At 46.3% G+C, this 57671-nt stretch carries 52 protein-coding genes and 1 pseudogene (2 of these 53 cut by a window edge); 32 read left to right on the top strand and 21 right to left on the bottom strand.

The genetic code is table 11. The features are described from left to right. Positions 1 to 250, bottom strand: the beginning of a protein-coding gene (locus tag ACJJIV_RS05090) for an arylesterase (RefSeq protein WP_444890982.1). 419 nt of this gene lie to the left of the window's left edge; only the first 250 of its 669 coding nucleotides appear in the window; its start codon is at positions 248 to 250; the stop codon falls past the left edge of the window. A 44-nt stretch (positions 251 to 294) separates the two neighbouring features. Between ACJJIV_RS05090 and ACJJIV_RS05095 the strand changes: the two genes are divergently transcribed. The 4 genes from ACJJIV_RS05095 to ACJJIV_RS05110 all read left to right on the top strand — a co-directional run bounded on the left by ACJJIV_RS05095 (position 295) and on the right by ACJJIV_RS05110 (position 5602). Then, positions 295 to 1017: an ABC transporter ATP-binding protein gene (locus ACJJIV_RS05095; RefSeq protein WP_252085010.1), complete on the top strand. Its 723-nt coding sequence runs from the start codon at positions 295 to 297 to the stop codon at positions 1015 to 1017. Continuing rightward, complete coding sequence (locus ACJJIV_RS05100) at positions 1017 to 3467, top strand: ABC transporter permease (protein WP_444890983.1); 2451 nt, start codon at positions 1017 to 1019, stop codon at positions 3465 to 3467. Before ACJJIV_RS05095 ends, ACJJIV_RS05100 begins: the two co-directional genes overlap by 1 nt. Positions 3468 to 3474: 7 nt before the next feature. After that, positions 3475 to 4779, top strand: coding sequence for an adenosylmethionine--8-amino-7-oxononanoate transaminase (gene bioA, locus ACJJIV_RS05105; RefSeq protein ID WP_444890984.1), 1305 nt, complete (start codon positions 3475 to 3477; stop codon positions 4777 to 4779). A 406-nt stretch (positions 4780 to 5185) separates the two neighbouring features. Beyond that, positions 5186 to 5602: a DUF6746 family protein gene (locus tag ACJJIV_RS05110; RefSeq protein WP_444890985.1), complete on the top strand. Its 417-nt coding sequence runs from the start codon at positions 5186 to 5188 to the stop codon at positions 5600 to 5602. 137 nt (positions 5603 to 5739) lie between these two features. Here the strand turns inward: ACJJIV_RS05110 and csrA are convergent, their stop codons facing one another. After that, positions 5740 to 5928 carry a carbon storage regulator CsrA gene (gene csrA / locus ACJJIV_RS05115; protein ID WP_444890986.1) on the bottom strand — a complete coding sequence of 63 codons (189 nt, stop codon included), beginning with the start codon at positions 5926 to 5928 and terminating at the stop codon, positions 5740 to 5742. Positions 5929 to 7245: 1317 nt separating this feature from the next. On the opposite strand from csrA, the gene ACJJIV_RS05120 reads away from it, so the two are divergent. The 4 genes from ACJJIV_RS05120 to ACJJIV_RS05135 are packed head-to-tail and all read left to right on the top strand — an operon-like array spanning position 7246 to position 10171. Next, the gene (locus ACJJIV_RS05120; RefSeq protein WP_444890987.1) at positions 7246 to 8418 is read left to right on the top strand and encodes a hypothetical protein; all 1173 of its coding nucleotides are present in this window, start codon (positions 7246 to 7248) and stop codon (positions 8416 to 8418) included. A gap of 43 nt (positions 8419 to 8461) precedes the next feature. Next, positions 8462 to 8854 carry a hypothetical protein gene (locus ACJJIV_RS05125; RefSeq protein ID WP_444890988.1) on the top strand — a complete coding sequence of 131 codons (393 nt, stop codon included), beginning with the start codon at positions 8462 to 8464 and terminating at the stop codon, positions 8852 to 8854. Further along, the gene (locus ACJJIV_RS05130; protein WP_444890989.1) at positions 8847 to 9299 is read left to right on the top strand and encodes a hypothetical protein; all 453 of its coding nucleotides are present in this window, start codon (positions 8847 to 8849) and stop codon (positions 9297 to 9299) included. Before ACJJIV_RS05125 ends, ACJJIV_RS05130 begins: the two co-directional genes overlap by 8 nt. Positions 9300 to 9331: 32 nt before the next feature. After that, positions 9332 to 10171: a hypothetical protein gene (locus ACJJIV_RS05135; RefSeq protein ID WP_444890990.1), complete on the top strand. Its 840-nt coding sequence runs from the start codon at positions 9332 to 9334 to the stop codon at positions 10169 to 10171. A gap of 696 nt (positions 10172 to 10867) precedes the next feature. On the opposite strand, the gene ACJJIV_RS05140 is transcribed toward ACJJIV_RS05135, so the two are convergent. The 3 genes from ACJJIV_RS05140 to ACJJIV_RS05150 form a co-directional block, all read right to left on the bottom strand. Beyond that, a complete protein-coding gene (locus ACJJIV_RS05140; protein WP_444890991.1) occupies positions 10868 to 11704 on the bottom strand; it encodes a transposase in 837 nt (278 codons plus the stop codon). An 864-nt stretch (positions 11705 to 12568) separates the two neighbouring features. Next, positions 12569 to 13072, bottom strand: coding sequence for a hypothetical protein (locus tag ACJJIV_RS05145; RefSeq protein WP_444890992.1), 504 nt, complete (start codon positions 13070 to 13072; stop codon positions 12569 to 12571). Between the two features lie 453 nt (positions 13073 to 13525). Further along, complete coding sequence (locus ACJJIV_RS05150) at positions 13526 to 13684, bottom strand: hypothetical protein (protein ID WP_444890993.1); 159 nt, start codon at positions 13682 to 13684, stop codon at positions 13526 to 13528. A gap of 468 nt (positions 13685 to 14152) precedes the next feature. On the opposite strand from ACJJIV_RS05150, the pseudogene ACJJIV_RS05155 reads away from it, so the two are divergent. Together ACJJIV_RS05155 and ACJJIV_RS05160 are read left to right on the top strand one after the other, a co-directional pair. Beyond that, positions 14153 to 14524: pseudogene (locus ACJJIV_RS05155) on the top strand (ester cyclase); the annotation flags it as partial. Between the two features lie 722 nt (positions 14525 to 15246). After that, positions 15247 to 15762, top strand: a complete 516-nt coding sequence (locus tag ACJJIV_RS05160; RefSeq protein ID WP_444890994.1) for a DUF1993 domain-containing protein — start codon at positions 15247 to 15249, stop codon at positions 15760 to 15762. Positions 15763 to 15927: 165 nt separating this feature from the next. Here the strand turns inward: ACJJIV_RS05160 and ACJJIV_RS05165 are convergent, their stop codons facing one another. Continuing rightward, positions 15928 to 16104: a transposase gene (locus ACJJIV_RS05165; protein WP_444890995.1), complete on the bottom strand. Its 177-nt coding sequence runs from the start codon at positions 16102 to 16104 to the stop codon at positions 15928 to 15930. Between the two features lie 950 nt (positions 16105 to 17054). Here ACJJIV_RS05165 and ACJJIV_RS05170 point away from each other — a divergent pair. From ACJJIV_RS05170 to ACJJIV_RS05220, 11 genes are all read left to right on the top strand, one after another. After that, positions 17055 to 17378, top strand: a complete 324-nt coding sequence (locus ACJJIV_RS05170; protein WP_444890996.1) for a DUF6506 family protein — start codon at positions 17055 to 17057, stop codon at positions 17376 to 17378. 306 nt (positions 17379 to 17684) lie between these two features. Further along, on the top strand, positions 17685 to 18098 hold the full coding sequence (locus ACJJIV_RS05175; protein WP_444890997.1) for a zinc-ribbon domain containing protein: 414 nt from the start codon (positions 17685 to 17687) through the stop codon (positions 18096 to 18098). A 70-nt stretch (positions 18099 to 18168) separates the two neighbouring features. Next, a complete protein-coding gene (locus ACJJIV_RS05180) occupies positions 18169 to 18540 on the top strand; it encodes a hypothetical protein (RefSeq protein WP_444890998.1) in 372 nt (123 codons plus the stop codon). A 506-nt stretch (positions 18541 to 19046) separates the two neighbouring features. After that, the gene (locus ACJJIV_RS05185) at positions 19047 to 19430 is read left to right on the top strand and encodes a hypothetical protein (protein ID WP_444890999.1); all 384 of its coding nucleotides are present in this window, start codon (positions 19047 to 19049) and stop codon (positions 19428 to 19430) included. Positions 19431 to 19628: 198 nt separating this feature from the next. Beyond that, a complete protein-coding gene (locus ACJJIV_RS05190) occupies positions 19629 to 20324 on the top strand; it encodes an ABC transporter ATP-binding protein (protein ID WP_444891000.1) in 696 nt (231 codons plus the stop codon). After that, the gene (locus ACJJIV_RS05195) at positions 20318 to 22789 is read left to right on the top strand and encodes an ABC transporter permease (protein WP_444891001.1); all 2472 of its coding nucleotides are present in this window, start codon (positions 20318 to 20320) and stop codon (positions 22787 to 22789) included. The genes ACJJIV_RS05190 and ACJJIV_RS05195 overlap by 7 nt, the downstream gene beginning before the upstream one ends. A 713-nt stretch (positions 22790 to 23502) precedes the next feature. Continuing rightward, the gene (locus ACJJIV_RS05200) at positions 23503 to 24093 is read left to right on the top strand and encodes a TrmH family RNA methyltransferase (RefSeq protein WP_444891002.1); all 591 of its coding nucleotides are present in this window, start codon (positions 23503 to 23505) and stop codon (positions 24091 to 24093) included. 519 nt (positions 24094 to 24612) lie between these two features. Then, positions 24613 to 25023, top strand: a complete 411-nt coding sequence (locus ACJJIV_RS05205) for a putative signal transducing protein (RefSeq protein WP_444891003.1) — start codon at positions 24613 to 24615, stop codon at positions 25021 to 25023. 873 nt (positions 25024 to 25896) lie between these two features. Then, positions 25897 to 26577, top strand: coding sequence for a DUF6629 family protein (locus tag ACJJIV_RS05210; RefSeq protein WP_444891004.1), 681 nt, complete (start codon positions 25897 to 25899; stop codon positions 26575 to 26577). 187 nt (positions 26578 to 26764) lie between these two features. After that, positions 26765 to 27076: a hypothetical protein gene (locus tag ACJJIV_RS05215; protein ID WP_444891005.1), complete on the top strand. Its 312-nt coding sequence runs from the start codon at positions 26765 to 26767 to the stop codon at positions 27074 to 27076. Positions 27077 to 27391: 315 nt separating this feature from the next. Further along, positions 27392 to 28498 carry an ABC transporter ATP-binding protein gene (locus ACJJIV_RS05220; RefSeq protein WP_444891006.1) on the top strand — a complete coding sequence of 369 codons (1107 nt, stop codon included), beginning with the start codon at positions 27392 to 27394 and terminating at the stop codon, positions 28496 to 28498. 6 nt (positions 28499 to 28504) lie between these two features. Here the strand turns inward: ACJJIV_RS05220 and ACJJIV_RS05225 are convergent, their stop codons facing one another. Both ACJJIV_RS05225 and ACJJIV_RS05230 read right to left on the bottom strand, forming a co-directional pair. Further along, the gene (locus tag ACJJIV_RS05225; protein WP_444891007.1) at positions 28505 to 30190 is read right to left on the bottom strand and encodes an ABC transporter permease; all 1686 of its coding nucleotides are present in this window, start codon (positions 30188 to 30190) and stop codon (positions 28505 to 28507) included. A gap of 122 nt (positions 30191 to 30312) precedes the next feature. Continuing rightward, the gene (locus ACJJIV_RS05230; protein WP_444885753.1) at positions 30313 to 31344 is read right to left on the bottom strand and encodes a Fe(3+) ABC transporter substrate-binding protein; all 1032 of its coding nucleotides are present in this window, start codon (positions 31342 to 31344) and stop codon (positions 30313 to 30315) included. Positions 31345 to 31485: 141 nt separating this feature from the next. On the opposite strand from ACJJIV_RS05230, the gene ACJJIV_RS05235 reads away from it, so the two are divergent. The 5 genes from ACJJIV_RS05235 (at position 31486) to ACJJIV_RS05255 (ending at position 35330) form a co-directional block, all read left to right on the top strand. Further along, on the top strand, positions 31486 to 31929 hold the full coding sequence (locus tag ACJJIV_RS05235) for a hypothetical protein (protein ID WP_444891008.1): 444 nt from the start codon (positions 31486 to 31488) through the stop codon (positions 31927 to 31929). Positions 31930 to 32030: 101 nt separating this feature from the next. Next, positions 32031 to 32297: a PepSY domain-containing protein gene (locus ACJJIV_RS05240; protein ID WP_252084977.1), complete on the top strand. Its 267-nt coding sequence runs from the start codon at positions 32031 to 32033 to the stop codon at positions 32295 to 32297. Positions 32298 to 32500: 203 nt separating this feature from the next. Next, entirely contained in the window at positions 32501 to 33946 is a 1446-nt protein-coding gene (locus ACJJIV_RS05245; RefSeq protein ID WP_444891009.1) for a coniferyl aldehyde dehydrogenase, read from the top strand. A gap of 166 nt (positions 33947 to 34112) precedes the next feature. Next, positions 34113 to 34418 carry a hypothetical protein gene (locus tag ACJJIV_RS05250; RefSeq protein ID WP_444888307.1) on the top strand — a complete coding sequence of 102 codons (306 nt, stop codon included), beginning with the start codon at positions 34113 to 34115 and terminating at the stop codon, positions 34416 to 34418. Between the two features lie 27 nt (positions 34419 to 34445). Beyond that, positions 34446 to 35330 (top strand): ketopantoate reductase family protein, encoded by an 885-nt coding sequence (locus tag ACJJIV_RS05255; RefSeq protein WP_444891010.1) that lies wholly within the window; start codon positions 34446 to 34448, stop codon positions 35328 to 35330. A gap of 168 nt (positions 35331 to 35498) precedes the next feature. Here the strand turns inward: ACJJIV_RS05255 and ACJJIV_RS05260 are convergent, their stop codons facing one another. After that, entirely contained in the window at positions 35499 to 36497 is a 999-nt protein-coding gene (locus ACJJIV_RS05260) for a helix-turn-helix transcriptional regulator (RefSeq protein WP_252084973.1), read from the bottom strand. 18 nt (positions 36498 to 36515) lie between these two features. After that, a complete protein-coding gene (locus ACJJIV_RS05265; RefSeq protein WP_444891011.1) occupies positions 36516 to 37289 on the bottom strand; it encodes an SDR family NAD(P)-dependent oxidoreductase in 774 nt (257 codons plus the stop codon). A gap of 849 nt (positions 37290 to 38138) precedes the next feature. Between ACJJIV_RS05265 and ACJJIV_RS05270 the strand changes: the two genes are divergently transcribed. Together ACJJIV_RS05270 and ACJJIV_RS05275 are read left to right on the top strand one after the other, a co-directional pair. Further along, a complete protein-coding gene (locus tag ACJJIV_RS05270; RefSeq protein ID WP_444891012.1) occupies positions 38139 to 38816 on the top strand; it encodes a winged helix-turn-helix domain-containing protein in 678 nt (225 codons plus the stop codon). Beyond that, on the top strand, positions 38794 to 40584 hold the full coding sequence (locus ACJJIV_RS05275) for a sensor histidine kinase (RefSeq protein ID WP_444891013.1): 1791 nt from the start codon (positions 38794 to 38796) through the stop codon (positions 40582 to 40584). The genes ACJJIV_RS05270 and ACJJIV_RS05275 overlap by 23 nt, the downstream gene beginning before the upstream one ends. 123 nt (positions 40585 to 40707) lie before the next feature. On the opposite strand, the gene ACJJIV_RS05280 is transcribed toward ACJJIV_RS05275, so the two are convergent. Then, positions 40708 to 43434: a LamG domain-containing protein gene (locus ACJJIV_RS05280; protein WP_444891014.1), complete on the bottom strand. Its 2727-nt coding sequence runs from the start codon at positions 43432 to 43434 to the stop codon at positions 40708 to 40710. Positions 43435 to 43766: 332 nt separating this feature from the next. Between ACJJIV_RS05280 and ACJJIV_RS05285 the strand changes: the two genes are divergently transcribed. Beyond that, on the top strand, positions 43767 to 44546 hold the full coding sequence (locus ACJJIV_RS05285) for a DUF4886 domain-containing protein (RefSeq protein ID WP_444891015.1): 780 nt from the start codon (positions 43767 to 43769) through the stop codon (positions 44544 to 44546). Between the two features lie 135 nt (positions 44547 to 44681). Here ACJJIV_RS05285 and groL read toward each other — a convergent pair whose 3' ends face one another. From groL to ACJJIV_RS05300, 3 genes are all read right to left on the bottom strand, one after another. After that, positions 44682 to 46322 carry a chaperonin GroEL gene (gene groL, locus ACJJIV_RS05290; protein WP_252084967.1) on the bottom strand — a complete coding sequence of 547 codons (1641 nt, stop codon included), beginning with the start codon at positions 46320 to 46322 and terminating at the stop codon, positions 44682 to 44684. Positions 46323 to 46370: 48 nt separating this feature from the next. Then, positions 46371 to 46664 (bottom strand): co-chaperone GroES, encoded by a 294-nt coding sequence (locus tag ACJJIV_RS05295; protein ID WP_152452204.1) that lies wholly within the window; start codon positions 46662 to 46664, stop codon positions 46371 to 46373. Positions 46665 to 46880: 216 nt separating this feature from the next. Next, on the bottom strand, positions 46881 to 47357 hold the full coding sequence (locus ACJJIV_RS05300; RefSeq protein WP_444891016.1) for an FxsA family protein: 477 nt from the start codon (positions 47355 to 47357) through the stop codon (positions 46881 to 46883). A 141-nt stretch (positions 47358 to 47498) separates the two neighbouring features. Here ACJJIV_RS05300 and cfa point away from each other — a divergent pair, with 141 nt between their 5' ends. Continuing rightward, positions 47499 to 48644 carry a cyclopropane fatty acyl phospholipid synthase gene (gene cfa, locus ACJJIV_RS05305; RefSeq protein WP_444891017.1) on the top strand — a complete coding sequence of 382 codons (1146 nt, stop codon included), beginning with the start codon at positions 47499 to 47501 and terminating at the stop codon, positions 48642 to 48644. A 201-nt stretch (positions 48645 to 48845) separates the two neighbouring features. After that, positions 48846 to 49622: a hypothetical protein gene (locus ACJJIV_RS05310; RefSeq protein WP_444891018.1), complete on the top strand. Its 777-nt coding sequence runs from the start codon at positions 48846 to 48848 to the stop codon at positions 49620 to 49622. An 82-nt stretch (positions 49623 to 49704) separates the two neighbouring features. Here the strand turns inward: ACJJIV_RS05310 and ACJJIV_RS05315 are convergent, their stop codons facing one another. Further along, complete coding sequence (locus ACJJIV_RS05315) at positions 49705 to 50466, bottom strand: SDR family oxidoreductase (protein ID WP_252084963.1); 762 nt, start codon at positions 50464 to 50466, stop codon at positions 49705 to 49707. A 76-nt stretch (positions 50467 to 50542) separates the two neighbouring features. Beyond that, positions 50543 to 51514 (bottom strand): DUF481 domain-containing protein, encoded by a 972-nt coding sequence (locus ACJJIV_RS05320; protein WP_252084962.1) that lies wholly within the window; start codon positions 51512 to 51514, stop codon positions 50543 to 50545. A gap of 288 nt (positions 51515 to 51802) precedes the next feature. Between ACJJIV_RS05320 and ACJJIV_RS05325 the strand changes: the two genes are divergently transcribed. Further along, positions 51803 to 52117: an MGMT family protein gene (locus tag ACJJIV_RS05325; RefSeq protein WP_444885767.1), complete on the top strand. Its 315-nt coding sequence runs from the start codon at positions 51803 to 51805 to the stop codon at positions 52115 to 52117. A 42-nt stretch (positions 52118 to 52159) separates the two neighbouring features. Here the strand turns inward: ACJJIV_RS05325 and ACJJIV_RS05330 are convergent, their stop codons facing one another. The 5 genes from ACJJIV_RS05330 to ACJJIV_RS05350 all read right to left on the bottom strand — a co-directional run. Beyond that, positions 52160 to 53434, bottom strand: coding sequence for an AmpG family muropeptide MFS transporter (locus ACJJIV_RS05330; protein ID WP_252084960.1), 1275 nt, complete (start codon positions 53432 to 53434; stop codon positions 52160 to 52162). A gap of 295 nt (positions 53435 to 53729) precedes the next feature. Next, positions 53730 to 55085: an AmpG family muropeptide MFS transporter gene (locus ACJJIV_RS05335; RefSeq protein WP_444891019.1), complete on the bottom strand. Its 1356-nt coding sequence runs from the start codon at positions 55083 to 55085 to the stop codon at positions 53730 to 53732. 93 nt (positions 55086 to 55178) lie between these two features. After that, positions 55179 to 55754, bottom strand: a complete 576-nt coding sequence (locus tag ACJJIV_RS05340) for a YbhB/YbcL family Raf kinase inhibitor-like protein (protein WP_444885770.1) — start codon at positions 55752 to 55754, stop codon at positions 55179 to 55181. Positions 55755 to 55771: 17 nt separating this feature from the next. Then, positions 55772 to 56758: a threonine ammonia-lyase gene (locus ACJJIV_RS05345; RefSeq protein ID WP_444891020.1), complete on the bottom strand. Its 987-nt coding sequence runs from the start codon at positions 56756 to 56758 to the stop codon at positions 55772 to 55774. Between the two features lie 95 nt (positions 56759 to 56853). Further along, positions 56854 to 57671, bottom strand: partial view of an aldehyde dehydrogenase family protein gene (locus ACJJIV_RS05350; protein WP_444891021.1) — the 3' portion only. 610 nt of this gene lie beyond the right edge of the window; only the last 818 of its 1428 coding nucleotides appear in the window; the start codon falls outside the window, past its right edge; it ends in the stop codon at positions 56854 to 56856.

The raw sequence follows: 57671 nt of genomic DNA on the forward strand, positions 1-57671 counted from the left end.
ATCCACCAGAAGTCGTCTCTCCGCTGATACTGGCATTGATCACCCGAACTTTTTTGCCCATTTCCTGCAAACGCTCCTGCAGTAATTGCACCCACCCCTGCTCTTCATTGATACCGTAGGCCGCGCTGATACTGTCACCCAAAACCAACAAGGTATCTGCCTTACTTGCCTGGGCAGCTCCAATGGGGATAAACAGCAACAGTACCAAGCTGAATTGAGCCGCCATCTGCCGAAAAATGGCTGTCGTCATGTCATACTCTCCAAAAATTCGCGCATCCGTATAGGGAACACAGTATGTCCGCCATTCTTACGGCAGAAAACCTGTATCACAGAGTCTCCACCAGCGAAGGGCCATTGACCCTATTAAACAATATCTCCCTGCAGCTGGCGCGTGGAGAGAGCCTGGCTGTGACCGGTGCCTCAGGTTCCGGCAAGTCCACCTTGCTCGGTCTATTAGCTGGATTGGACAAGCCCAGTGAGGGAAAAATCTGGCTGGCCGGCGAAGAAATTACCGCCATGGATGAAGAACAACGTGCGGCGGTACGCGCCCGCTGTGTGGGGTTTGTCTTCCAAACCTTCCAGCTACTACCCGGTCTCACCGCTCGCGAGAATGTCATGCTGCCCAGTGAGCTGCGCGGTGAACGCGGCGCCGCCAAGCGCGCGGAGGAATTCCTGGCCAAGGTCGGACTCGAGCATCGCCTGGGCCATTACCCGCGCCAACTCTCCGGCGGGGAGCAGCAAAGGGTCGCCATTGCCAGGGCATTCGCCAGCTTCAGCGGTGAGGACGCTATCCTTTTTGCCGACGAACCCACCGGCAGCCTGGATGCCGGCAACGGCGCCAAGATCATCGATTTACTCTTTAAGCTCAATGCCGAATCCAGCACCACTCTGGTGTTGGTGACCCACGAGCAGCGCCTGGCTGAACGCTGCGCCACTCACTTGCGTATGTCTGCAGGTGCCGTGGAGTCTTACGAGCCCCTCGCCGGTGACGACAACTTCTCGGAGGTATCCGCCTGATGCTGCCTCTGCGACTGCTTTTCAGGGACTGGCGCGGTGGCGAGTTGGCGCTAATTGCCTCAGCCCTGATTTTGGCTGTTACCTGTGTCACTGCGATCGCCCATTTCACCGACCGCCTTACCCGAGCCATGGAGCAGCAATCCCTCACCTTCCTGGCCGCAGAACGGGTGCTGCGCAGCAGTAAGCCTGTGGATAGCGCATGGCTGGAAGAGGCCAATAAAAAAGGGTTAGAACAGGGCCAGATAGTCCAGTTTTCATCCATGATCTCCGCCAACGACCAGTTCCAGTTTGTCTCGGTCAAAGCCGTCGACAAAGGCTATCCGCTGGTGGGGCAACTGGAAATCAGCAAATCCCAGGGAGGCCCAAGGGAAGTGGCACCACAAGGACCTCCCCCGGGAGAAGCCTGGGTGGAGTCCCGCCTTCTACCTTTGATGGGAATCCAGCTCGGCGATCCTATCGCCCTCGGCGACACCCAATTAAAAGTGACAGCCATACTGGAGCGGGAACCCGATCGGGGCACCAGCCTGTTTGATATGGGGGCGCGAGTATTAGCCAATACCGCAGACCTGCCCGCCGCAGGTGTAATCCAGCCCGGTAGCCGAGTGCGCTACCGCTACCTGTTTGCCGGTGATGACCAAGCCCTGAAGGATTACTTTGACTGGCTCAAACCTCAACTGACTGAACACCAGCGGATCTTGGACCTGCGCGAAGGCCAGCCCCGGGTTGCCTCTGCTCTGGATAGAGCCGAGTCCTTCCTGTTTCTCGCCGCCAGCCTGGCCGTACTGCTCGCCAGCGTCGCCGTTGGCCTGGCAGCCAGACGCTACGGACTGCGCCACGGCGCCTACGTAGCCGTAATGAAAAGTCTCGGCGCCGGGCGCAACAAAATTCTCGGTATCTACCTGGGACAGCTGGCCGCCCTCACCCTGATTGCCACCGCTATAGGGCTGGCACTGGGCACCTTTATCCAGAGCCAGGCGGTCAACCTGATGGAAGGGTTTTTCCCGGTACAACCCCCGGCTACCAGCTGGAGCCCACTGCTGATCGGGCTCGCCACCGGCCTCGCCTGCGCCCTGGGCTTTGCCCTACCGCCTCTTTTCCGTTTGGCGCGTACAGACCCGATGCAAACCCTGCGGCACGACTGGAGCAATCCAGACAGACGCGAATGGCTCGGGCTGATTCTCGGCCCCAGCGCCATGCTGCTCCTGATCTGGTGGCTTTCCGGCAGCCTGCTTATGACGCTCGCCCTGTTTGTCGGCATGCTCCTATTGGTGGCGGGCAGCGCCCTGGTTAACCGACTCCTGGTGCGCGGCAAGCTGGCTTCCCTGGGCGGCGCCTGGCGAATAGCCCTGGGCAGCCTGCAACGCCGCGCCGCATTCAACACCTTATTGATTGCCGCTTTTGGCACCGGATTATTGGCCATGCTGGCCATGGTCTTTGCCCGTACCGCCCTGGTGGACGAATGGCGGATGCAATTGCCGGAAAAAGCCCCCAATCACTTCCTCCTGAATATCGCCCCTCACGATGTTCCAACCATGGAAAATATGCTGGCAGAGGGTGAGGTAAGCAGCACCGAGTTTTATCCCATGGTGCGCGGCCGCTTGGTGGCGATTAACGGCGTCTCGATTAAAGAGAAAAAAGATCGTCCCGGTGGCGTTCGCCGGGAATTAAACCTGAGCTACACCGATACCCTGGCGCCGGATAACCGTATTTTGGAAGGCGAGTGGTGGGACAAGGCCAGCGAAGGTGTTTCAGTAGAAGTGGAGCTGGCAGCCCAGCTGGAACTGTCACTGGGAGATCAATTGCGTTTCTCTATCGGCGGCCTCGAAGTAGAAGCCCCGGTAGCCAGCTTCCGCTCGCTGGACTGGAACAGCATGCGGCCCAACTTCTATATGATATTTGCGCCGGGCACTATCGATGATTTCCCGGCTACCTATATCACCAGTTTTTACCTCCCACCGGAGGACAAGTTACTGGTCAACGACCTGGTTCGCGCCTTCCCCAGCGTCAGCGTGATAGAGCTGGATAAGATCATCCAGCGTATCCGCGACACCATTAACCAGGTGTCCTTTGCTATCGAATCAGTCATGGCCCTGATGCTGGTTGCCGGGGTCCTGGTATTAATTGCCGGGGTGCGCGCCAGTATCGCCGAGCGATTGCAGGAAGCGGCAATTATCCGCACACTGGGGGGCCGCAGGCGCTTGTTGCTGAGAAGCCTGATACTGGAATTTGGCCTACTGGGTTTTGCCGCCGGCTTGCTCGCGGCTATCGGTGCTGAAGCCACTTTGGCCGTGCTGTCTTATTGGGTCTTTGAACTGCCAGTGATATTGCACCCAGTCCTTTGGCTAACTGGACCACTCACCGGTGCAATACTGGTTGGCACCGCCGGTACCCTGGCCTGTTACAGCTCGATCAGCCAGCCCCCGCTCAGAGTACTGCGCGAACTGGCCTAACTGATGAATGTCAGCTCTTGAGAATAAAGATGTAGTTTTTATGGACCTGGATTTCGATCGCAAACATATTTGGCATCCCTACTCCTCCCTGATCGACCCGCCCCCAGTGTACCCGGTAGCGCGGGCCGAAGGGGTAAGACTTTACCTGGAAGACGGGCGCGGCCTGATCGACGGTATGTCCTCCTGGTGGAGTGCCCTGCACGGATACAATGTGCCCGAGCTAAACCAGGCCATGCGCGAGCAGATGGACAAAATGTCCCACGTCATGTTCGGGGGCTTAACTCATGAGCCCGCAATCGAGCTGTGCAAGAAATTGGTGGAAATCACTCCACCCGGCCTCAACCGGGTATTTCTGGCTGACTCCGGTTCAGTGTCTGTGGAAGTGGCCATTAAGATGGCTCTGCAGTTTTGGCACTCCCAGGGCAAACCGGGAAAGAGTAAATTGCTGGCCCTGCGTAATGGCTACCATGGCGATACCTTTGGGGCCATGGCCACCTGTGATCCCGTTACCGGCATGCACCACCTGTTTGCCGGGCAATTGAGCCAACACCTGTTTGCCCCCGCCCCACAAACCCCTTTCGGCGAAACCTGCCCGGAAGAAGATATCCGTGAACTGGAACAACTGATTGCGCAAAACAGCGAGCAACTGGCTGCGGTAATTCTCGAACCCATAGTGCAGGGTGCCGGCGGTATGCGCTTTTATTCCGCAGATTACTTGCGCCGGGTACGAGCACTCTGTGACGAATACGACCTGCTGCTGATTGCCGATGAAATCGCCACCGGCTTTGGCCGCAGTGGCAAGATGTTCGCCTGCGATCACGCTGGTATCAGCCCGGATATTCTTACCCTCGGCAAGGCCCTCACCGGGGGCACCATGACCCTCGCCGCCACACTCTGTACCGATAAAGTGGCCGAAGGTATTTGCAGAGGGGAAGCCGGTGTCTTTATGCACGGCCCCACTTTTATGGGGAATCCACTGGCTTGCTCCGTTGCTAATGCCAGCATCCAGCTACTACTCAGCAGTCCCTGGCAAGAGCGAGTAGCGGCGATCGAGCAGCAACTGACCGAGCAGCTGGCCCCATTAAAAACCGCACCGGGTGTGGCCGATGTTCGCGCCCTTGGAGCGATTGGCGTGGTGGAAATGCGCGAGCCGGTAAATACGACCAAAGTGCAGGAAGCTTTAATCGAACACGGAGTTTGGCTGCGCCCCTTCGGCAAGCTGGTCTACGCCATGCCGCCCTATGTGATTACTAAAGAAGACCTCAGCCAATTAACCTCGGCGATGGTAAATGTACTGGGAGAGATTTCCTAGTTTCCGTACCAAGTAATTTGTGAAGCCGGTCTCAATAATACCGGGTTAACCGGCTCCTTCTGTAAATAACCTTCTCTTTGCTACCACGAAGAGAGGGTTAACAGATCAAATTCCATAACACGGGATAGCCTCTTCCTGGCTAAAAACCTCCGTAGCCCCCTCCCCTGCGCATCCTTTCCAGATTCAATTTTCTTATGCCTTACAAATTTCGATCAGCTTGATCGCAATTATTACGACAAATGTTTTGAGCACCTAAAAATTCCTGTATCATGAATGTTAATGATAGTTATCCTCATTTACGATGGCGATCAAAGTGGTCAAAATGATCACTGATAAATGTTAGGCATTCACCTCGCCCGATCAATGCCTTATCAACCCTTAAAAGTTTGGGCGTTAGAGAGGAAAGATGAGAACTTTAATTGCATTACTTTTTGCGGTTACTTTTGCTACCACTGCTCAAGCTAGCGATGCTTCTGGAGAAAAGCCCATTCAGCACCTTAAAGTAGCGGATGTTACTTCGATGAAGGATGCCAAGAAGATTTTCGTTGAGAAAACCGCAGAAATTAAGAGCAAGCAAAAGCTTGATGCTGCTGAGCTTCACCAGATACATGTCATCACCTACACGCTTGAAAAAAGTGTTGAGTATTTCGCTGAGAACCTGAAAGGCGAAAGACAGAAGCTGGCAAAAGACATCGCCGTTGTTGTGGAAAACATCCACATTAACTCCGAAAACAACCGCCCAGAAAAAACCCGCAAGGATCTGAATCACTACTTTAAATTAGCAGACAAATTTGCTGCTGGATTTAAGCATAAGCATCACTAATACAGATCACTTCCGAGCTTAACCTGTGGCTGTATCCGCAGCGAAAGGCTCGACTGAAAGCGCTAACTATCAGCAGTTAGCGCTTTCATAGCAACACCACCCGTTCATGGCGACACGCCACAATCCCAATCAGATTCTCAACGATTTCCACTGCCCATATTGCCTTCCCTTTTGATCCGTCTGTAAATCTCCTCGCGGTGTACGGGCAAGGATTTTGGAGCAAGTATGCCTACCTTTACCTGATTACCCTTAACGCCTAATACTGTGACTGAGACATTCGCTCCAATCCGTAAGTTTTCGCCTGTACGGCGCTTTAAGATCAACATATTTATTTCCTACTGATACTCAAGCCATAGATAGACCTTCCCCGCTGAGGAAGCTTGGATAGTAACGTTTTGAGGAAATATGGGGTGGTGCGCGAGAACGGTAGGCGTAGAAAAAGAAAAGGCAGACGCAACGCCCCCAGGGCTTAGAGAATCTCTCCAAGCCGCTGATTGTGCTCCACTTTATTGAAGACGAGCGGGTTTCTAGCGTACTATGCATATAGCCATCTTGATAGGGTCTTTATCAATTTGGTTAGCTGGCCCCAGGTGTTCCAGCACCTTGGGTCAGCGCCTTTTACTTATTCTTACTTCACGCTACCGTTCTCCTTTGAGGGATTGGTTTTTAGAAGATTCTTGGGTTCTTGATTCTCTCGATACTCTCGATACTCTTGAACCGAGCTGCTTTGATTATTTCCGTTAGATGGCTTCTTAATCTCGGCCAAAATACCAATAAATATCTATCGATTTTACGTGGCTTTGACACTAAAACAATCCTAATAAAATCTAATAAGATTATTTTTGTGCCTATATTTTTTGTCGCTCTAGCATTAAAAATTTCGGTTGCATATAAAAATGGCCGTTTAGATTAATATGCCCGCCGCTCCCACGCTGGAGTTCAGACAACGATAGATCATCAATGCTTCGACTTAATACGTACTCCATATATCTACAGAAAAGATCTCTCCATAGACCAAAGTCACTTGCAGAATATTACTGCGAGATTTAAGAGCCTCTGAACAACCCAGTGATGCCTCTACTTACAGAGTGGTTTCAATAAGAGCGCAGCTTCACAGGAATGACTGGACCTTAGAAGAAGTCTCAACACGGTGCATAAATCGCTATGAAAGCCCCTCAGGTCGATCCTTGAAGACCACATCTGCTGCGTTGTAACGCTTGCAAAGGGCTACGTCCATTCGCAACGAACTGTGCCTAACATCTTTAGCCTTCAAGATCCGCAGAGATATTACAGAGTGATTCAGAGGCACCCTGGATACCTTAACCACTCCCCAACTAATACCAGCCTGTAAAAGTTGGCGAGTGGTAGCTTAGGGATTTGCGATCATATTGACCGTGATATTAGAGAAAAAGAAGATAAACCCAAAAACAATCATGAAATCAACGGGTTACGGGCTAGCGTTAAAATTGGAATAGTAGTCAAAGTGATCGTTTTTCCAGTTTGTACGGACGTATCAGAAAGCTTTAGGTCTATGGTTTTAAATAAAAATTTAGGCCTTGGCGTAGAAATTGATTCTGAGATAACAATCAGGATAATAATGGTCAGAATGATTACTATATATCTGTTAGGCAAAAGGATCAGATTTGAGGTCGCACAAAGAAACATACATAAAGTACGAAGAAAATCGAGATGCTCTCTTCGTATTTGGGGCAGGGGCCTCTATTGCTGAAGGCGCTCCTCTTCAGAGAGATATTCTTAAATTGATTTATGAATCAGATGATGACCAGATAAATAGGTCTGAAGCTGCTGTGCAAGTACGCACTTTTATCAATGAAAACTTCGACACTTCAGAAGGTGTATACCCCACTCTTGAGTCTGTCTTTGGCTACTTAGATTACTTTATCAGTAAGCGAGAAGGGTTGGGAAATGAGTACACAACTTCACGAATTACTGAGATCAAAGAGTACCTGATTCGACTTGTTCATTACATAATTTCAAAGCCTTCTGGAAAGCGTGACGGAGCATACCGAAAATTTTGGAATTTGGTATCTGGGAAAAATAGAAATATTTCAGTTGTCACAATGAATTACGACACTTTTATAGACGAATCTTTTGACTTCCTTTATCCGGACAGGGCCTATATTGATTACTGCATAGAACTAATGAATTACCACCACTACCACGAAATCAGTGCCTTCGACTGGTGGGTTAATCCTCGCGAGCCAGTGCCTGTGTGGGATGGGGGTGATCCTAAACCTATTAAAATTATTAAAGTTCATGGGTCACTTAATTGGAAATACTGCAACTGTTGTAACCAGGTACTTTTAACAGCTTGGGATACAAAAATTGACCTGGAATCAATGGGATTCAAAGGGTATATACATGCCAGTTGTGAGAATCCTGAAACGGTTGAATTTGATTTGACCTGTCCCTTAGATGGCAATAGTTTTGATACATTTATTGTTCCGCCATCTCATATAAAAGAACTATCGCATCCTGCAATAAACAAACTGCTTGATGAAACAGCAATTGAAATACGAAAGGCGAAGAAAATAGTTTTCATTGGATATTCATTCCCTGAAGCAGATGTGCATATCAAGGCTCTATTTAGAAAAAATATAAGAGCTGATACGGAGATTCATGTTATTGATCCGTATCTGAATAATTCAATTATATCAAATTACAAGAGTTTATCGCCCGCGCCAACTTTCTATGAGAAAACATTTGAAAACTTCATTAAAGATGATTTATTAAATTTGATAGATTCGCCTAACAAGTCAAAGCACTCGGACGCAGCAAGCTGTGCCGGTGTTTGAGGCGTTATGCCTCCAAAGTATCGTATGTTAAACGAGAGATATTATGAAACGTGAAAAAGATTTAAAGCGATACGGAAAGGTATTCAGCCAACTTCTTTCTAATTATTTAAAAGAAAAATTTAGCATATCCATCGACATTTACCCCACAGAGACAGATGGTGCGATACTAAAATTCAACATCAATGATACCGACAAGAAGGTAAGACTACACAAGCCTGCCAAGAGTGTCGGCGTTGCACTTGGTGAAATCGAGCAGAATTTCATCGAAGTAGTAGATTTTTCGAAAGTTAAATTTGAGGGAACAAATCTTTTTATGGATGACAATTGGGTCGTCCTGATTAAAGGTGAAAATGATCAGCAGTCTTGGAGCAACAAAGCTGCTGGCGAAGACGTAAAGCGCATTGTTGAATCCAGCTTAGGATCAAGCAATGCCTAAAGAAAATATTTATACAGACAGAGTAGTCGGAAATCTTAGTCGTGAGCTATTCAAACAAAAAAAGAGACTTGATGCTCTTGAGGAAAGTTCAACCACACCTCAAAGCAAGTGGGAACACCATTTTAATCAGAAGCCTTGGCTAGTTCTCTCTTCTTTTTCGGCTGCACTATGTTTAGGTTTCTGGGCAATCTTTAATTGGCAGGGAAATAGGCACGAGAAAGAGCTGGCTAATGTGAAGGCCGATTATGAAAAGCAAATTACATGGTTGAAAGAAAAGAATACTCAGAATATCGCATCAAATAAAAAGAATTGCGACTATGATTTGAAAGTTTTAAGCGATAAACACAAGATTTGCGAGTCAAAACTGGCGAGCATAGATAGGACGGAAAAAGAAAGCATAATAAGTAAAGGTACCGGACGCGATAAAGCCGCGCCGTTGCTCTAGACGTTAGTTTAAATGCACGTATTAGGAAGAATATGCAGATAACAAAAATATTCTTGAAGAGACTGGACTCTTATGTAAATCCTAAGATTGAGAACCGTGTGATTTATGGGACACTCATAGCTGGATTGAGCCTAATTATGGCTCCAAAGTTTATGGCACTGCTAAATAGTGTTTCCATCGAATCTGAAAAATATAAGATAAACATACAAAGCAATACGCTAGATGAACTAGGCATAGTTACTGGAGCCACCCTGATATTTCTAGCGGTGCTATTATTGTATCTATTTAAGTTTACCAAGCGGCCAGAGTTTGTCATAACAAGTGACTCTCCGTCTGCGAAACTGTGGGAAGCACACGGATATTCTTTTCAAAAAGAAACTTTGATAAATCCTCTTCTGTTAAAAGACTTCGTCGGATGCTTTTCAGACAGCGGGAGGCAAATAGCCTCTATCGATATTTCTGGAGCTAATTCTAGCAATAGATACTTTGGCGAAATTGTGGAACGAGTATCTGGAGAACGAAAATATATAGAAGTTTCGAGTGATGATGATAGAGAGCTGTTCGGGTACGAATATCTCGGAACATCAGAGTCTGGGATTCATGTTATTCATGCTTACTATTCAACTAGTGGTTCTGCAACTTTTCATTGGTTACTGCTACTTCAGATTGAAGAAAGCAGCATCTTAGAATACGAAGATAAAACTCCTGAAAAGAAGACAACCCCAGTTTTGAAATTGGTCGGTAGAATTAGTCTAGGTGACCGTTACAACGGTAGTGTAGCTATGGAACGTGGCATTATCCGTATAAGTAAGGATGAAAGCCATCATCCTGATCACGTGATTAACAAAAATAGAAAAATTGTAGTTAAGTAAAAAGGTAAACTAACAAGGAGATGAATTTCGTTCCGCCCCTACGGAGCTCCACCAGACACACCAGAAGAAATACTAGGACACCCACAAATTGAAAGATGACATCGGAAATAGTGCAGGCCTTCCACCTTGACGGCCATTTCTCCTGATCAGGTATAGGGCAAGGTGAAATACTGAAGAATTACGCTTTAGGTTTGAAAGTTGCGTGATTTTGGCCAAACAGGAAGGAATAGTATCGAAAGGTTGGGCGGGAATTAGTGGGGCGTTGCAGAAAGGAAACGTTGGCAATCGCCTATACCGTGTACCCAGCGTTTATTTAACTGAATACAGACTTGCCGTACGGCCTCTGCTGATCCCACCAGGCCTTTAAAGCGGCTTTCAAAGTTCCCAATAAGATAGAGCCAGTGTTTTGTTGAGATTCCCACCCGCTCAAGAATACGGGGCGTCTTTTGACAAATGGCACCGATCGGCCTGAGATCTACATAGGCTATTAGAGTAGGCCTCCTGAATCGAGGCCAACACTAGGACACCCATAGATTGAAAGATAACATCGGAAATAGTATAGGCCTTCCACCTTGACAGCCATTTCTCCTGATCAGGTATAGGACAAGGTGAAATACTAAAAATTATGCATTAGGTTTGAAAATTGCGTAATTTTGGCCAATCCGGAAGGGATAGTATCGAAAGGTTAGGAGGAAATTATTGGGGCGTTGCAGAAAGGAAACTTTGGCAGTCGCCTATGCCATGTACCCAGCGTTTATTGAGCCGAATACAGGCCTGCCGTACGGCTTCTGCTGATCCCACCAGGCCTGTAAAGCGGCTTTCAAAGTTCCGATTAAGATAGAGCCAGTGTTTTGCAGAGATGCCCAGCCGCTCAAGGATAGGAGGTGTCTTTTGAGAAATGGCACCGCGCTTTTTGGGATCTAAATGCCGGCCACTCCAGTCTACTAACGCCAAATAGTGATCCAATTGAAAAGGCAACCCTTTCGGCATATTAAGGCGCTCGCCGCCCACAAACGGTAGTAGCTCTTTAGGCTGCTCACCTGAGATCACAGCGCGAACACGCTGCTGAATGGACGTGTGATCGGAGTCCTCCGGGGCTTTTGCAATATCGGCACGGATAGGATTTAGATCGACATAGGCCATGCAGGCAGCCAAGGCTCTTTCATCCAATAGCGCCTGAGACTTGAAACGGCCCTCCCAGAACCGGCCAGTACAGCAGTCTTCTGCGTTGGCTTGGCGAGCAATAGATTCGTTTAGGCAGCGCATAAACCAACTGATATCCATTAATCGCTCTCGCCACAGCTCAATCAGCTCTTTAAGCTTGTTCTTTTCACTGCAATCCAGAGAGGCACCCTGAAGAAAGCGCTGAGCCAAATTAGAAGCTTTAAATAGCTCCTGCCAGCGGAAAATGACCTCAGTATCAGACCAAGTTTTGGCTGTTTTAGCATCAATATAGAGCACCACATGGTAGTGATTACTCATTACCGCATAGGCAGCGATATCCAGCGCAAAGATAGCAGCTAGCTTTTGCATCCTAGTCTCAATCCACTGGCGCCGGTGTTCATAATCCCTCCCCAATAGAGCATCTCTTCCACAAAGGAACGCCCGGCGTACACAGCGGGAGACGCAGTGATAGTACGGAGTCGCATCAAGTGAGATCTGTGACCGGCGAGGCTGGGTCATAGGGTATGGATTTAACTGTTTTAATATCCAGTATTTTTATTGTAATTTCAGTATTGTGTCAACAGTTGTGACGCCTTAAGCTCTACCTTTGATGGGTGTCCAGAAACGGCCTCCAGCTATCTCCGCCTTGCTATTCGGGCTCGAGGCCCACATGACTATCCGAGTTATGCCTAGTGAGTGTCTGTCACGTTCCTACTTGTTAACGGTCTTTATAAACCGGCGCAGCAACGAACTGTGACAAACAAGGCCTTCGGTGGCCGCCGAAGGTGGGTCTCAATTTACCCGTTAGCGAAAAGGATTTTCAACATCAGAATCGGGCAAGAACAACCATACAAGGTGCTGCAGCTAACGGCGTTATGTTTCTTGGGTAGTGAATCGTCAATAGATATCTTGAAATATACCTTGGCTCTCCAGATGGTTTGAAATGCCTGATACAAGGTATTCTCAGTAAGTTACTCCAATTTTACAGGAATAGCTTATGATATGGTCTGTCTGAAGAGGTGTTGAACTATGTAGACTCTTTAAACTCTGGTTCAGAATTAGAGCCTATGGATGTAACGCAAGCTAGATATATCGACAAGTTTATTGAGTATGTAATTGAGTTTTATGGTGAGTATCATGAGTTCCCAGAAGGGTAAAGCTTAACATCGGTTAAAATACATAACAAAGTATTTGAGGCAGTCCCTCTGTGTGGGCCTGCCCATAACCGAGGCGCTATACCTCAGAATTTAGCAACCGACTTAATAATCTATGAGCTGCGAAGTAGATTAGAGCTGCTATGGCTTGCATCATCAAAAAAGTAAAATATTCCGCATCTGTCAAAAATGGATCTGAATCGTTGACAATAAAAGGGCTTGCAATTGACAAGAGCAAATATAAAACAGCAAGTTTTCTGACCATTCCTTTATATTTTTTCTGCATTAAAAACCATGAAAAATATGCTGGAAGAAAGAGCATTCCCAAGATCAAAAAAATCTTTTTTAGATTGATATTCTCAGGCTCGCTCTCTTCGGTGATTTGAGCTGACGTAGCTTCTTGCTTTGCCAGTACTTCTCTTGCAATTTTTTGAACTTCTCCTCGAGAGAGGCCAGTAACCTCCTGAAGTGTTTCAATCTGGGTTTCAAATTTCGCCTTTTTAGCTTCCGCTTCTTTTTTTTTCTCAGCAGCATTTAATACTGCGTCGGTAATTTTATCGTAGACATCGTCGTTTGTAGACACAAATTATCCCCATATTCCATAACAAAAGTTGATCAGCGCATAATGAAATGATCTGTCAAGCATCAAAATTAACGGGTTTTATATACCTGAGAAAGTGAGTATATTACAGATGATTGGATCGGGGCTACAATAGGTGGTGATGAATACAGCTAAGAAATCTGTGGACAAAAAATTTAACCCTGTGATTTATCACAACATCAGGACATCCACAGATTGAAAGATGACACCGGAAGCAGTACGGGCCTTTCACTTTAACGGCCATTTCTCCTGCCTGGAACTGGAAGAGGTTAATACAGGAAAATTATGTTTGAGCTTTAATATTTAGTGATTTTGGCCAAAAACCAGAAGGAATAGCATCGAAATGTTGGGAGGGAATTAGTGGGACGTTGCAGAAAGGAAACATTGGCAATTGCCTATTCCATGTACCCAGCGTTTATTGAGCTGAATACAGGCTTACCGTACGGCCTCTACTGATCCCACCAGTCCTTTAAAGCGGCTTTCAAAGTTCCGATTGAGATAGAGCCAGTGTTTTGCTGAGATGCCCAGCCGCTCAAGGATAGGGGGCGCATTTTGAGAAATGGCACCGATCGGCTTATGATCTACATAGGCCATAAAGTGAGTTTCCTGAATCGGGGTTAGCGAATTAGGCCCTATTATGACTTTCAGGTCACGCAGACAGCAGCAAGCTAAACAGACCTCTCCAGATAAGAACGTGAACTTTCAATACACGACTACATCATTAGCTCGGCCCATTGGCCACATAGCTGCGGTATCCTTAGCCTCCTCGCCTCCAGGCTAAGCCGTATATGATGTTTCTGTCTGTCAACTCGCAGTTTTACTAGCGGCTTCCCCCACAAGACCTCGTGGTGTGTAGTTGCCATTCGCCAGTAGTTAACATTTAATGGACCCCATTAAAGGGTGATCTTCCTACACGGGGTTTTCACCCCATTAGTTCACGCTCATGCTGGGCGTACCAAGTCAATTAACTACGCGCCTTTGGCGCCCGACAGCTTACACGCCGCTTCGTTATGTTTCTGAGGGTGACTAGTGCATAAAGATCAAGTTTGAAGATTTTATGAGGTTCTTTGGGATGCCCACGATAAGAAAGCAATGCCATCGATCCTGCATGAGAGCTTCTCCTTTAGAGGATCATTGGGGCAGGAAAAGCGAGGTCACAAAGGTTTCGCTGAATATGTCGATATGGTTCACAAAGCGCTGGGTGATTACAAATGCATTATTGAAGATCTCGTAGAAGAGGGAGACAAGGTTTTTGCAAAGATGTCCTTTACCGGATTTCATAGAGATGAGTTTATGGGCTTTTTACCATCACATAAACGCGTAACTTGGAATGGGTGCGCCTTGTTTACCTTTGAAGGTGATCGAATCTCTGATGTATGGGTACTGGGTGATTTAAAGAGCCTTGAAAACCAGCTCAAGAAAAACAAAATATAACAGTCGCAGTCAGCAGGACCGTCGCTACGTGCCGACCTCTGCTGCAAGGCGTTAGTTTTCATTGGGCTTCGATCAATGAAAGTTATATATCTAACCTTATTAATCATCCTTTATTCTCAGCGAGCCATTTCGTTTGAATATGATCATAAGAATTTAAGCGTTGATTTGAATAATGCCACTGACATTGTTATTGCTAAGAAAATCTCAGGCCGCATCGCGTACGCAGATCTGACACATGAAATTAGCTCATATAACGCAAAGCCTATTGAGTGGCGTGACTCTCCAGCGTGGGAGAGATTGCAAGATCTGAATCGAGGTATCGACTCAACTTTCTTGGTATTGAATTCAATCAAGAGTACTTTTTAAATAGGGGATCGATTTACATTTAATGACTCATGGATACCTGTTGAATTGGGTTCAGTTCAACTGTATTTTCTATATCGGAAAAACAATCAAATCCAGTCTAATCCGTGTCATCGAATACCAATCGGCGACAACAAACAATCAATCGTCGAGCTTTCTTCAGATCCTAATGGGATTATTGATTTGGTTTTACGCAATAAGCTATCATTTTGCGATTTAAAAAACTGACAAAGCAATGTACTTGACCTCCACTGCGCCGCTTTATTTTGTGCTTTAATAGCACAAAATCAACCAACTACGTTCCGGCCAGTGCTTGGGGCGTTATGACTAAAACTTTCCACTGTTAAGGAGGTAATACAATGTCAAAGGAAAGAACTAAGAATTTAGTCGATTTATTTTCGTCTAGGCTAACGACTCTTGGTCATATTCTTGAAATTTCTGAACAGCACTTCCATGAGGAGTCAGAATCCATATTGGATTTTCGACTAATTGAAGACATGCTTCCTTTTGGCACACAGATCGCCTACGCATGTAATCAGCCTTACAATTTCTCGCTTTGGTGCAAAAATCAGGAATCCGATAATCTATCCCCTAAAATTGAGTCCTTAACTGTAGCTAAGAACCTAATTGAGCGAACTAAATCTCAACTTCAAGATTCGGAGCTAGGAGATTCAAAATTGTCAGAACTAAAGCGAATAAACCTTAATGGAAATCAATATCTTGAGTTAGAGGGGAAGGATTACATTCAAGAATTTCTAATCCCCAACTTTTATTTTCATTTGGTTTCTGCTTACAACATCATGCGGATGAAAGGGGTTCCTTTGGGAAAGGTAAACTATATGGCACATGTAGCTCCCTTGGTTAAAGTGGCATAACAAGTGACTATGATCCTTAGTCAATTATTTAAGCCATCTTTTTTCGTTTGCCAGCAGCGACTAAGCGCTCATACATTGGTTTTAATTTAGGGTGAATTGTATTGCCGACATCATAGAAAAAAATAAGACCGTACGCACACGATGTCGTCCGCCTCGAATATAGGGCTAACCCTGGAAGCTGCCACTATCACGGTTCATCCGGGCGATACCTACAAGTGCAGCGATTTCTTTACGGTTCAATTTTCCTACCTCGGGAAGCTCACTCATCAACGTATAAGCCAATACATTTCCGACCCCTTTAGCACTCAACAGTAGGTCGCGCCTTTGCCGCCACTCAGACACACTGTTAACGAGTTTATCCTGTTATTTGTCGATATCTTGTAACTCTTTTTTAATGGTGTTTAGAATGGTCTGGATAAGTTTGTGCACTGACTTAGGCATCCTCTGAAGTCGATTCTTTTGGATTGTGCTCATCTCTAAGCACTGGCTTATTACAGTCAGTAAGTCACTGATATCCCTGAGCTTTTCTTGTTTTAGCATCTACAGTCTTGGATTCATGGCCTCACCAGAATGTGCAATATCAATTGCATCTAGCTCGTCGGTTTAGCTAGGCGTCCTTCAGATTTAGCGAAGCTTCTTATCTGAGACAGACTGCAAACGACAATAGGTAATCCTGCTTTATCTGCGGCGCAAACAAACTCTAATTCGAGCCTTCCAGTAGACTCTATTAATACGCTCTGAGGTTTAAGAGGTTATAGTTGTTTAATGGCATCCTAACTACCATTTTTATCATTGGTAACACTTAAGAATTGGCCAGTAAGTCTCATATAAATATCAAGTTTTTTACTGCTCGTGCCGATACCGACACTGATCTCTTGAGGTTCCATAAGATAAGCTATCTCCGCCTTGCTATTCAGGCTCAAGGCTCACATGACTATTCGAGTTATGCCCATTGAGTGCTTATCACGTACATACTAGTTATCGGTCTTTTACGAACCTGCCAGACAGCGAACTGTGATAAACAAAGCCTTCGGTGGCCGCCGAAGGTGGGACTCAATTTACTCGTTAGCGAAAAGGATTTTCAACATCAGAATCGGGCAAGAACAACCATACAAAGCCCAGTAAAATCGCCGCCAAAAACACGGCTGGATCTCTCTACCATTCAGCATTTGTTGGCGGCGTTATGCCACCTCATCCATACACAACCTGTTTTTGTAAAAAACTTTTAAATTCGGTCTTAAGTGTCTATGATTCTCATTCGTAATTGAGTGAAAGTTATTTTGGAGAAATATATGACACTGCCGAATTTGAAAAAGTGGGCTTTTTTCTATTTTTCAGCTGGCTTTTCACCTGAAGAAAACACTAGGATAAATGAGAATCAACATTGCACATTCATAACCGTTGGTTTTGACCCTTCTGCTAAAAATGACAATTCTATTATTGAAACAGCAGTAAAACTTGTTAATGAAGGTGTTCAGTCTATTGAGTTGTGTGGTGGTTTTGGACCAGAATGGGTTGTTAAATTAGAAGAGGCATTACAAGACGACACTCCAATCGGCATTGTAATGTATGGCCCCAAGTATAGAAAAAAATTACTTGAAATAATGAAGCCTTGATACTTAACATTCAAACAAAACTAGCAATAAATGCTTATAGGTATTTCGACAACAATAATCTAAAGGGTATAACAAAAAAAACAAGCGACGCCTCAGCGCCACTGTATAGGAGTTATAGGGCCTGGAATGGCAAGGCAAGGCAAGGCAAGGCAAGGTTAAAACTTAAAGCTGTAATTACACTTTTCGTAATGGCGCTAAGTGAAAGACTTACCCAATAAACTAATGTCAAAGAAGCGTAAAATGAGATACAGAGAGTACGTAGATCATCCACGATATGGTTCCAAGCCAATATACTCCGGAAGCAAGATGACGACTGAAATGGCTGCGTCTGCTCATTGGAGCCTTGATAAAGATAGTATTTTCCCCGAAACGGCTATCCCTGCAAATATTGATAGGCAGAACTATTCAATATTTCCGCGTAAGTTTTACGTAGATATAGAACGCTGTTGTATTCAATGCAGGCGATGGTTTATTTTTTTTGCTAACGAGCAGAAGCACTGGTTTGAAGGGCTGGGGTTTTATGTTGATGCCGATTGTACCAAATGCGTAGACTGCAGAAAAAATGATCAGAACATCAAGCTGATGCAAAAGAGATACCAGATCCTTAGTGTGAAAAAAGATCGTAATGCAAAAGAGATATCTGAGCTTAAAAGAATTGCCTTAGAGCTATTTCAGTTGGGATATATCAAAGATCAAACTAAAGTGGATAGAATTGGCTAACAAACGCAAACAAACCGGCCTATCGGCCTCGACTCACAACACTCACGTTTCTTGCAGACGTTAGATTGCCATGGTCAAGTCATTATCAACCGTTGTTTTAGAAATCTTGATATTATTTGCTATGAAGCAGTGGATGCTTTCTAAAGATAAGCAAGAAAAACTTGCCAGGCTCAATGCAATTGAAACAGCAGAACAGTGCATCGCGGTTGGTGGGGAGCTTCGTCCTGTATGTATGTCCGGTACTAGAATGTGCATCGTTAACTATTCAGATGCCGGAAAATCCTGTCTAAGTAGCTCACAATGCCAGGGTGAATGTAGGGTTTCGGAGAGTAAGGCTGGCAACGTTTTTGCCATGGGTCAGTGCTCTACCTCCAATAATCCTTGTGGTTGCTGGGCAAATGTCGAGCTAGGTATGGTAAACCATGCTATTTGCTTCGACTAAATCTACCAAACGAAAGCAGGATGCTAAGGCCCAGCGGGCCTCCGCGGACGTTAAGGCACTATGAAACTACTACCAATAATTTTGTTTCTTTGTTCCAGCACCTGCTATAGCTGGGAATGTGCCGAGCGTGATCCGCCAGTTTGCATAGAGGAATTCTAGAATCAGCGCCCCAGAGTTATTGTTGCCCAAGTAGTTTCAGGAAAGTACGATCTGAAAGCAAAAGATGAGTATGAGTACCAACTTTCGGTCAAGCATTGGCTTAAAGGAAATTTGGGAAGAAACTGAAATATACAGAGCCGTGATTCTTTACAACTTTCAATTGGCGAGAAATACATTTTTCCAATTAAAAATAGTACGGTTGATTTTTGTTAATTGATTTTGCCGTTTTCGTATAGCTGGTTAGAGCGTTTTGATATTCCTGTGGAGCGGGCTTGTGTAAAAAAAATTGTGGAGCTTTCAGGTTACAAACCCTAACGATACACAATGCAGTCAATGTTAGAAAATCTATGAATAACGAATACAGAGCAAGGGATTGGATTAACTTCATTTTAGAGAGATGTCAGTTCCCTGATACACAAGCGCTAAAGAATCATCTCGACAAAGCCGTGTTTTCTGAGTTCTGTCAGTGCGGATGTAATAGCTTCAAAGTTCTGGTCCCGGATTTCACCAAGGCCATTGCAGTTCCAGGTAAATATGGTGTAATTTTTGAAGCAAACTTTAATCTTGTAGAAGCAGGTAAAACGTTAGAGATCCTAATATTCTCTGGAAAATCAGGAATGGTTGAATACATAGAAATAGACTGTAGTGATAACAACTTTCCTATCCCAGAAATAGTTGAGGTTGTTGGGGAACCGTTTCATGTCAGTGCCAGTAGTGCGCTTGCTCTCTAACGAGAGCCGGCACAAGCAGGGACTCCGTGTGCTGAACTCCCAACAAGTTACTCGCCTGTACGGCGGGCGCTATGAAACAACATAAAGTCTCACTACCTGTATTCTGACAACTTAGCAACTTGTTTCTACTGATTTCACCTTCATTTCACCTTTGCTTCTTTAAAGTGCTGCACAACCAGTTATTTAAAGAAGCTATCCATGTCGAGCAGCATTCACTTAAAGCAAGTTGACCATCATTTTACCTTGGCCAAACAACAGGTCAGCCTGTTTGAGGATTTAAATATTGAACTGCACAGTGGTCAGTCTTACGCCATTGTGGGGCCCTCTGGAGTAGGTAAATCAAGCTTATTACTGTTAATGGCAGGTCTTGAACCTCCCGTTTCTGGCAAAGTGCAATTCCAGAAAAACGGTAAGCCGCAGCTAATAAAGAGCCTACGTCAAATCTCAGGTTTTATTTTTCAGCAGTTTCATTTGTTACCCGAACTTGATGCCTTAAACAACGTCGCGCTGCCTTTAAAACTAAAAGGCGATAAACGTGCATTAACCACAGCCGAATTATGGCTCGACAAAGTGGGGCTAGCTGAGCGAATGTACCATAAACCACAGCAGCTCAGTGGTGGTGAGCAACAACGGGTGGCCATTGCCCGTGCTTTTGTCATGCAGCCGCAATTTATTTTTGCCGATGAACCCACGGGTGACCTAGATGAGAAAACCGCGCAACATATTGCGCAATTGATGTTTGATTGCTGTCAGCAAAGCGGCGCGGGGCTGGTACTCGTCACTCACTCGATGGAATTAGCGCAGCAGGCCGATACTTTACTGCAATTGGGTCAAGGTAAATTAACGGTCAAGGCGCACAACCAAGCTACGTCTATGGTAGGCGCATTATGCTGATTTTATTAGTGTGGAAATTATTCCGCCAGCAATACCATCAAGGGGACGTGCGCTTAATTCGCTGGACCCAAGCAAGTTTGATGTTCTTCATTTTAACGCTCAGTTTGACCAGCAGTTCTATTCAGGCTTATTTGGCCAATAATTTGCAGCAAATGCTCGGCAGCGATTTGGTAATTTCTCAGCATCAAGCCCTAACCGGTGCGCAACTAAACAAGTTGCACCAGCATGCACAGCAGTTGAGCGTGAGCCAGCTGGTGAACGTAACCTTGACCCATGATCACCATTGGCAAGCAGTGCAGTTAAAAGCAGTGGATGATCATTATCCAGTGCAAGGCACCGTGCAAGTGGCGTTTGAGACGGATGGACAAGAGCAATCCCTGAGCCATGGGCCTAAATCCGGTGAAATCTGGGTCGATAGCCGATTGTTTGCTTCGCTGCAGCTTACCCTTGGCCAACCCTTAGATATGGGACATGGACAATTAAAGCTCACAGGTTTGGTACAACATGAACCCGACCGCCTGCTCGAAGGCCATTCGGTGGCGATGCGGGCATTGGTGCATCTAGATGACCTTCCACTGATACAAGCCGACAATGCCCTCTTTCGCTATTTACTTGTGGGGGATAAAAGCGAATTGAACACCCTAAAACAGTGGGCCACCACTGAGCTAGTAACTGCACAGCTTTATGACAAACACAGCGGCCATCCGTTGGCAATGTTTTGGCAACGGGTTGAGAATTTTGTGGGCTTAGCGTCGGTACTGTTGTTTTTGATGGCAGCCATTGCCATCGACCAAGCCGGTCGACGTCAGTTGTTATCCCAGCAGCGTTTTGCGGCGGTGTGTTTGGCCATGGGCAGCAATAAACCCCAAGTGTTTGCTTTATCATTTGGTCAATGGCTATTAACAGTCATTGCAGGGCTAATTCCGGCAACCGCCTTGGCATGGGGGGCCGAATACCTAATTTTGCTACAAATGCAGACACAGTTTGCTGACCTAACCACCACCTGGGTATGGACAGATTTACTCAGCAGTTACGCGCTATTGTTAGCTCTATTGGCAATTTTCCAAATTCCCAATTGGTTAGTGATGGCCAAAGTAACCCCGGCACAGTTGATTCGCCAAATGTCGAGTCCGAATCACTTATTACCTCGCTATGGATTTGCATTAATCAGTGTGGCTGCGGTGGCTTTTGTTTACTCCGACAACGGTCTGCTCACGGCCATGACGCTATCCGCTATGGCAGCCACATTGATACTGATGATGGTATTGACTTGGTTGGTGCTGAGTTTGGGCCATACGGTGACGAGCCGTGCAATGGGTATGATGGCTTTTGGTTTTTATATGATGAAGCAGCGCTTACTCAGCAAATCCATTCAAATTTTGGGCGTTGGAATGTGTGCCACCTTGTTGCTGTTCACCTTGAGTTTGATGAAAGACATTGGCCAAACCATGGAAGGCTATACCCGCGAGCACGATGGTAATCTGATCATCACCCAGGCCAATGAACAACAGGTGCAAGACATTCGCCAGTGGAGTGCACAAACTGGCAGTGACATTCGCCAATTAAAGCCGTTTTGGTACGGACAGTTAAGCCATATCAATGGCCAGACGTTGGCGGAATTTGCCACCAGCCCCAGCGAAAGTTTGGCTAGTTTACAAAAGCCTGTCCGCTTGCATTTCAGTATTCAGCAAGCAACCAACAACCAAACTGAGACAGGCCAACGCTGGCAAGATCGAGATGCCGACTGGCAACAAGTGTCGGTAGAGCAAGAAGTCATGACTGATATGGGGTTGAAACTCGGCGACCAATTACAGTTTGAAGTTGCGGGGCAATCTTTGAACTTTGAAATCAAAGCCAGTCATAAATACGTGCCTGGCAAAGGTTCCATCACCTTTTGGTTTAATGTGCCACAAAGCACCATGAACCAGCTTCAAACACCGCCACTTTATATGGGTAGCCTTGAGCTTGCGGACACTGCTTGGAGTCAGCTGGCAGAGCTTTGGCAGCGTCACCCATCATTGCGGTTAATCTCGGTGCGCGAATTGACGCAACGCTTTGATGATACTTTGTCGATGGTGATTAAGCTGGTATCTGGATTTAGTTTGATGATTATTTTACTGGCACTGCTAGTGATCAGTACGTCAGTCAAAGGCTATGAAGCTGATGAGCGTAAAAAGAACGCTTTACTGATCAGCTTTGGCCAATCACGTCTTGCCTGCTGTAAACTAAGTCTGTTTGAGTGGTTGCTGACTTCTTTAATTGCTAGCGTGGGGGCCATTTTAGGTACCAACCTTACAGCTCAATTGATCTATCAGTCTCAATTTGGCATTAATTACAAGCCAGATTGGTTATGGATCATGGCTACTTTACTTGTCAGTGCATTGGTGGTGTGCAGCGCTGGCATGATAGCCAATCGCAGCAGTTTAAAGTTTTCCGTTGGGACCTTGTTAAGAAACGTAGGGTGATCAACTTTATTGATGGAAGACCAACAGGATTCGGCCAATAACGTCATCGAATATCTTGATCCCAAAGGGCTGTCGGTGGATGACGTAAGTAGGTCTCAATATACCCGTTAGCGAAAAGGATTTTCAACATCAGAATCGGACAAAAAAAACTATACAAACACAGGCAGTTTGTTCCAGCCCTTCTGGCCTCTGCTGACGATAAGACGGCCATGTATAACGATATTGATAACAATTGTATTGTTGCTTTCAGGCTGTACAAGTACCAAAGAGCAGAGAAAGCCGGAGCCAAAGTTTCAGGTTCAAATTGAATCTTCGGGAGTGGAGTATTCAGTTACAAGAACTATTGCATGGCAATATCTCTCCTATGTGTCACGGTATAACTATGATGGTGAAAGTATTGAAGTTAGCAAATGTGACGGCACAGTGACCAATGAGTGCCATTATTATGTGAGCTATATAGGAAATGGTTGTGGGCAGGACTCATATCTCATTGAGCAATGCATATCAGATAAATGTACTTTCAGTTTTACTCCATACAATGCCGGGACCGTAATTTGTGAATATCCTTAACAAAAGGGTCCAATCAACGCCCAAAGCTATACACCTTCTTGTGCAAGGACCTGCATCCCTATTATGCTACAAACAACGTCCCACTTCGGCTACCTGTGCTGGCAACGTTAGGTCTGAATAAATTATCTGAGATCTTCAAGAAGATGGAAGTTGATAAAAGCGGCACTCGAAAAAGAGCCAATCAAATTAAGCCTTATCGCTGTAAAAATCTAATATGTGTTCTTGAATACCCGATGGATATGAAGAACATAGGAACAGTCATTCGAAACGTCAATGCTTTAGGCGTCGAAAAAACCTATATTATTGATCCACGCAACTCACTGCCTGATGAATGGAAGGAAATGAGAGAAAGGAAATCACTCTCAAAACCGTCTGTCTCAGCAATCAAATGGAGCTTTGTAAAGCGATTTGATAGTACCGAAGAATGCCTGGATCATTTGGCGAACAACAGATTTACCTCGATTGTTACCTCTCCTCATGTAAAAGGAAAAGACAACTTTATATTGCATGAGGCCGATTACACTCAGCCAAGATTAGCAGTATGGTTTGGTAACGAATCTAGAGGTATCAGTGATCTTGCAGTCAAAAGTAGCGATTTCTGCGTATCTATTCCAATGTTTGGAATGATAGAAAGCTTAAACCTTGGAACAACTTCTGGGATTGTATTGTATGAAGTTACCAAGCAGCGCCGCGAGTACCAGGAAAAGTATAAGCGAGCCAACCGTGGTACCTGACAGAGCAATTCAGCTGACATCTTGCTTTGTGCATCTTTTGTAGAGTAACTGCACTGCTATTTACGTTCAAAAAGCACACAAAGTAAGCCGCGTCTGATTGCGATGTTAATTCTTACCAAGAACAAAATTCATGATGGATAAATCTGAAGAAGTTATCAACAGGATTAAGGCTATAAAAAGGGTCAGCGTAGCTCTTCCATGAAGAGCTTGACTTACCGATTTACCTTCAATATCGGCTGCTATCGTATATGTTCGTTTTGCCCAAGAAACATTGGCAGTAATAGCCTATTTGATCTTTAAGCTGGAATCGTTTTCAATGAATAAGAATCTACGCTCTCTTCTCTACACATACATCGCATGAATGCTGAATGGGAGGAATATGATGAATTTCCTGAAATAAGGATTCTTTGTGTAGTCTGATTTAGTTTTCACTGGTAAGTAGGCTATTTTTTCGTAAAATAACCATACAAAAATTTAGGTGTTTTTTTCTATACCCTCGTTAAGCGCTAAGGTGATCACTTGCTAGTAACCGTTGCTAGATTCTCATTTCCATATGAAGCCCAGATTGCAAAAGCAAGACTTGAGTCTGAAGGAATAAGCGCCTTCATTGCAGATGAGCACACAGTCAATATGCAGTGGCTATATTCTAATGCTATGGGTGGAGTAAGGCTTCAAGTGTCGGAAAGCGACCTTGATAAAGCCCATGAAATCCTTAAGCAAGACCGTTCCAATCTTGTAGACCAAGAATTAGGCTGTGATGGGGAAAGGAAATGTGAGTCCTGCTCTTCACGAAATATTCAGCCATTTACCAAGGGAAAAAAGCCCGCATTTTTGGTCTTCCTACTCTTGGGTATGCCTCTATTTTTCTACCAACATGGTATTAAGTGCAGGGATTGCGGCCATTTCCAAAAACTTAATAATCACAAGTAATAAGGCATCTGCCCTTTGAGCCTCCGTCTAGCTATCTAGATGAGGACATTCTTTACCCTCTGGTCGTTCGAGTATGATCAATAATACGGGCAAACAGTGACTCAAATAATAGTAAGTGTTCACCGTGATCTCAGCATCCGAAATGAGTCTAAAATTAACGATTATATCAGTGTGATAAGGACGTCCAAATTTATGAGGGTAATAACATATGACCGCCAGTTCTTATTTACCGCAGATAGGCTTAACCGTGACATCCACGCCTAAACCCAAGGTGCCGTTAATAGGGAAAAATAGCTCACAGCAACTAAATTTCAGCGAATTTTCCTGTCTTCTTGGGCAAGGTACAGTTGACTGAGCCATCGCTAACTACCTTAACCCTGCCCAATAACTTCGCTGTCACAAGATGATTGGTGACCCCCTCTTTATGCGCGTAAAGTAAATGACCAGAAAGTACCGATAAGAATAATACCTCCAATACAATTAGTGTTTGTGGGAGCATTATTACTTTAGTGTGCAATAGGAAACCCCCGACGCAAAGGTCAAAACGATGACCAACGTTAATAACTGAGTAAAACGCTGCAACTGACTTAGAGGTGTCAAACTGGCTTATTGCCCACAGTCGACATAGACTTTATCTACATAAGCATCAAATTTCATAGGTAAACTCGATGCCCCTTTGATGGTGTTTTCGATCTCACCCACAGGGTAAAACGAAGGGTTGAAATTGACTTAGGCCTTCCAGAAAAATTCAAAAGCTTAGTACAAATTAGCGAATTTCAACCAATTTTTTAGGTTAAGGCTATTGTTATATAGTTCATCAAGCTTTAAGACTCTGGCTTAAATGACAATATTTTACATACAGAGAAAACCACTATGTGTTTTTCAGCCACAGCATCATTCGGATCAGCAGCTGTCCTTCTTGTTGGCGGTGCTTTGTGCACAAGACACGTTATGAAAAATGATAAAACCTATTTATTACTCGCGATTACCCCTATCCTTTTTGCGTTACAACAAGCCATTGAAGGAGCGGTATGGATTGGGTACAACGAGAACATAATATCATTGATGACACTTTCTTCTATTTTATTTTTATTTTTTGCCTTCTTCTTTTGGCTTACTTGGATACCTATTGTAGCCTATAGCCTTGAAACAAAAAAATGGAAAAGAGTTTTTTTCATTATATTTATCATAATAGGTTTTGTTTTTGGTTTATACCTATGGATACCTGTCCTATTAGAAACAGGGCCAAGGCATTTAATAAAAACAAGTGTATGTGGACATAGCCTGTGCTATGAAGTGTCCGGCGGCGGATTGTTATCCGTTATAGTACGAGATATTATCTATGCCTCGCTTGGTGTTTTATTTTTATTATCGAGCAATCGTCTATTTAGGAAATTTTGGGCACTTGTCATGCTATTCGGTGCTATCACTTTCTTTACTCAACGTGAAACATGGATATCAACCTGGTGTTTCTTTGCTGCACTATCGACCTTATGGATTTATTTTCTATTAAAAAATAACCATAAAACAAACATTAAAAAACAAGCATTATGATTTTAGGGATAAAGCTAACTTGACTGCAAGCGTAAAGGGAAAGACCTCCAAGGAATTTTTTAAGGAGCTAAGACCGCGATGCTTTTGACCTGATGCTTGCTTTCAATATCACATAACGCGTTACTGCATCAGACTATGGTATAGTGCTGACAACACTATACAAGCCAACACCGGCTATTAAAATATTATGAATCTCAAATTTGTTTCGCCGAGCATGAAAAGATTGTTTTTCACTCTGTCAGTTATATTTATTTCCGGATGTGTTTCTACCGCTAACATATATGAGAGAAATACCAAAGCTAATGAACTAGAAGCACAGGCTGAAGACGCCAGAGTAAACAATAATTATTCCATGGCCAAACAGCTGGACAGAAAGGCAGAGAAGCTACGAGAAAAAGACTCTATCAACAAAGAGGATATTGTTGCAGGTATTTTTTCCGAGCTTTTTAAGCGATTGCTCGGAGGAAGCTCTAAAAACGATCAACATGGCTGGCAGTAAAGCAAAGCACTAAAGTAAACCTTTACCAACAAGCATTACGCGGCTCAAGATCTCTATGCCGAGGCTGATGGTATCATCTGATTTGGATCGGCTTATTTTACAGTTAGATATCGATTCTATTTAGCTGGTCACTGTGGTTCTGAGATAGACGAGATCTTATTATCTATGAGAAAGAATACATTAGCCTATGAGGTTTAGAGTGAGTATTTACTGCTTAAAAAACACCCAGCTTTGCTCCAACTAAAAGAAGCCTTCGCAGGGCTGCTAATAGTATGCTTCACACGGGACTAGTTGCCGGTTAGCTTAGTGATAACTATGATCAGCAACTACACCCGAACGCTGCCCGAAGTGTTTAAAAGCCAAATTACCGGAAAACCCGTGCACCCCATACTCTCCATAGAAAACCTGCAGTGCCGCTACGGCGAGCAGGTGGTTATCGAATCAGTTTCCTTTGCTTTACAAGCCGGGGAGATTGCCTGCTTATTGGGCCCCAGCGGCTGCGGCAAAACAACCCTGCTGCACGCCATCGCTGGATTTCAGCCAGTCGTTGCAGGGAATATTCAACTGTCTGGAGAAGTAATCTCTTCTCCCAAAGTAAAGGTTCCAGCGGAGCAGCGGAAAATTGGGGTGGTATTTCAGGACTATGCCCTCTTCCCACACCTCACCGTTGAGCAAAATATTGCCTTCGGTATCCAGTCAATGCCGAAAGGCCAACGGCAATCCCGTACCCAGTCGTTGCTACAGCTAGTACGCCTGAAAGGTTTTGGGCAACAGTATCCGCACCAACTATCCGGTGGTCAGCAGCAGCGTGTCGCTCTGGCTCGGGCACTGGCACCGCGCCCCAAGTTGTTGCTGCTGGATGAACCCTTCTCTAACCTGGATACCGAGCTGCGCCGCAGTCTTGCCGCCGAAGTCCGCCATATACTGCGTGAAGAGAAGATCCCTGCGATTATTGTTACCCACGACCGCCACGAGGCTTTTATTGCTGGAGACAAGCTGGGAGTACTCAGCCAAGGTCAATTACAGCAGTGGGACAGCCCACAGGATACTTATCAGAAGCCAAAGAATTTGGCGGTTGCGAGAATCGTTAGTGAAGGGAACATTATTTCCGGCACTGTCCTGGGCAATGACCTGATCAGCACCCCATTAGGGGAAGTAAATATGCCAACAGCTGCATACGAAAGTGGAGATAGGCTCGAACTGTTTGTGCGCAGTGAGGATATTGCCGCAGGCGAACATCCCGGTGCGGTTATGGCTCAAGTTGTGGAAAAGAATTTTCTCGGCAATCAAGTGAGCTATCGCTTTCAGTTAGCCGCAGGGGAAACTGTCGAGGCCGCTTTGAATACCAATGTTCAAGCGGCTCCCGGTGATAAACTCCCCCTACGTCTCTCCTCTGCGCTGGTGTTTGACCAGGCCCGATAGCAGCTATCAAGACAGGGCGGGCGCTTCAGAGCTCGCCAGGGCTGTGCGCTCCTCACCTCTGCGCCACCCAATGGAACGGCTCAACAAAATCACCGGGATTAATCCTACCAGGACAATCAATAAAGCCCCCAGGGCCGAGCGTTCCAGCATCTCATCAGAAGCAAACTGGTAAACATAAGTCGCCAGGGTGTCAAAGCCGAAGGGGCGCAGAAGCAACGTCGCCGGCAGTTCTTTCATACAATCCACAAAGACCACCAAACCACCCGTTAGCAACCCTGTACGCACCAAGGGGAGGTGCACGGCCCACAGGGTTTGCCAGCTATTGCGCCCCAGAGAGCGGGCAGCCCTATCCATTGATGGGGTTACCTTCTCCAGGCTGGATTCTATGGCCCCAGTAGATACCGCCAGGAAGCGCACCGTGTAGGCAAAAATAATGGCAAAAATACTGCCGCTTAACAGTAGCCCTATGGAGATATCGAAGTGCTCACGTAAAAAAGCGTCGACGGCATTATCAAATGCGGCCAGTGGAATCAGGACTCCAATCGCCAATACCGCCCCGGGCATTGCATAACCCAGCTTGGAAAAGCCGACCAAGAGCCGTACGGACCTTTTGGGTTGCAGTCGCTTACCGTAAGCCAACAGCAAGCCCAGCAGTACGGAGACCAGTGCTGCTGCAATAGACAGTAACAAGCTATTGCTGGCGATCTGTATAAAATCTTCGCTCCAATAGCTGGAAAAGTTACTAAGTGCGTATCCACCCAGAACCAGCAGGGGAATAATAAAACCGGCCACCAACAATAACCCACAGAACAACAGGGCTACACCAGCCCGCCAACCGCACAATACATAACGTTCACGCTGGGAATTTGGCGACTGTACAAAGTGCTTCTGCCTCGCCCGCCCCATTCGCTCCAACGTAATTAACAGAACAACAAAAATCAGGGTGCTACAGGCAATTTGTGCCGCCCCCCCTAAATTACCGCGGCTCAGCCAGGTATCGTAAATCCCAACACTCAAGGTGCGCACCGCAAAGAAGTCGACAGTGCCGAAGTCATTCAGGGTTTCCATCAGCACCAGTGATAAGCCCACCGCAATTGCCGGGCGTGCCATTGGCAGGGATACACGCAAGAAGCTTTGCCAGGGCGTGCAGCCCAATGACCGGCTCGCGGCCCGTATACTGCCGCACTGTTCGATAAAGGCCGCGCGCGCGAGCATATACACATAGGGGAAGAGCACCAGTGACAGCATGGCAATCGCCCCACCCATACTGCGGATCTCAGGGAACCAGTAATCCCTGGCCGTCTGCCAACCAAACCAAGCCCGCAAAGACTTTTGCACTGGGCCCGCGTACTCCAGCAAATCTGTATAGACGTAGGCAATCACATAGGCGGGAACTGCAAACGGCAGTAGCAACGCCCACTCGAACAACCGGCGCCCGGGGAACTGGCACATACTCACCAGCCAAGCGCTGCCAACGCCAGCTATCAACGTTACTAAACCGACACCACCAGCCAGAATCAATGTGGAGGACACATAGTGAAACAGCACCGTGTCTAACAGGTGCGGCCAGATATTTTCTTCAGGGAAAAATGCCAACCAAAAGATAGATAGCACTGGCAGGGCTACCAGTAGGGAAATAGTAGCTACCAGTAGCAGCCAGCGGGACGCTGATAAATTCGCTCGGTTTAGCATGAATTAAGAAATCAAAAGCTCATTATAAAAGAACGGCCCTGGTCTCTCGACAGGGCCGTTCGAATAAGGCTGAGATAGTGCTGTCAATTTACTCGGCAGCAACTCCCATTCAGTTAATCATTCTAAAAGTCAAAGCGTACTTCATCAACCATACGGGAAGCCGCCGGAACGTAGGAACCGATTTCCGTGAGGCTCAGATCGTCTTCTTTAAACTCACCCATATATTCCTTGATCAACTCAGAGCGAGCAGTACCGGGGCGTACAGGGAACTCAAAATTTTTCTCAGCGTAAGCGTATTGAGCATCGGCACCACTGAGGAATTCCAGCAGCTTAACGGCGTTTTCACGGTTGGGGGCATGCTTGGTCAGCGCCGCGCCGGAAATAAACATATGGGTGCCGCGATCTTTCTGGTTAGGGAAGACCAGGTTGACTGACTTGGCCCAATCCACCTGCTCCGGCTGCTCCTTATTGGTAATCATTTTACCGAAGTAGTAGCTGTTACCCAGGGAGAGGTCGCAGACACCTTCGCTAATGGCTTTCACTTGTGCACGGTCATTGCCCTGCGGCTTACGCGCCAGATTCGCTTTCACGCCTTGCAACCACTCTTTGGTTTCTGCTTCACCGTGATGGGCGATCATGGAGGCGATCAGGGACAGGGTGTAGGGGTGCTTGCCGCTGCGGGTACAGATTCGGCCCTTCCACTTGGGGTCTACCAGCTCTTCGTAGCGAGTGATTTCACCGGGTTTAACGCGGTCTTTGGAAGCGTAAATTAAACGCGCTCGGGTTGTCAGGCCGAACCAGTTACCGGCCTTATCACGGAATTGCGCCGGGATATTGTCTTCCAGGATTTCACTGCTTACCGGTTGGGTCAGCTGCTTATTAAGCAAGTCCATCAGACTACTGGTATTGGAAGTCAGAACCAGGTCGGCAGGGCTGTTGCGCCCTTCCCTTTGCAGCCGCTCGTTCAAGCCTTTGCTGGCGTAGACCACTTTGGTCTCAATACCGGTTTTCTCGGTGAACTCCTGCAAGATCGGCTCAATCAGGAAAGGTTGTCGGTAGGAGTAAATATTTACTTGCTCAGCGGCATTGGCCCCAATGGCACCAATCAAACCAACAGTTGCAATCGCTTTTTGAAATAGAGATCTGGTAAACATGGGAGTCCTATCACCCTGGGGTTAATTTGAGAAGCATTCTCATTTGGAAAGGTATTAATGTCAACCTGGAACTTCTATACCCAGCAAAGTCGCAAAATCCCTCCTATGCTTAGATTCAAGCTAGTCACCTGCAGAGTCTCTATGCATTACCTTATTCTGCCACTCGCTCTGGTTTTTGCCTTATCCGGCTGCGACCGCAAGGGCGAGCCACATAAGGCCCAATCATCGGGTAGTGAAGTAACCGCTGGTCAAACAGCCAGCGAGGCAATGAAACAGCCGATTAACCGAAACGCGAGCAGCACGGCGGAAGACCCCACCAATCAACTACAGGCTACCGCTTCGGGTAGTGAAACCATTTGTACACCGGGCTGGTTTACCTGGGTACAGCGGCAAGTGATGGCCCAACAAGATGGCGACCTGAAAAAAATGTACCCATCAGGTCTACCCCCCATTGGCAGTGCAGAGTGGTTTGATGCAATCACCAAGCTGACGGGCGGCAACCTGGCCGATGTAAAGCCCGGCAGCCCGGAGTGGTGTCTAGCAGTTCAGAAACGTCTCAGTCACCCCGGTGACCAGGGCCTGTAAGGCAATCAAAAGGCCAAGTATCTTGCTGAGTAAAAGCGAGATGTAAACCTTCTATTACCCGGTCAATTTTTCAACCGGGTCCGCAAGCGAGGTAGTGAAAAATGAAGTTCTTCAGCAGAATGTTGCTGGCACTAATCGCCGCAACCACGCTACAAGTCGCCATCGCCGACGAGAAACCCCCTCCCGGGGCTATGGCACTCTCTATGGTGCTCACAAAGTTAGAGCAACAGGGGTACACCCCTATTGTGGAGGTAGACCTGGAAAGAGGACGCTGGAAAGTGGAGGCCTACAAGGGCGATCAGAAATACGACCTGATTGTGGATCCTAATTCAGCAGAGGTCCAATCCGAAAAACCCGATAACAGCTGACTCGCATAGTCTGCGATCATTCCTACCAGTCCTCCCCGGATTAGGGATACTCCGGGGAGGGCCTGAATTCATCACAGTTTTTACCAATGTGGTGGCAACTCACGTAACCACAGTGATTATGTCTATTCACTGACGTAATTGGTCAAGCACCGCGAGGATGAATGCGTTAGTCTGGTCTAAGACAAACGCCAAAGGATAATAAAATGACCATCCAGACGCTTACTCGGCAGGATGCAGACAAGGCGCTACTCCAGAACCAGCTAGACAACCAGCGCCGAGCCCATCACGCCAACCCTGTTCCCAGCTATCAGCAGCGTGTTCAAGATCTAAAAACCCTGGCGCGAATGCTGCGTGAACAGCAGGAAGCCATCATTGAAGCCATATGCTGTGACTACGGCAATCGCTCGCGGGAAGAAACCCTGCTATTGGAGATATATCCTGCCCTTTCCGGCATCAAGGATGCCATAAAGAACATCAAGAAATGGATGAAGCCCAGGCGGCGCCATATCGACTTCAAAGCCTACCCCCTGTCAAAAAATACTGTAGTACCTCAACCCCTGGGAGTAGTTGGGGTAATAGTGCCGTGGAACTTCCCCATTAACCTTAGCTTTTCACCTCTAACCAATATCTTTGCCGCAGGCAATCACGCGATGGTAAAGATGTCTACCAACTCCTGTCGGCTTGCTGAGTTGTTAAAAGAGGTTAGCCCCAAATATTTTCCAGAGGAGAAACTCTCTTTTATTGCTGACTATGGTGAAATAGGTCCACTATTTTCCAGCCTAAAATTTGACCACCTAATTTTCACCGGCTCCAGCGCTACTGGGCGGGCCGTGATGCGCTCCGCTGCAGAAAACCTGACTCCAGTCACACTAGAGCTTGGAGGGAAGTCCCCCGCTATCATCGCCCCCGATTTTCCCATCGAAAAAGCTGCGGAGCGTCTGATCCACTGGAAAATGGTCAATGCCGGGCAAATATGTGTCAATGTAGATTATCTCTTCATCCCTGAGAACCAACTGGATACCTTTATTGAGCATGCCAAGCGGGTAATAAAAAAGCACTTCCCCAACTGGCAGAGCCCTGACTATACCTCCATTATTGACAACGCAGCCTACCAGCGCCTGTGGAAAACACTGGATGATGCCGTCGATAAGGGGGCTAAGGTTTACGACCTGAGTGCCGGAGAACTCAAACGAAATGACAGCCTGCGAAAGTTCCCTCCCCATCTATTAATCAACGTAAATCGGGACATGCTGGCAATGCAGCGGGAAATTTTTGGCCCGCTTCTGCCAATTATGACCTATTCAAGGCCTGAAGAAGTCATTGACTATATCAATGCTCAGCCACGACCACTGGCAATTTATCCCTACACGAACGATAAGAACCTGCAAAATCGCTATATTGAGCAAATTATGTCTGGCGGTGTGTCGATAAATAACTGTGTATTACATGTTGGACAGCACGATATTCCATTTGGCGGGGTTGGGGAAAGTGGCATGGGTCATTACCACGGTTACGAAGGCTTCCTTACCTTCTCCAAATTGCGCCCCATCTACCAACAGGGACCAATCGACCTATTGAAATTAATGCGCCCCCCCTATGGAAAACTTTCCAATAAACTATTGAACCTTATGCTCAAGATGACCCGATAAAATTAGGTACTGGAAAGCATAATCGTATTTAAAAATAATAACCCGGCGAACCCATACGCCGGGTTATTATTTTCGATTCATTCAAACATTTAATTAAAATCACTGGCGTAATGATCATCCACCGTCCACACTAAAAACATGGCTTAGTTGTAGTGTGGAGCCTCGCGTGAGTTTTATTGTAACGGTCATGCTCGTTAGTAATTTGACAAACCCCATTCCCCCAGGGCTAGACCCGAACAAACCCGCCCCAATCTATGATAGCCCCGATCTTTACGGAGCAACGCCTTCGGTTATTGCTCTAGATCCATCGACTATTAGGGCAAAACTCTACAATCTGGGGTTTAAGCCTATAACCAGTATGCGCTTCGTGGGGGGGCGCTGGAAGATTCAAGCAGTTTACCAGGGCGAGCTCCGAGCCCTGGAAGTAAACCCAGATAATGGGATTATTTTTGCAGATCGACCAGCCAAATAGGTAACAAGAAAATCCTGAACGAACTTTATGAAAAAAGGAAAAATATTAATACTCGGAGCAGGCTCCATTGGATCATACCTAGCGGCAAAATTTTTCCGGGCAAACTATCATGTAGATGTCATAGGTAGAAAAGCGGATAGAATTGGAGAATATCTCCTCATCAACTCTAAGAGATATGACTTCCCGCCCACCTCAAAAGAGATCAGCGCACAATCATCCTATGACTTTGTTTTTTTAACATGCAAAATCTATGACCTAAAGAAAAACCTCATCAATTTAAGCAAGACAAGCCCAAAATCAAAAATTATTATTCTATTACAAAACTGCCTTTTTGATATCTCAGAGTTTGAACACACTTATCAGAAAGACTTCACGAGTGTCTTGGTATATGACGGCTTCAATCTGAACAACAATAAACTGAAGCATACAAAAGGTTCTGGGTTTCTCGTTGGAAATGACAAATATTCAGAAAGCTTACTACAGCTATTCAAAAACTCACTTATCGAGACCAGAACAACCAGTAACATAGTACAGCATCGTGTTGAAAAGACTATCTTCAATTGCACAACAAATATATTTTCTGCCACCTATTCAAGAACCCTCAGGGAGCTTTTTGCAGACGACGAAATAACCAAGCACATGAAAAATGTACTTTATGAATCCTACGAAGTTCTCTCAAAAGAGATTGAGATCAATCAAGACAAACAAGAGATGTGGAAAAAACTCACCCTACAAGCCAAAAACCTGGATCATTATACTTCAACCCACCAGGATGTTAGAGAAAATAAAGTTACTGAGCTTTCCTATTTGAATGGTTTTATTATTAAATTAGGCCGTAGAGTAGGAGTTGCCACTCCTTACAACATTGAGGCCGTGAATAATTTTAAGAGAAAGCATCCTAACTTATATTGAGATTATCCAGCTGTCCGCCCCAAACTCCCAACTGGCCTTATAGTAGAGTATTTAAATAGGCCTACGACTTTATACTGACCATGAAGAAGCATATTTAACTATACCGCTAGGGCCCAGTATGGTTTACCTTCAATCTAGTAGCAGCACTAAAACCAAAGACAAATATGATCAATAAATCGAATTCCGATATTGAAGAGGTGTCACCCCTTTCCATCCTCGGTAAGCGCGTATAAATGAATTAGGCTCCTTAAATCCTAGCATAAAGGAAATTTCTCCCAGATGGAGATTAGACTTAGAGAGATAGTGATCAGCCAAACTTACCCTAATCTCCTGTAAGACAGACTGAAAAGTGTGATTTTCCTCCCCAAGTTTTCTCTGTAAAGTTCTTTTGCTGATCATTAAACGCTCAGATACAGCCTCAATAGAGCTCTCACCAGCTGGCAATAACTCCATTAACACGGACCCGACCCGCTCTCCCATTGTGGCTTCGCTGCCCAGATCCTTTAGCTGTTGACTCAATTTACCTTCAAAGAAATCCCACATAGGGGCATTGGCAGTCAGAAACGGTTTTTGTGCATCTTGTGCTGAGAAGCAAATTCTCACCCGGTCTGATTTCTTAATTGAGCAACCAAAGAACATCTGATAAGGCGTTTGGTCTTCCGGTAACTGCGGTAGAGCCAATTCCAAAGGTTGAATTTTATCCCGGGTTCCCAATCGAGCCAGGCGGATATAGAAAATTAATTCACTCAATCCCAAAGCTGTGGGGATAATTTCATCACTGCCATAGCACTCTAAATTAAGCCTTGTGTACTTATCAGTAATATCCAAGTGCAATTCCATTGGTCCAATCAATGGTTTGTACTGCTGTATCCGCAATAAAGCTTGATTCAGGTTTTCGCTGCAAAGGCTCGCAAACACAGGGGGATCAAATGTTTCAGCCGTAAGATGCTCTGCCAATAAGAGCGGCAGTGGCTTATCCTTCGAAGCCTGGTCAATACCACACCAGAAGCGGAAATATTCCACCGGAGTCAGTGTCACAGACTCCCGCTGTAATAAATCCGCAGGTAACCCGGCATAGGCCAGAGCCAGCGCTGTATCGATATTCATATCGTGTAATATCAACTTCCAGCTGGGAGGTACCAAAAATTTAGCTGCACGCCTGATCATTACCGGGCCTTCCTACAATTAAGACTTTTCCATCGTCTGACGGGAAAACTTCAGTAGCATTTTACGAGGCAATAAAGGCATTATCCAATTCAGAAACAACTTTAGCCGCGTCTCATTAAAAGCAACCAGATCGCCACGCTCCATGGCCTGATAACCACATCTGGCAACAGACTCAGCTGAGCGGGCATTCTTCCAAATATCGACACCCTGAAGATCACCTGCCGCGACGAATCCTGTTGCAACAGCGCCGGGGCACAAAGCGGTTACTGTCACACCTGTGCCGTTCAGCTCCTCAGCCAGTGCCTGGCTGAATGAAGTTACATAGGCTTTAGTTGCGTAGTAAACCGCCTGTAAAGGGCCAGGAATAAAAGAGGCTGTAGATGAGACATTAAGGATATGCCCGCTATTTCGGGCAACCATACCCTTTAAATACAGATGGGTGAGATTGGTAAGGGAAATCATATTTACCTGCATCATACTCTGCTCAGCTTCCAAGTCCCGCTGATGAAAAAGGCCATGACCACCAAAACCCGCATTGTTGATCAGGGTACCAACCTCCACATTCGCACCTTGGGTTCGCTCAAAAATTCTCTGTGCGGACAACGGGTCAGATAGATCTTCAGCAATTACCATTGCTTGGACACCAAACTCTTTCTCCAGCTGCTGCTTGAGTGATAAAAGCTTCCCCTCAGACCGAGCAACCAGAACCAGGTTGCCACCTTTAGCCGCATGTATCTTGGCCAACTCCAGACCAATACCACCAGAGGCTCCTGTGATAAGTGCCGCTTCCATCAAATTGTCTCCCAAGTGTTAATCTTAGAATCAGTATATATACTAAAGACGCCAGCCAAGAATCCGATTGTGCCGGTTGGCTATCCAAACATGCCATCGCTCAAAGGGATAGTTTCAACTTATCTAAGATTTTTTCAGAAGCGATGAAATAAGCTCGAGATCTCGTTTCTCGTATTAAGGGTATTGAAATCGCAACCCCAGAACTTGAGAGACGCTACTTTTGGGTAAAGACGGAATAATTTCCTAGGATAGCTTTCACTAGCGGTGACCATTGCCCTCGTATATACCATACCTATTAAAATTCAGTGTATTCAGGCTACCGTTACTTATTATTTTTGATGCTGTGACTTTATGGTCGCGTCACTGTCCACTCTGGAGACTAAGAACCTCTACCTCAATTGAGTCATATACTGTGACTCCGTAAACCCAGCGTTCTAACATTCATACACTGATTACACCAGCCTGGGCTTAAACAACAGGGTATTCTCTTGGTACTTGATTTATATAGCATTGATATTACAAGGGGCATGAAGCACACTTAACACACAATTTAAGACGCAGTTTTAGCCTAACAACTGTTTTTTTGCTAGTGTTCTCCACATGCAAGAATCTAGAAAGACTTCACTACTCCCAACCCTTCAGTATGGTGTAAAAATAGCATTTATCACTTTTAAATTAATTATGTTCATGTCTAAAAGGCTGAAAGTTCCTGGCAACATTTAGTTACCCTTTAATATTCACCATGCACACATGACTTAGCCTGAGATAAATCAAAAACTTAAAAAATCAATTTAAAGAACTCGATCAACAAGTAACTGGCAACCAAAACTATTTACCAGCTAAAGATATATGCGAATCTTTATAATAGAAGACGACATCAAATTAAGCCATTACCTTCACAAGGGCCTCAACCAGGAAGGGCATAGTGTAGAGCTATGCCATGATGGAAAAACAGGATTAATTCAAGCTAGCACCGAAAATTTTGATGCAATCATCCTTGACCGAATGCTTCCTGGTATGGATGGGCTAAAGCTATTAAGGTCCCTGAGGGGAATGGAAATCAGTACACCAGTTTTAATGCTAAGTAACCTTGGAGACGTTGACCATCGCGTTGAAGGTTTACGTAGTGGATGTGATGACTACCTTTCCAAACCTTTTTCTTTTACGGAGCTTTTAGCCAGAGTCGAAGTCATTAGTAGGCGCCAACCTCAGTCCAATACCTATGAAACCCTTATTGTTTCAGACCTTGAGCTCAATCTCTTAACAAGAAAGGCACAACGCAGAGGCCGTAGTATTGAGCTATTAACCCAAGAATTCAAACTCCTAGAATATCTTATGAGACATGAAGGTCAAATTATTACAAAAACAATGCTTTTGGAGCAAGTCTGGGACCTTCATTTTGACCCCAAGACCAATGTAGTAGAAGTACACGTAAGCAGACTGAGAAAGAAAGTTGACCAATCCCAGGATAGGCCTCTTATTCACACAGTAAGGGGGGCCGGTTATGTCCTTCATGAAAAAAATTAAGCTACATAAAAGCTCTAGTTTCAGACTGGCAATTATTACATTCAGCTGCGTCTGCCTTAGCTCCAGTATTTCACTGGCAAGCATCTATTTACTCACAAAGCAATCCTTGACAAATCCAACATTTCATAAAGTTGAAAATATAACAAAAGAATCTATTGCGGCAATCAATGACCTAGAGTTTTTTCACCCCGACCTTTTCCCAAACTTCCAAAATGTAAAACCTAGAAATTTTATTAACAACCACGCTTCACCATCAAAATTTACTAGCGATTACACACACCATTTCAAACACCTTTTAAGTAAAAGCAGCTTAAGTCAGCAAGAGAAACTTGCTATTCAAGGGCGATTATTCGCACTGGGAGAGGACATAACCCCACCTCTAGAAAAGATTCCGGCCAACTTAATCTGGTATCTGCTTAACAGCGAATTTCCCGAAGATTTTCACGATTATGTAGACCAGATTACTGATGAACGATTTAGCCATTGGCCCCAATACCATAAAAAACGTCACATAGATACAACACTACTTACAAAATATTATATTGAAACTGAGTATTTTTTAGATACAGAGGACCTCTGTGTACAGCTTCAGGATAGAAAGGGAAATATTATACTCAGCAATATCGAAGGAACTTCTCCACAAAGCACTAATTATAAGTCTACATACACAGCAACCTACAATCCAGACTCTACATTTTCTCAAGAACATGAACAACACATATGCCTAGCAAAATCTTCTCAACTTAGTGATGGAGGAGAACTCATACTGGGAAGGGATTTCACCCAAGAATTTCACTTATTGAAAAACCTTAACTCAGCTATTTTTTATGGGCTTTTGATCACTACAATTATTAGTCTAATTTGTGGATATCTTGTATCTAGGCAATCAGTCAGAAGAATAAGCGAGATCAACAAAGTATGCCGCCAAATTATGTCTGGCGATCTGGACAGACGGATCCCATATAATAGTAATGGTGGAGACTATGATCAATTATCTATACATATCAATACAATGCTGGACAAAATTCAACAGTTGATGATGGGGATAAAGCAGGTTTCCGACAACATTGCCCATGACCTAAAGTCCCCACTTTCTCGGCTACGAGGCCAGCTAGAACTATTATTGCATATAGAAAAACCAGATAAAGATACCATCGAAGCCATTATTAATGAAAATGACAAAATCATAGAGTGCTTTAATGCATTACTCAGGATCTCACAAATTGAGCAAGGAACGAAAAGGTCAGAATTTCGACACTTTTCACTACACAAACTCCTTAAAACCCTAATAGAAGTCTATGAACCGACTTTTCATGATCAGGGAATACTTCCATCCATCACTTTAGATGATGAGCAGCATATGATTTTTGGGGATAAAAACCAATGGTCTCAGTCTATTGCAAATCTATTTGATAATATAATTAAGTACGCACCAGGAAGTGGCATTCTGGATATTAGGCTTTCAGCCCAATCTCAGCAGGGTAGAGATTATCTTCGTCTGCAGCTACACGATAACGGTCCAGGAATTCCAGAAGATGATCAAAAAAAGGTCTTTGAACGATTCTACCGGTTGGAATCGCATAGGCATACAAAAGGCAACGGGCTTGGATTAAGTCTTGTTTTAGCTGTTTGCAACTTACACAAAGCCAAGATTCATTTAGCTAACTGCAATGGACTAAAGATACAGATAGTTATCCCATCAATCACAGAACCACATTCCGCCCATCCTTTAAGTTCTCAAGAAAGCAAGCCCACTAAATTATATTGAGTGTTTATCTGTAAGAGGAAAATAAAAAATTATTTATAGTTAATCTCCACTTACAAAGCAGAATTGCCATACTATTGTATGGCAATTCCTCTTATTCTTAAAATATAACAACCAACAAGAAGGTTAACTCTCACCAACAGAATCACGAATAATTTCAATGGATGAATCCATGGTCGCCGTTACAGGCAACCATATAATCAAAGTCTGAGATCCATCAGTATCTCTGATAATACCCAATTTTACATCGGATAATGCTTTGCCATTGAATTTTACTTTCGGAGTTTTACTTGTTCCCCATTGGCGAATAATTAGTGATGGGTTTACCAAAGGACTACTATCATTAGCTTTTACCAGCAAAGAAATATCTCCTGATATCCCATCTGATGTCAGGCTATAGGCTCTTTCATCTGTGATAAAAGTAATTGCATTGTCCTTAACACCTTGAACCGCATCTATGACAGGTGGAGAAATCCATGAACTTGCCAAGTCTTGTAAATCAACCGGTGTTCCCTGAGTAAATCCATACATCATAGATCCAGAACCATATTCAAAGGCCTCTAGATTACCAACCGCAAAGTGAGAAACTCTATCATTGGCAACGGAGAATCGACCATCGGAAGGAATTTGAGCTATTGGCCAATGATTCCAAGGGCCTGCAAACGGAAAAATACCTCCCAGGAAATCTATATGCTCTGAACTCTCCTCATTAGCAGAGGGAAAAAAACCACCAGCCTGACTTACTCCAAAGACCTTCCAGTTTGTTTGGCTATTGAGCACCGCAATATTACCGGGCAAAGGGCTGGGGTCTGCTCCATCACTAGGTCTGTCTAAGGATATAGGATAAATTATATCAGAGGAGTCCCCCTTAAGCCCCGCAATCGAAACTGCATTATAATTCAGGAAGTCCTCAGCCTTTTGACCAGGTCCTAGTAACCATTGGAAGTCCTGGTAAAATTCTACTCCACCTTCATCAGCTGCAGGATGGTAAAAAACATCCCGGATTGCCACCCCATCGGGATAAATTGTGTGAACCTCATCAATATAAGCAGTATCCATAACGAGTAAATCAAATACATCTGCAGCAGCATAACGCCAGTGAACCTTAACCCTTGCAGGAGTATTTTCAATCATGCGAACATGGGTTCGTAGAGCCGCCTTATCAGACATGTGTTCAGCCAAAGAAACAATTGGATTGACTGAAACTGGAGTTTCAGGATCATCTGGATCTGGAATCACTAACTCCACACTTTGATCAGACATCCACCGATTATCCGTCACCAAGTTCATGCCGTGTGATGTTCCTCGCCAATATACATAGCTAATCGGCTTATTATCGAACCGGACTACAATATCTTCGTTGTCCGTAACCCTCCATAGGTTATCCCAAGCATCATGAAAGTCTAACTTTGTATAAATTCCACCAAACTTCTGAGGGTATTTTTCCAAGTCTGGCAATTGCCGCTTTGTAAAACTAGGATCTGGAGCTTTCTTTTGTGCTAATAAAAAACCATTGTAACTATCATAAAAATCCTTAGATGTCAGAGAGCGCTTATAAATGGCAACTTCGTCTATTGCCCCCTCAATACCGAATATACTGGAGAAGTGATTGAATTCATTTAATTCACTCTCCCGAACCCCATCGGTTGCCGGTAAAGGTGAATTATTCATCCCCACAATCATTGGCATATCTGGAGTCGAAAGATTGACATCATAAGGTTGACTCTTATCTAAAACACCATTGATATAGAGTGATAAATTCTTTTCTGCAGAAACACCAACATGAACCCACTGATTAACTGGGATTACGCTATCAGAGATTAAAGTTTTTCCATTTACCGTAAAAAGGAGTTTACCATCAGAACTTACTCCAAAATAATACCCCTCATTTCCCATATTATCTGACTGGTGAATGATAGGGGCGTTATTCCATGGATAAGCGGCTAGATTAACCCAGGCTTCAATGGAAAGAGCCTCCTTAAATATGGGTGCCTCATCCTGCGCGACCACCACTGCTGATCTATAACCGTCAAAAAAAAGGGCCGAACCAGACACACCAGCGACCCAATCTCCTCCGTGGCTATCAATATATCCAGTCACTGATTTCAAGCTCTCAACAGTACTCGTGCCCTTACCCTCATCAAACTTCCAATGAGCCACTGGCAAGCCAGGGGGAGTATAATTGACTATCGCATTTCCATTACCCTGAGACACATCTGCCTGTAGCTCTCCAGACTTATTTTGTACATCAGCTATGCCATTTTCCGTGAGACGCATAGTTTGAATAATGGCCCCTCTACGCACATCCCAGTCTGTGATGGTATCAGTGCCTGGCCGGTATAACCTGGTTACATTGCCATCTCGAGTAATCGTATAAATCTCATGGACTACCCCTTCGGGATCTCGCCCCATTTTCGCATTAGCTTTCGGGAAGTAACGCCAATGAATAACAACCTTTTCATCTGACTGCTCTAAGATACGAACATAAGAAAAGTCATTTGATTTATCAAAGCGAGTATTGGCATCACTCGAAATATCAGCCAAATGTGCTACAGGATTAGAATTGTTTCCAAAATGCCAGACAGGCCGGTAACTATGATCACGAGCAAAAACAAGCTTACCTTTCCCTTCAAGGTTCACAATGATGTCAGCATAAGGCCCTGTGATCTTTTCCGGAATATCTACTGAGTTGACACGGGTATAGTGCGCAAAAAAACCAGCCGACGCTTGGCTTAAGTCTACTTGCGAACTCCTGGATTCTAACGCCTGCCCCTCTCCAGAGCCCCCCGAATCCTTGCAGCCTAGTACTGCAAGACAGGCAGCTAGTACAAGATTACCTTTTGATAGCAACATATCTGCTCTTTCCTCCCATTTACTGAAAGGGAAGTCTAAAAGGGCATGCTAACCCTTTGCTGGACTGAACATTAAATATATGTAATGTTTCTCCTCCAAATTAGTATCAATTACTTATATATCGAGTCCTTGCCGACCTATATCATCATCCTTGTTACAATCCAGAAAGTAATAAACAAAAACAATCAGAGGATTATTTTCAAAAGAAAGGGCTATCTCCTCAATTACCTATTTCACCAAATAAGGATATAGATCTTAAACACACTGCACAGAAATAAGCCGAGAGTTAACCTAACCTAAGCGGCAATTGGCCCATTTGAAAGTCTGAAACAATGAAAAAACCCGAAAGTTATTTAAAACTTAAAATATTTTTTCTTATCTCTCTATTAGCAGTAGGAACTTTTTTATTAGTAGCGCAAAAGACGCAAACTGATCAAAAACACCAGAAAATTCTCTCCGTGCTTTTTATTGGTAATAGCTACACTCGCCCGCTTCCTACAATGATCCAGTCAATCGTTAAAATTAATGGGACACATATCACCTATAGATCCTTAACCCCAGGTGGATGGACCTTGCGAAAACATTCTGAGTCTGAAGAGACGTTAGAAGCTATTCATGAGAGAAAATGGGACTTTGTAGTGCTTCAGGAACAGAGCCAGCTTCCATCTTTTCCTGAAGAACAGAGACGAAAAGAGATTTATCCCTACGCGAAAAAACTGACGGATGAGATTCGAAAAGCTGGAGCCACCCCTCTGCTCTTTCTAACCTGGGGACGCAAACATGGAGATATTCAAAATATTCCTGACGATACTCGCAGCAAAATGCAAACTCGTCTGCTAGAAGGCTACCAAAATATAGCTAAAACAACATTCTCAGAAATCGTTCCAGTCGGCCTTGCGTGGGAGGCAATTCACTCTTTAGATAAAAACATCGACCTTTACACTCATGATGGAAGCCATCCCAACCGTAATGGTGTCTATCTATCTTCTTTAGTCTTTGCTTTCCATCTAGTAGGCTTATCGCAGTTAAATACTCCTCCTATCACGGGTATTCCCGAAGAAACAGCAGAGTTACTTGCACAACAAGCAAAGGCACTCACATTGAGTCCATAAACTTTTCCCAAGTCTAACCATCATTGGGAATATCCAGGCATGCTTCGACTCGTCACAGCAGCTATCTAGCATTTTGTTCTGGACAAAAAAAAGCCCCGCAATTGCGGGGCTTTTTAGATAGGCTGTTAGGCCGGCTTACATCATGCCGCCCATACCGCCCATGCCACCCATACCGCTCATGTCAGGAGCAGCCGGCTTGTCTTCCGGGATCTCAGCAACCATAGCTTCGGTGGTGATCATCAGACCAGCAATAGAAGCTGCCGCTTGCAGTGCAGAACGGGTTACTTTAGCAGGGTCCAGGATGCCCATTTCCAGCATGTCACCGTATTCGCCGGTAGCAGCGTTGTAACCGAAGTTGCCTTCGCCTTGCTTGATCTTATCAACAACTACAGAAGCTTCATCACCAGCGTTGGCAACGATTTGACGCAGAGGCATTTCCATAGCGCGCAGGGCTGCAGCGATGCCGTGGTTCTGGTCTTCGTTGTCACCAGTTACAGAGATAGCCTGAGTAGCGCGAACCAGAGCGGTACCACCGCCAGGTACTACGCCTTCCTCTACTGCAGCGCGGGTAGCGTGCAGAGCGTCTTCTACGCGAGCTTTCTTCTCTTTCATTTCCACTTCAGTAGCGGCGCCTACTTTGATTACTGCAACACCGCCAGCCAGTTTGGCTACGCGCTCTTGCAGCTTCTCTTTATCGTAGTCGGAAGAGGACTCTTCGATCTGTGCACGGATCTGGCCAACGCGAGCTTCGATGTCTTTAACATCACCAGCGCCATCAACGATTACAGTGTTTTCTTTGGACAGGGTTACACGCTTAGCAGTACCCAGGTGCTCCAGAGTAGTACCTTCCAGCTCCAGACCAACTTCTTCAGAGATTACGGTGCCGCCAGTCAGGATAGCGATGTCCTGCAGCATGGCTTTACGACGGTCGCCGAAGCCAGGAGCTTTAACAGCAGCAACTTTAACGATGCCGCGCATGCTGTTTACAACCAGAGTTGCCAGCGCTTCGCCTTCTACGTCTTCAGCGATGATAAGCAGCGGCTTGGAAGCCTTAGCTACTTGCTCCAGCAAGGGCAGTAGGTCGCGGATGTTGGAGATTTTCTTGTCTACCAGCAGGATGAAAGGGCTATCCAGCTCAGCAGTCATGTTTTCTTGGTTGGTGATGAAGTAAGGAGACAGGTAGCCGCGGTCGAACTGCATACCTTCTACTACGTCCAGCTCGTTTTCCAGGCCAGAACCTTCTTCAACAGTGATAACGCCTTCTTTGCCCACTTTTTCCATGGCTTCGGCGATGATGGTACCAACGCTCTCGTCGCTGTTAGCGGAGATAGTACCTACCTGAGCGATAGACTTGGTGTCTGCACAAGGAGTGGACAGACCAGCGATGTGGTTGACCGCTGCGGTTACCGCTTTGTCGATACCGCGCTTCAGATCCATCGGGTTAAAGCCAGCGGCTACGGATTTCAGACCTTCGGTTACGATAGCCTGGGCCAGAACGGTAGCGGTGGTGGTGCCGTCACCGGCAGTGTCAGAAGCTTTGGAAGCAACTTCCTTCACCATCTGCGCGCCCATGTTTTCGAACTTGTCTTTCAGTTCGATTTCTTTTGCTACGGAAACACCGTCTTTGGTTACGGTAGGTGCACCGAAGGACTTGTCCAGAACTACGTTGCGGCCTTTAGGACCCAGGGTAGTTTTAACGGCGTCTGCCAGGATGTTTACGCCTTTCAGCATTTTCTGACGAGCGTCGTCACCAAAAATTACGTCTTTAGCTGCCATGATTCTTATTCCTCAAATTCTTTTTGCGAGTAAAGTTAAAGGCTTTTCTTAGCCTTCCAACACGCCGTAGATGTCACCTTCGCTCATGATGATCAGCTCTTCGCCGTCCACCTTGAGGGTATTGCTGTCGGCATAGCGACCGAAAACAACAGTGTCACCCACCTTCACAGACAGTGCGCGAACATCGCCATTGTCCAGCTGCTTGCCCTCACCCACGGCTACCACTTCACCTTGGTTCGGCTTTTCTTTGGCAGCGCCTGGCAGCACGATACCGCCAGCTGACATCGCTTCTTCTTCCTTACGGCGTACTACGACGCGGTCGTGTAAAGGACGAATTTTCATGGATAAGTTCTCCATTGAGTCGTTTTTTTAAGGTTTTCAACATCGGCGGCACTGGCTTTATGGGCCGGTAACCTCACCCCTCCCTGATTCCCAGAGGCGGGGCTTAATTCTCAGTTGAACCCTATCTATGGGCGCGAGAATGGATTTCAACACTCTTCAATAAAAAAACTACAAAAGTGCCGGCTGAAGCACAAAATAGTGCACTATTTAACCAGCTCAATCTTTATGATGCTTATGATCTACCTGATCCATAGGTTTTCGCTCATCTCGAGAAAATTCCCCCTCGATAATATCTGGACCGCGTTGGTTGGGGTCCGAGCTGCGGGGGTCACCAGGCCGCACAATGGTGATATGACGCACCAGTCTCCCCAGTATCAGTTGGCGTAAACCCGGTATCAGGCAAGCAAATCCGATGGCATCGGTGATAAATCCAGGAGTGAGCAACAATGCCCCGCCCACGGCAAGAAAGATTCCTTCAACCATCTCCTGGGCAGGTATATCGCCTGTTCGCATCTTCTCCTGAGCCCGCATTAGGGTCGATATGCCCTGCCGCCGCAACAGGGTTACGCCAACAATAGCGGTTAAAAATACCAATCCAATCGTAGGCAAGGCGCCGATTTCTCTCCCTACGGTGATTAAAACCCACATTTCAAGTACAGGTAGGACTATAAATAGAAGCAGTAATGGGCGCATTGAGGGAATTCCTAATAAACCAGCTCTACGAAGCTGGGACGATCAAGGTTTTTCAATATGCTGAAGTAAATGGAGTGGGGAGGCAAATTATTCAAGGGCGCCTCAATCAACCCACAGCAACTAGGAGAGAGGGAGGCTTTGATGGCAAGCGAGCAGCAGGACACCATAGAAGTGCCGGCCATTGGCCGCAGTCGCCACATGGTAGACGAAATATTAGCCGAGGCCGACATTCAGGTGAATGGTGACAGGCCCTGGGATATACAAGTCCACCGCGAGGAGGCCCTAGATGAGATTGTCGCTCGTCACAGTATGGGGCTCGGTGAGACTTATATGCGCGGAGATTGGGATGTCCAAGCGCTGGACCAATTTGTGTACAAAATTCTGGAAGCCGACCTTGGCCGCCATGCAAAGACGTGGCGCTATGCTTGGCGCTACCTGCGCAGTTTCTTAATCAACCTGCAAAGCCGTCGTCGCGCCTTCGAGGTTGGTGAGCACCATTACGATCTCGGAAACGAGTTTTATACAGGTATGCTCGATAACCGCCTTACCTATAGTTGCGGTTATTGGAAGGATGCTCAAACCCTGGACGAAGCTCAAGAAGCCAAGCTCGACCTTATCTGCCGTAAGCTGCAACTAGAACCTGGGATGCGTCTATTGGATATCGGTTGTGGCTGGGGGAGCCTGATCGGCTATGCCGCCCAGAAATACCAAGTAGAGTGTGTCGGAGTAACGATCTCCCGCGAACAAAGAGCCTATGTTTCCGAACGCTATGCCAACCTACCGATTACCGTCTCCCTACAGGATTACCGAATGCTTGATGAGCCTTTCGACCGTATTGCCAGTGTCGGAATGTTTGAACATGTTGGGCGTAAAAATCATCGAGCTTTTATGGAAGTGGCTAAACGCTGCCTAAAGAAAGATGGAACTTTACTGCTCCATACTATCGGTAAAGCAAGACCGGCCAATACCGATCCATGGATCGAAAAGTACATTTTCCCCAATGGAGAAATACCGGCTGCAACGCAGATAACCAAGGCAGCCCAGGACCTTCTCACACTTGAAGATCTGCATAACTTTGGGCCTGACTACGATAAAACCCTGATGGCATGGCATAAAAATTTCGAGGAAAATTGGCCGCGCTTTGCCGATCGTTACGGCAGACGCTTTTATCGTATGTGGCGCTATTACCTGTTGTTCTGTGCCGCAACATTTAGAGTTCGCAGAGTACAGCTCTGGCAGTGGATGCTCTCAAAAAATAGGGTTGGCGGTGTGGAGAGAATTTGCTAGATCAAGAAATTTTTGATTAAAGACTTCAAATTCTTCCAACATTGAGAGTTCCAAAAGTCTGGGGGAGCAATTGGTAGCAGCAATTTAGCTTTACTTCTATCAAAGCTTCACCCAGACCATTCTCCTGATAATCAAATCCATTAACTATCGCCAATTGCCTGTAAGCCTTATTAATACTTGCTGCCGCCAGGTCTTTACTAAATGCATTATCTATTCACAACCCCTGAAGGACTAAATCTATTTATAGAGGTTCATACGGTTGCAGCCATAATCTTAACGTTTATTACTATCCCATTAACTCTTCTGATGAAGAAGGGCAGCCGTTACCATCGGATCGGTGGCCTCAGCTCATTGTTGATTGCCATTATCTTTTCCATCAGTGCCCTGCTGATGCTATTCAACCCTTACATCATCCCGCATCTCAAGGCAGATATTCCCAAGTACCAGATCGATATTGCCTATGTCTACAATACCCACCCAGACCTTTTATTACTGGGATTGATCAGTATATTCAGCTACTCCATATTTTCTGCTTACCGAATATGGCCGAGAATCAAGCACTCTAATGATGGCAGAATCACTTCCAATATTATCGATTGGGTATTGGCTGCTATAGCTGCCTGGGTCGCGGTCTTCTATTTCCAGGTTTTTCTTTACGATATTGGTAAACACCCCAATTATGCCAACATTTACTTGGCTCCATCCGCGTTAATGCTGGTTTTTGTTGGACTCGATGTCTATACATTTTTTTTCCGACCACAAATAACAGGCCGACCATGGTGGGTCCTGCATATGTGCAAGATGTTGTATGCCTGGTCGGCACTAATCAAAGGCTTTGTGATGCGGGATTTTCACTTATCTTTAGAGCAAACCGTATTTCACGAAGTGGCATCCATCCTGGCCTGGCTCATTATTTCCTTATTTGTATACCTGTTTTATCGAAAGACTCTCAACACGCGATATGCAAGGAAGGGATAGATAAACCTTAGAGTCATTACTGAAAGGGAAATAAAAAGGGCGAACAAAGTTCACCCTCTTCTGATCGCGCACTGCTTAATTATTAAATACGTGCACCACCATCGATATCCAGAACTCGACCAGTTAGATAATCATTCTCCAGAATAAACGCCACGGTTGAGGCAATTTCCTCTTGCTCACCCAGGCGTCTCAATGGCACTTGCTTAACCAGACTTTCCAGGATTTCCGGGCGCATCTGCGCAACCATATCAGTGCCAATAAAACCTGGAGCAATTGCAGCTACCCGTACACCGTAGCGAGCCAGTTCACGGGCCCAGGTTACGGTCATAGCGGCAACGCCCGCTTTGCTGGCAGAGTAGTTGGTCTGCCCCATATTACCTGCTCGGGAAAGGCTGGAGATATTAACCATCACCCCGCCCTTGCCACTCTCCGCCATAATGCCCGCTGCCGCTCGGCCACAAAGAAAGACACCTGTCAGATTTACATCAATAACAGACTGCCACTGGGCCAGAGACATACGATCGGTAACTTTGCCCTCTTTGCATTTCAACAACATGCCATCGCGCATAATTCCGGCATTATTGATCAGCACCTGCAGGCCACCAAAATCTTCGGCAATTTGCAGAAAGCCCTTATCTACCTCTTCTTCACTGGCAACATTGATAATATAGCTACGAACCTCGGCGCCATGCTTTTCACAAGCGGCAACGCTCTGCTTGAGGCCTTCCTCATTGACATCAATCAATGCCAGCCGTGCTCCGCGTGCAGCCAGGTATTCCCCCATTGCTCGCCCCAAACCCTGGCCTGCGCCAGTAATCGCCACTATGCTGCCGGCAATCTGCATGATGAACTCCTTATTTTTAAATTTTATTGCTGCTGTGCCTTGGCAACCTTCTTAAAAGCAGGTTGCCAGCAAGATACTACCATTCATAACCGACTCCCACGGTTACCTTGGTATCCTCTTTTTCACTCTCGAGTGATGGTGTGTTGTCGTACTGCCACTGGTAGCCGATTTCCATCAATATGCCTTCAACCAATGGTGTGCGTACACCCAATTCGGCATTTGTCTGATAATCATCACTGCGGTCAAAAGACTGTAAGATTTCCTGTTTGAAGTAAATTTCCGGGCCAAAAGAAAATTTATAGTCATAATCTAATTTAAGCCGGCCTGCCACATATTGGTCATCCTGGTCTTCGCTCAACTCGGTATCGATAAAATCTTCCTGCAGGCTACTGACACCACCTGCCAGTGAAAATGCTGTTTTATCTGTATTGTAAAATAGGTAACCGAGACCGAGACCCATAGTGGTCCCCAAATCCAAGTTGCGCGCCTCTTCATGCTCCCACTCAGTGTTTGCCTCGGCAAACCACTTTTCTGCGAAGATCCAGCGCAAGTCATAGGTCAGCTGGTATTTTTCCAGGGCACCATCATCTTCACTATCTTGGTTCTGGTAGAGAGCTCCTATCAGATGATGAAAATCCCCATGACGAACATCCAAATTGAGTTTGGTGTCCAGGTCTTTTCGCTCACGGTTACCAGATTCAAAGACACCCCCAGCACTCACGTTGCCTTTGAAAGTCAGTGGGTTACTGACAAAGTGCGGATACGGCTCTGCCCGCTCGACTCCAGGGAAATCAATTAACCAACCATCTCCCTCTGCGCAGTAGACTTCCCACTGCTCCTGCCGGTGCCCCGCCAGGGTACAGGGTTCATCGCGCCCGGCAATTTTCAAGTCGGTATCAACGTCCATAGAGACGACTTTGGACTTATCGACTTTAACTTGGCCAAAAGTTTCTGACTTCCAAATTACCTGTTCGCTATCAACCAGCACCAACTCTCCCTGAATACGGTCACCATTCTCAAGGGTGAGCACACCAGCATGGAGTGGCAAAGACGCCAGACAGAGAAGAGTTTGCGTGAAAAACCTAGACAAGCGTGTCGATAGAACCACAGGAGGACCTTAAAGTTTCTGGGTGAACCAACAGTGAAAACCGTTCTAAAAAAACAAAACAAGCTGCAATAATGCCATAACTGTCATTAATCTGGCACGCCGTTACTACCCAACTACCCATGGCAATACATGGGCAAGACTTCTTTAGATGCTCATTTATAGCCTATTCGGCATCAATTGCGGCAAACTGAAGCTAACTTCCGGTAAATGGTTTAGCAGAGAAATTTTGTGAGCAAAGAACAAGCCAGCGATACACTTGCCAGAATATGCCGCGTTCTGGCCTCAATCCCATGTGGCCATGTAGTCACCTATGGGGATCTGGCGGAAATGGCCGGCTTCCCCAGAGCTGCACGACTTGCGGGCCAACAACTGAGGAAGTTACCCAAAGACACAACCCTCCCCTGGCACAGGGTGATTAATGCCCAGGGCCGTATCTCGCTGCCAGAGCCCGGAGCCTCTCGCCAGCGGGAGCGGCTGGAGAGTGAAGGAGTTAGTTTTCTTAGGGGGCGGGTAGATATGGCGAAATATCGCTGGAAACCCTAAATCAGGCATCCTCTGCACAGTCATGGAATGATCTTGCCACTATTAAGCCTCTTCGCCCTCGCCTCGCCAGGGGGCTACGACAAAGAGTAACAGCATCCCCGGCACCGCAAGCGCTGCGCACAGCAGGAAGAAGTTAGTCCATCCCATAGACTCTACCAAGTACCCCGTGGAGGCATTGGCAAAAGTTCTGGGCAGGGAGGTCAATGCTGTAAAAAGCGCTAGTTGTGTCGCAGTGTGTAATTTGCTGGTTGTTCGAGCAATAAAGGCAATAAACACCGCTGTCCCGAGCCCCACCCCTAAGTATTCAAAAGCAATCACCACTGCCAGTAACCAGAGGCTGGGCTTAAAGCCCGGGGTGCCAACCAAGCCCTCATTGGCTTGGGCCAGAATCATAAAGCCGAAGATCGAAACAAGCTGAATAACCCCAAAAATCCACAGGCACTTATTAATACCGATACGTACGATTAACAGGCCGCCTAGAAAGCCTCCAATTACCGCCGGCCAAAGTCCAGCATTTTTAGCAACAATACCAATATCTGTATTGGAATAGCCCATATCCAGGTAATAGGGTGTCGCCAGGGCTGTTGCCATACTGTCGCCCAGCTTGTAAAGAAACATAAATGCCAATACTAAAATGGCATGCTTAACACCGTTACGACCGAAGAATTCCACAAAAGGCAGGACAATTGCTTCGCGCAAGGACCTAGGCCGCTCCGCCGGGTGTTGCGGCTCAGCTACCATCAAGGTCATAAAAACTGCGATCAGCATAAAAGCTGCCGTCACCCAGAAGACCTGTCCCCAGGCCAGATGATCAGAGAGAATCAAGCTGAGAGAGCCCGGCACCAAACCGGAAATCCGGTATGCGTTGGCATGAAAAGAGTTACCGAGCCCCAACTCCCAGTCCGGTAGAATTTCCCGGCGAAAAGCATCCAGGACAATATCCTGGCTTGCACTAAAGAAGGCTACGCCAAAACACAGGGCCGCGATCGTCCAAATATTAAACTGGGGATTGAACATGCCCAATGCGCCAATAAAAAGGATCAGCAGCAGCTGCATCACCAACATCCACCCCCGGCGGCGCCCCAGTATTGGAAACGCATAGCGCTCCATTAGCGGCGCCCAGATAAACTTCCAGGTATAGGGCAATCCCAACAGGGAGAAGATGCCTATCGTCGCCAGGTCCACCCCTTCAGTTCTCAGCCAGGCAGGTACCAGCTGAATCAGCACAAACAGCGGCATCCCCGAGGAAAAGCCGGTGCCGATACAGATCAGCATTCTCCGGTTAAATACCGCTTCCCTGACTGTTTCGTGGGACATAGTTTGTCGCGTTTATTCGTTAACTCTGCAATTGAAAATGTGCGTTCTCCCACTAACCAAGCGGAAAGCCCAAATGCGGGGGGAGTATTAGCGGCACACAGGAGAGGTAGTGGTTTCCCCTCCACCAACATAGACACAAGCTGACAAAAATGCTCGGTGACTGCCGTCACCCAATGCACAAATAGCTGGTAACCAAAAACGCTAAAGGCCACGTTCAGTGGCCAAAAGGAAAATCGATAAGCCTTCGATAGGAAAAACGAAAAGAGAGGGGGCACCTTATGGCCGCGATAAGCCCTTAACCCGGCTGGGGCTGTTCTTCACTCCAGCCGCGTCTCTCCCGCCGCCAAAAATAGATAGAAAGGAATATAGCCGGCAGCCCCATTAGTGCCGCATAAATAAAGAACAGGGCGTAGCCCTGAGCATCCACCACGATACCGGAGAAGCCACTGATAAATTTACCCGGCAGTGTCATGAGTGAGCTGAACAGTGCATATTGGGTGGCTGTATAGGCCTTATTGGCCAGGCTGGAAAGGTAAGCAACGAGCACAGCATTAGCCATACCACCACTGATATTGTCGGCACTAATCACCAGCGCGAGCCACGCCTTGTCCGGTCCTATCAGTGCAAGCTGAGCAAACAAGAGATTGGTACACGCCACCATCACTGCACCGAGTATTAATGGGCGCAGCACACCATAGCGAACAACTAAAACCCCGCCGAGAAAGGAACCGATAATGGTACAGAAAAACCCAAATAGTTTACTGATTTCCGCGATTTCAGTCTTGGTGAACCCCAAATCCAGATAAAACGGATTCGCCATTATCCCCATCGCAATATCGCTGAGACGGAAAATACCGATAAAAACCAATAAAACGAGGGCAAAGCGACCATTGCGCTGAAAGAATTCAACAAAAGGGCACACTACGGCTCGAATAAACCACTGTTTCAGGCGGCTGTGCTCCCCCTTCCCCAACAGGCGTTCTTCCCACTCACTTTGCAGCTTATCTGCCTCTTTGTTCACCTTGCTGTGATCAGGCTCGGAGACTACCAAGCATGTAATCACCCCCACCCCCATAAGGGATGCCATCACAAGATAAGCACCTGACCAGCTGAAAGCATCCGCAATAAATAACGCCCCGGCTCCGGCAATCAGCATTGCGACTCGGTAACCGAATACGTAGTTAGCCGCCATAGCACCCTGGTAATCTTCATCCATGGCCTCTATTCGGTATGCGTCAATTGCCACATCCTGCGAAGCCGAACAGAAGGCAACCCATAATGCGAGCAGGGCTACTTCCATCAGTGATTGCTGCGGGTTAACGCTGGCCATACCCACTAGCCCGATAGCAATCCCCACTTGAGATACCAACATCCAACCGCGGCGTTTACCCAACTTATCAGTGAAAAAAGGCAATCGTAGTTGGTCAATAATTGGGGCCCAAAGCACTTTTATCGAAAAGGTAATTCCCACCCAAGCGAAGAAACCAATAGCTGTGCGGCTTACACCAAAATCTCTCAGCCAGGCGGTCAGGGTAGAGAAGACCAATAAGAGCGGAAGGCCGGCAGAAAAGCCAAGAAAAAACATGGTGAGTACACGAGGCTTAAGGTAAGCACCGAGGGCTTGCCCCCATGTCAGTTGCTGCTGCGACATATTCAACCTTTCCCCTTAAACCCCATAATTGGCCTTGGTAAAATAATGCGGGCAACTAGCCCGCACTTGGCCATCAATTTAGAACTGATGCGCTCAGTGGCCCCACAGAACCTCGAGCTCGGCCTCCGCCAATTTATTGGCATTTACATTGAAACCCACTTTAGCGGGGGAGGAGTTCTCATCCAATGGCAGCGAGTCTACTTTCAGGGCATAGACTCGAAAACGGTAGCGATGATCGCCGTGCCCCTTTGGTGGACAGGCGCCACCATAACCGGGGTTGCCGTAATCATTGCGCCCCTGAACGGCCTCTGGTACCAAACCATTTTTCAGGTCGCCCGCGCCCTCTGGCAAACTGGTTACCTCAGCGGGAATATTGAACATCACCCAGTGCCACCAGCCACTGCCAGTTGGCGCATCGGGGTCGTAAACCATTACCGCATAGCTTTTAGTACCTTCAGGGGCGCCGCTCCAGCTCAATTCGGGGGAGAGATTTTCTCCACCACATCCACTGTACACATGAGCCAGCGGCATTTTGCCACCGGGTTTTAATGAGCTGGAAGTGAGCGTCAGCTGCCCAGCTTGTGCAGCCATTGCCGCCAGGAAAAGGGCCGATGCCACCAGGCCCGCTCTGAGTTTGCAGTAAATAAAGCGGCCAAATCCTAAATTCATATTCAATCGTCCTGTAGTTATTTTTCGGCTCCGGCCAACAAGCTCGAAGCCCGGTCCAAATCCATATTGCCGCCGGTGAGGACAATCGCAACATTCTTATTGCGAAAGCGCGCGCTGTGCTCTAGCACAGCTGCCAGGCCAACTGCCGCAGAGGGCTCAACCAATTGCTTGGTACGCGTCCACAACAGCTCCATTGCCCGCACGATACCATTTTCTGAAACTGTCACAATATCTCGCACCGTGCGCCGAATTACAGAGTAATTTCTGCGCCCCAGTGTGGTGCGCAGGCCATCTGCGATAGTTTGCGGCTGCTGGGTGGTGACATGCACACCACCACGTAGTGATCTCTGAGCGTCATCAGCGCCAGCGGGTTCCGCACCAATTACCAAGACATCTGGTGCCAGGGCTGCCATGGCCAAACCAATTCCGGCGAGTAGCCCCCCGCCCCCCACGGGTGCCAGGAGTACATCCGGAGTAAAACCCTGATCGCGGCATTGCTGCACCACTTCCAGGGCAACGGTACCCTGCCCAGCGATAATACGACTATCGTCAAAAGGCGGAACCACATGGGCTCCCGTTTCCTCTACTACGGTTTGCAGTGCGGCCTCGCGCTCCGATTGGGTAGGATCACAAATAATTATTTGTGCGCCATAACTCTGTACAGCCTCACGCTTAGCCCTGGGCGCCGTCTCGGGCATCACCACAATGCAGGGTAGGCCCCTCTCAGCAGCAGCCCAGGCCAAAGCTGCACCATGATTTCCCGAGGAGTGAGTCGCTACCACTTCAGCTCCAGCGGGCAGATTGGCAAGGGCATTGGTGGCACCGCGGGCTTTGAAGGCACCTACTTTCTGTAGATGTTCACACTTGAACCAGAGGTTAGCGCCCCCCACTTGGTCGAGTAATTGGGAGCGAATTAGCGGTGTTCGGTGGACAGAGTCAGCAATGGTTTGCGCGGCACAAAAAACATCCGCACTGGTGGGTAGGTCATTACGATCCGAGGGCATAGCATTTTTATCTAAATAATTTTTGCTGAATGTACCAATTCAGCCGCCCAAAAAACCAGTAAAATCCCCGCTGCTGGTCACACTTCTCAGTATTTCTACTTCTGCAGCATTCTCAACAAACTGAATTTACGTTTGCTGTAAGGGGCGTAACGTAAATTAACATCCAAAATATTTTTGCGCTTCATTACCGCTTTATAGTGGCTAAAAGTTTTAAAGCCATGTTCACCGTGATAACAACCTATACCGCTGGCTCCCACCCCACCAAATGGCAGATCTTGGGCCAGCATAAACATCATGCAGTCATTCACACAGGCGTTACCGGAGCTGCAGCTGGAAAGAATCCGCTCGGCCAAGCTGTCGCTTTTAGTAAAAATATACAGGGCCAGCGGTTTTTCCCGCTGATTGACAAATCCCTCCACTTTTCCGAAGTCATCCAGTTCGACTACCGGCAGGATTGGCCCGAAGATCTCATCCTGCATCACTGAAGCTTCGAGATCGACGCAGCGCATCAGTGTCGGCGCTATATAGCGGTTGTCGGCATCTACCTCACCGCCATAAATAACATCTCCACCACTGAGAAGATCCGCCAGGCGCAGGGTATGCCGGCTATTGACGATACGTCCATAGTCCGAGCTCTTTTGCGGGTCCTCTCCGAACATTTTTGTCACCGCCTGCTGAATAGCAGGCACCAGGAGATCGGCGGTGTGACGGGTGCACAGCACATAATCCGGTGCGATACAGGTCTGCCCTGCATTGGTAAACTTTCCCCAAGCAATGCGGCGGGCGGCGAGTTCAATATCGGCATCGTCAGCCACAATACAGGGGCTCTTGCCCCCCAGCTCCAATGTAACCGGGGTCAGGTGCTCAACTGCAGCCGCCATAACAATCCTGCCGACTCTAGCACCACCGGTGT

Source organism: Microbulbifer mixtoriginis (SeqCode) (assembly GCF_052466765.1).

Excerpts from the sequence above, each read along its gene's own strand:
- ACJJIV_RS05260 (WP_252084973.1), bottom strand. The coding sequence starts at position 36,497 with ATGATCAGGCGTGCAGCTAAATTTTTGGTACCTCCCAGCTGGAAGTTG.
- ACJJIV_RS05095 (WP_252085010.1), top strand. The coding sequence starts at position 295 with ATGTCCGCCATTCTTACGGCAGAAAACCTGTATCACAGAGTCTCCACC.
- ACJJIV_RS05215 (WP_444891005.1), top strand. The coding sequence starts at position 26,765 with ATGAATCTCAAATTTGTTTCGCCGAGCATGAAAAGATTGTTTTTCACT.
- ACJJIV_RS05265 (WP_444891011.1), bottom strand. The coding sequence starts at position 37,289 with ATGGAAGCGGCACTTATCACAGGAGCCTCTGGTGGTATTGGTCTGGAG.
- ACJJIV_RS05135 (WP_444890990.1), top strand. The coding sequence starts at position 9,332 with ATGCAGATAACAAAAATATTCTTGAAGAGACTGGACTCTTATGTAAAT.
- ACJJIV_RS05230 (WP_444885753.1), bottom strand. The coding sequence starts at position 31,344 with ATGTTTACCAGATCTCTATTTCAAAAAGCGATTGCAACTGTTGGTTTG.
- ACJJIV_RS05220 (WP_444891006.1), top strand. The coding sequence starts at position 27,392 with ATGATCAGCAACTACACCCGAACGCTGCCCGAAGTGTTTAAAAGCCAA.
- ACJJIV_RS05315 (WP_252084963.1), bottom strand. The coding sequence starts at position 50,466 with ATGCAGATTGCCGGCAGCATAGTGGCGATTACTGGCGCAGGCCAGGGT.
- ACJJIV_RS05245 (WP_444891009.1), top strand. The coding sequence starts at position 32,501 with ATGACCATCCAGACGCTTACTCGGCAGGATGCAGACAAGGCGCTACTC.
- ACJJIV_RS05340 (WP_444885770.1), bottom strand. The coding sequence starts at position 55,754 with ATGAATTTAGGATTTGGCCGCTTTATTTACTGCAAACTCAGAGCGGGC.
- ACJJIV_RS05310 (WP_444891018.1), top strand. The coding sequence starts at position 48,846 with ATGCATTATCTATTCACAACCCCTGAAGGACTAAATCTATTTATAGAG.
- ACJJIV_RS05175 (WP_444890997.1), top strand. The coding sequence starts at position 17,685 with ATGACGACTGAAATGGCTGCGTCTGCTCATTGGAGCCTTGATAAAGAT.
- ACJJIV_RS05335 (WP_444891019.1), bottom strand. The coding sequence starts at position 55,085 with ATGTCGCAGCAGCAACTGACATGGGGGCAAGCCCTCGGTGCTTACCTT.
- ACJJIV_RS05285 (WP_444891015.1), top strand. The coding sequence starts at position 43,767 with ATGAAAAAACCCGAAAGTTATTTAAAACTTAAAATATTTTTTCTTATC.
- ACJJIV_RS05280 (WP_444891014.1), bottom strand. The coding sequence starts at position 43,434 with ATGTTGCTATCAAAAGGTAATCTTGTACTAGCTGCCTGTCTTGCAGTA.
- ACJJIV_RS05125 (WP_444890988.1), top strand. The coding sequence starts at position 8,462 with ATGAAACGTGAAAAAGATTTAAAGCGATACGGAAAGGTATTCAGCCAA.
- ACJJIV_RS05200 (WP_444891002.1), top strand. The coding sequence starts at position 23,503 with ATGGAAGTTGATAAAAGCGGCACTCGAAAAAGAGCCAATCAAATTAAG.
- ACJJIV_RS05185 (WP_444890999.1), top strand. The coding sequence starts at position 19,047 with ATGAATAACGAATACAGAGCAAGGGATTGGATTAACTTCATTTTAGAG.
- csrA (WP_444890986.1), bottom strand. The coding sequence starts at position 5,928 with ATGTTGATCTTAAAGCGCCGTACAGGCGAAAACTTACGGATTGGAGCG.
- ACJJIV_RS05190 (WP_444891000.1), top strand. The coding sequence starts at position 19,629 with ATGTCGAGCAGCATTCACTTAAAGCAAGTTGACCATCATTTTACCTTG.
- ACJJIV_RS05270 (WP_444891012.1), top strand. The coding sequence starts at position 38,139 with ATGCGAATCTTTATAATAGAAGACGACATCAAATTAAGCCATTACCTT.
- ACJJIV_RS05235 (WP_444891008.1), top strand. The coding sequence starts at position 31,486 with ATGCATTACCTTATTCTGCCACTCGCTCTGGTTTTTGCCTTATCCGGC.
- ACJJIV_RS05100 (WP_444890983.1), top strand. The coding sequence starts at position 1,017 with ATGCTGCCTCTGCGACTGCTTTTCAGGGACTGGCGCGGTGGCGAGTTG.
- bioA (WP_444890984.1), top strand. The coding sequence starts at position 3,475 with ATGTCAGCTCTTGAGAATAAAGATGTAGTTTTTATGGACCTGGATTTC.
- ACJJIV_RS05180 (WP_444890998.1), top strand. The coding sequence starts at position 18,169 with ATGGTCAAGTCATTATCAACCGTTGTTTTAGAAATCTTGATATTATTT.
- ACJJIV_RS05330 (WP_252084960.1), bottom strand. The coding sequence starts at position 53,434 with ATGTCCCACGAAACAGTCAGGGAAGCGGTATTTAACCGGAGAATGCTG.
- ACJJIV_RS05160 (WP_444890994.1), top strand. The coding sequence starts at position 15,247 with ATGTCAAAGGAAAGAACTAAGAATTTAGTCGATTTATTTTCGTCTAGG.
- groL (WP_252084967.1), bottom strand. The coding sequence starts at position 46,322 with ATGGCAGCTAAAGACGTAATTTTTGGTGACGACGCTCGTCAGAAAATG.
- ACJJIV_RS05300 (WP_444891016.1), bottom strand. The coding sequence starts at position 47,357 with ATGCGCCCATTACTGCTTCTATTTATAGTCCTACCTGTACTTGAAATG.
- ACJJIV_RS05150 (WP_444890993.1), bottom strand. The coding sequence starts at position 13,684 with ATGGCCTATGTAGATCATAAGCCGATCGGTGCCATTTCTCAAAATGCG.
- ACJJIV_RS05110 (WP_444890985.1), top strand. The coding sequence starts at position 5,186 with ATGAGAACTTTAATTGCATTACTTTTTGCGGTTACTTTTGCTACCACT.
- ACJJIV_RS05275 (WP_444891013.1), top strand. The coding sequence starts at position 38,794 with ATGTCCTTCATGAAAAAAATTAAGCTACATAAAAGCTCTAGTTTCAGA.
- ACJJIV_RS05140 (WP_444890991.1), bottom strand. The coding sequence starts at position 11,704 with ATGCAAAAGCTAGCTGCTATCTTTGCGCTGGATATCGCTGCCTATGCG.
- ACJJIV_RS05295 (WP_152452204.1), bottom strand. The coding sequence starts at position 46,664 with ATGAAAATTCGTCCTTTACACGACCGCGTCGTAGTACGCCGTAAGGAA.
- ACJJIV_RS05195 (WP_444891001.1), top strand. The coding sequence starts at position 20,318 with ATGCTGATTTTATTAGTGTGGAAATTATTCCGCCAGCAATACCATCAA.
- ACJJIV_RS05345 (WP_444891020.1), bottom strand. The coding sequence starts at position 56,758 with ATGCCCTCGGATCGTAATGACCTACCCACCAGTGCGGATGTTTTTTGT.
- ACJJIV_RS05210 (WP_444891004.1), top strand. The coding sequence starts at position 25,897 with ATGTGTTTTTCAGCCACAGCATCATTCGGATCAGCAGCTGTCCTTCTT.
- ACJJIV_RS05170 (WP_444890996.1), top strand. The coding sequence starts at position 17,055 with ATGACACTGCCGAATTTGAAAAAGTGGGCTTTTTTCTATTTTTCAGCT.
- ACJJIV_RS05225 (WP_444891007.1), bottom strand. The coding sequence starts at position 30,190 with ATGCTAAACCGAGCGAATTTATCAGCGTCCCGCTGGCTGCTACTGGTA.
- cfa (WP_444891017.1), top strand. The coding sequence starts at position 47,499 with ATGGCAAGCGAGCAGCAGGACACCATAGAAGTGCCGGCCATTGGCCGC.
- ACJJIV_RS05255 (WP_444891010.1), top strand. The coding sequence starts at position 34,446 with ATGAAAAAAGGAAAAATATTAATACTCGGAGCAGGCTCCATTGGATCA.
- ACJJIV_RS05130 (WP_444890989.1), top strand. The coding sequence starts at position 8,847 with ATGCCTAAAGAAAATATTTATACAGACAGAGTAGTCGGAAATCTTAGT.
- ACJJIV_RS05240 (WP_252084977.1), top strand. The coding sequence starts at position 32,031 with ATGAAGTTCTTCAGCAGAATGTTGCTGGCACTAATCGCCGCAACCACG.